We start from the raw sequence: 57,671 nt of genomic DNA on the forward strand, positions 1-57,671 counted from the left end.
TGTTGCAATTAAAGTATTAACTTTAATTGAGATTGGAGCGAAAGACGAGACTCGAACTCGCAACATTCACCTTGGCAAGGTGACGCTCTACCATTGAGCCACTTCCGCGCAAATAAAATTCTTTTTTTAATTATTAAATTGAACTTACTCATTTATAATGAGTTTCCTTATAATTTATATATGGTGCAGATGAAGGGAGTTGAACCCATACACCCGAAGGCGCTAGATCCTAAGTCTAGTGCGTCTGCCAATTCCGCCACATCTGCATATATAAATGGTGGCTCACCCGGGAATCGAACCCGGGACACCTTGATTAAAAGTCAAGTGCTCTACCAACTGAGCTAGTGAACCAAAATTGGCTGGGATAGCAGGATTTGAACCTACGCATATCGCAGTCAAAGTGCGATGCCTTACCGCTTGGCGATATCCCAGAATAATGGGGTGAACGATGGGGCTCGAACCCACGACAACCAGAACCACAAACTGGCGCTCTACCAACTGAACTACGTCCACCATATGGTGCGTCTTAAGAGATTTGAACTCCTGGCCCATGCCTTAGAAGGGCATTGCTCTATCCAGCTGAGCTAAAAACGCATATTGTTAAAACAATATATTTGATATTATGTTTTAATGGAGCGGATGGCGGGAATCGGACCCGCACTATCAGCTTGGAAGGCTGAAGCACTACCACTATGCAACATCCGCATATTAAGTGTTTTTTAAAAATTGGTCGGGGTGACAGGGATTGAACCTGCGGCCTCATGGTCCCAAACCACGCACGCTCCCATCTGCGCCACACCCCGAATTGGTGCGTCTTAAGAGATTTGAACTCCTGGCCCATGCCTTAGAAGGGCATTGCTCTATCCAGCTGAGCTAAAAACGCATATTTTTTTCAGAACTTTTATTATTATAATTTATTTATCTCCAATTGTCAACAAATTTTCAAAACTTGTTTTAAAATGGAGCGGATGGCGGGAATCGGACCCGCACTATCAGCTTGGAAGGCTGAAGCACTACCACTATGCAACATCCGCATATTAAGTGTTTTTTAAAATTGGTCGGGGTGACAGGGATTGAACCTGCGGCCTCATGGTCCCAAACCACGCACGCTCCCATCTGCGCCACACCCCGGAGAGTCTTTATGTTTTTTATTAACTAGCTGTTTCTCACAGCGACAAGATTTATTCTACAATATGAAAGCAAATTCGTCAACACCTTTTTTGAATTTTAATATATATTATGTCATAAATCAAAGCTATATTAAGCTAATTTAATTATTTGTCGGTTTTTAATAGGTGTATGTATTTATCTACTTTATTTCCTTTATATAAGATACTGCCTCTTTCCCCTCTTCAATTTCTAAATAACCTAAACTTCTACGCATAATACCAGCACCCCTAAATATACTTCCAGGATTCATAAGTAATAATCCATCTTGTTTTTCTATAATACATAAATGAGAATGCCCAAATAAAATTATATCTACGCCCAATTCTTTTCCTCTACACATTATAGTATTCAGTTCCATTTTAACATTATAAATATGTCCATGACACATTAATATCTTTTTATCTAGAACTTTTATTATCTTCTCATTTGGATATCCTTCACAGAAATCACAATTTCCTTTAACCCCATAAACTTCGCCCTTAAAACCCATTGTAATCTCCTTTATATCAGCCGCACCATCTCCTAGATGCAAAACTATATCTACACCACTTATATAAGGTTTTACAGCCTGTATTGCACTATTAACATTATGCGAATCACTTATTACTGCTATTTTCATAATTTTCCTCCTACAAAAACTCTCTAATTAAAGTTTTAAATTTCACTAAAGCTCTTCCTCTATGAGATACTAAATTTTTTTCACTTGATTTAGTTTCTCCAAAAGAGGTCTTTAATTCATCACAATAAAATAATGGATCATATCCAAATCCATCGCTTCCATTAATCTCTTCCATTATATGACCTTCTACATATCCTGTCACACTTTTATACATTTTCTTGTCATCTACTACTGCTAATTGACATACAAACCTAGCACCTCTGTTTTCCCAACGGACGCCTTTAAGATTTGCTAATAATTTCTCATTGTTCTTATCGTCATCACCATGTTCACCCGCATATCTTGCAGAATAAACACCTGGTGCCCCATTTAAATGATCCACCTCTATACCTGAATCATCTGCCATTACAAGAAAATCTTTATCACCTCTATTTAAAAGGTAATCATAAATTTCCATAGCCTTCTTCTTAGCATTCTCAGCAAATGTTATGCCATCTTCAACTACATCTATATTAATATTCTCATCATTTAATGAAACTACCTCCAAAGGTAATCCAACTAATATTTCTTTAATTTCTTTAATTTTGCCTTTATTATTACTTGCTATAACCAATTTTTTCATTATTTTTTACTCTCCCCCGTTCCAATCCAAAGTGCATCCATTTTTAGAGAATCTTTTTGCAGTTGTACCATTTGTTTTATTCCCTTTTCGGCTAAATCTAATAATTCATTAAGCTCACTTCTTTTAAAGGGACATTCTTCACCTGTTCCTTGCACTTCTATAAATTCACCCTCATCCGTACCTACAACATTCATATCTACCTTAGCCTTAGAATCTTCTTCATAACATAGATCTATGACCTTTTGGTCTCCAACTATACCAACACTTGTTGCACTTACAAAATTTCTTACAGGATAAACTTTAAATGGTTTTTTCTTATGCAGCTTATTAACAGCATCAATAAGCGCCACAAAAGCTCCTGTAACAGATGCCGTTCTTGTTCCACCATCAGCTTGTATAACATCACAATCTATCCATATAGTTCTTTCTCCTAGTGCTTTTAAATCAATTACAGATCTTAATGATCTTCCTATTAATCTTTGTATTTCCATTGTTCTACCATCTAACTTTAACCTTGATATATCTCTTGGTTTTCTATTTCCAGTTGCCCTTGGCAACATATTGTATTCAGCAGTTATCCACCCTTCTCCTAACCCTTTTAAAAATGGTGGAACTTTATTTTCTATTGATGCAGTACAAATTACCTTTGTATCTCCAACTTCAATCAAAACTGATCCTTCTGCATATTTTGTATAGTTTCTAGTTATTTTAGTACTTCTTACTTGCTCATTTTTTCTTCCATCTATCCTCATTATATTTCCTCCATTTTACTTTAGGCATTAAAATAAATACTGTATATAGTATTAAAATGTATTTATTCTAATTCTTTTATTGAAAATATCTTATTATTAAATTTCATGCACTATTTCATCTATTAAATCATATTATTAATATACGGATTATTTAAGAGGTGAATAAATTGCGATATATTGGACCATTTTTTAGAATGAATAGTTTATCCCAAAAAGAAATTAACGGTCAACTTTTTCATTTATCAAAAGAAGCTGTAAGGACATTGGTCCTTGAATCAAAATGCGGATTAGTTTCTTCAATAAAATCATATAAGAAACTTTCTCCCTCCATTGATGTTACCACAATTGGAAATTTTTCTCCACTATTATGTATGTATAAGAAATCATCACCAAACTATATCCACAACAAAAATTCCAACGGTTTTGATGAAGATACTTTTAGGAAAGAAATATGCCCAACAACTAATGCCATGATGACATTATGTATTTTAGAATTAATTGATTACTATGATAGTTTTAAAGATATAGATTCTAATTTTTATTGTCTATCAGAAGTTTATAGAAAGCTATCTCGCGATCAGCTAAAATTCTATTCTGTTAACTTAAGAAATCCTGAAGGTGTATTTATAGACAAGAAAAACCTTTTAGAAAATAATTATAAAGGTTTTAACCTAGTAGATAAAAGCAAAAAATTCAAATTTTCTGACCAAGCCTTTATGATGGTTTCTTATTACTTATATTCAAAAAAGTTTCCTGATGAGGACATAGCTGAAGAATATAACAAGTTTTCTTTAGAAATTCTTGAAATGTTTTTAAATTTCAAAGAAAAAATTTATGAATGTTCTTTCGAAGAAATTTGTAAAACCTTATTAGCTATTAACCTCTTCTACAAATACTCTAAAGATAGCAAAACTCAAACTCTTATTATTGATTTAACTGATTTCTTAATTAACAAATTTGATGAAAAAGATTATTATGTTGATTCCTTAGATTTTACTTCTTTATTTGTAATCAACTTAGTCTTATCTTATAAACATACTAAAATGATTAGTTTCAATGAAAAATCTAAAGAAATAATAAATAAACTTACTACTCTTTATGATGAAGATACGGAAATATTCATTAAATTATCTGGTAAGAAAGATATAAAATACTCTTGCCTTGATGTAAATTTTTATTTTTTATCATTTATAATATTCGCTAATGAAAATAATTGTTATAACGATTATAAAAATATGATTTCTTCTTTATATAGAAAATATTATATAGGTTCCGGACTTGTTCCTAGTTGGCCAGATGCACCCACACTAGATGACTGTGAACGATATAGAGGCTTAACTCTAAATTCCACTGATATGTTAGATGAGAGCTATTTTAGAATGCCTAATTTCTCTTCACCTATCAGTTCCGGTGTGGCTCCTATATTTAATAAAACCATTACCTATTCAAAAAAGAAGAATTCTTTCGATATAAATAGTTCTTCTTTCGATAGTTATAGAAATATGTTTAGTTTTTATTTATTTATTCTTTTATTTAAAGATGATTTTATTTCAGAAACCTCTTTAAGCATATTAGATAATAGTAGCTTAGACTCTAACCTTCAACCAACTTTCACTAATCCTAGTAATATAGATACCTCAGTACCTGAGTTGCCTTATATTCCATCGGATTGCGAAACAGGTTGCGAGGACACAGTTGAACCACCAACACTAGTTATAAACGCATCTATTTATGATACTGTTAACTTCCCATCAACAGATACAACAGATACAACTGATACAACAGATACAACTGATATAACTGATACAACTGATATAACTGATACAACTGAAATGAAAATTTAACATTTTTAAGATTCATAATTTAAGTTAAATATTAAAAAGACCGGAGTTTCACTTCCGGTCTTTCACTATAAGCAACATTTTTTTTAATAAGTATAATCATTTTTATATTTTTAAAAAAATATTTGCCTATATTATTTCTCTAGTCTATCAAAATATATATTCCCATTTCCATCCAAAGCTACATTTTTTATCTTTTCACTTATAGCTATGTTTTCATTATAAAATAATAATGGCAATACTGAATATGTATTAAACAGGTTCTCTTCCATACTTGTAAACATAGTATTCTTCTCTTCTTCTTTTTTAACATCTTCTAAATTTTTGCTATAATCCTTTGGTAAAAAGTTTATTACCTTATCATATAATATTTTTTTATTATTTAAGGATGCTTCACATTGTATTAATGCAACATTATAATAATTCTCATTATGCAAATTACCTAGTTCAGACTTATTTATTAACTTATAAGTTAATGAAATTTCAGAGTTATCTATAAACCACTGAGTTAAAAAGTTACATAGTTCCTTGTTCCCAGCACTTTCTTCTGCAATTAACACAATTTCCTCAACTTTTTTCCATTTTGTTTCTGTATTGCTCATTACCTTTCTTGCCTGCAACTTTGCAAGGTCATCTTTATCATCCCTAAAATAACTTCCTTCTGCGAGTTCTAATAAAATGTTATTTTGAAGTTGATATTCTCCTATTGCTTTATTTATCAATGAGTATATTTCCTTTTTCCCCTCCATTGGCAATGAACTTCCGTTAGGGTTAAAGGCTAAATACATTGCTAAATCCGAATTTGTAGTTACTAATCTACCCTCCTCCTCTAACCTTGTCAGCTGGCTTTTAGGAGGCCCTACTACTATATCTCTATTTCCAACCTCAAAAGCAGCCATAGCAAGTTCTTCGCCTTCATCCTCTATTATATGTATAGCCTCTACTATATTTAAATCTGCTTTACTATTTCTTGTTAAAACTATTTCGCTCATGTCCATTGAAGTTATACTATACTCCCCTGAATATATAACGTTTTTAAAATTCTCACTAATATCTTCCCACAAAACAAGATCTTTTCTTACTCTGTATTGAGGTTTACTTAATTCATTTAAAAAGTTTGTGTTCTTGCTATTAAGTCTTATAGTAATTCTATCTTCAGCTGTTTGTATCCCTACATCTTTAGTAAATATTCCTTCTCCACTTCTAAAAGTTTTTGCCCCATAAACATCTAATAAAGCTGTGATATTTTCTTCCTTCTCTTCTGCTAATACTTCTCTAAAAAAATTAGCTATATCTTTTGCGGTTATTTTTTCTCCATTGCTCCAATAAATATTATCTCTTATTTTAAAATCATATTCTATTCCATCTTCTTTTACATCAACACTTTCAGCTAATGAAGGTACTATTTTACTATCTTTATCAAGCTCTACTAGCCCTCTACTAGTAGCACATACTATATCTTGTTCTCTCTTATTTAAAGAACCTACTGCTTTCAGTTCTCTAGGAATTGTAGTTATTGAATATGTAAATACTTCTTTGTTTTGGGTTGGAACTTCATTCGCTATATCAACAAAGCCTAATAAGAATATTACTACTAATATACCTGATAACACTGCAATTAATATTTTTTTCATATACTCTCTCCTTTGCTTTTATCCTCTTAATTATATCCATCAAACTTTTTAACTAATCACTTTATTCTTAATTAAGTTTATTAATTTTTCTAAATAGTTTTTACTTTTTATTTATAACAACTATTTATATGATATAATTACCCTATATTTACATTGGAGGTTATATCATGGTATTGGCAGTTCAAGTTTTTCAAATTATATTCTATTCAATAGCAATAATTTTTATGGGAACTCTTATTTTTGTAAGCATATGGGGATTCATAACTTTTAATAAAATGTATAAAAACCAAAGAATACAAAATCTTTTACTTGATAAAATTTATCAAAGTATTTCACAATTAAATTTTAAATATACATCTTCACATAAAAGTACAGAAGATGCATTTGACGTAGATGATCTTATTAACGAAGATGAACTTTTTAATAATCACTCATCTGATGATGAATCAGATGATATTATCTCTTTTTAATTATAAAATGACTAACTAAAAATGCTCCATGTTTATAACATGGAGCCTTTCTTAGTTAAATATTTTAATTAACCAAATTGATAATAAAAAATATTAATGAAACAGATATTGTAATACAAATAAGAAAGTATATATATCTCTCTTTACCTTTATGATATAAAAGAAACCTAATTCCCCAAAGTATCATAGTTATACATACGCCCATTTGTAACATATAATATGAATTAAATATTTGTCCTACATAAAAAAATTGATATGTAGTCAAAAAAGTACATATTATTATAACGCTAGTTATCATTGCTGCTGTCATACATATGGCTGTCACTATATCTTTTGATTTTAACTCTCCCATAATTTTTATCCCCTTACTATAGTTTCGAACTCCTCTTCTGTTAAAACTCTAACACCAAGATCATTTGCCTTTATCAATTTAGAGCCCGCTTCTTCTCCAGCTACCACATAATCTGTTTTCTTACTTACACTTCCAGATACTTTAGCTCCTAACATTTCAAGCTTACTCTTTATTTCTCCTCTTGAATAGCTCTTAAGAGTACCTGTTACTACTACTGTTTTCCCTTCAAATGGACTTGAAATTATCTTTTTTTCTTCATACTTTGGATTCACTCCTAATGATAATAGCTCATCAATAGTATTAACTACCTTTTCCTCTTTTAAAAATTCAATTACACCTTTTGCAACTATATCTCCAACTTCTGGAACAGCTACTAATTCATCAAATGTAGCATTTTTCAATCCCTCTAGGGATTTAAATGTATTAACTAAATCTTTAGCTGTTTTAACACCTACATTTGGAATACCAAGTGCATAAATAAATCTATACAACTCACATTCTTTACTTTTTTCAACTGCCTCTAAAATATTCTTAGCCTTTTTTTCTTTAAATTTTTCTAATTGCAATAAATCTCCTGTTTGCAACCTATATAAATTTGAAATAGATTTTATATCAAGTTTTTCAAAAAGTTGTTCTGCTGTTTTTTCTGAAAACCCTACTATATTCATAGCTTCTCTTGATGCGAAATGTACTATACTTTTAACCATTTGCGGCTTACAAGATAATGTGTTTTCGCAAAAATAATGAACTCCATCTTGAACAACATGACTTCCACAAGCAGGACAAATTTTAGGGACATTTATTTCAACTGTATCTTCTAAACTATCTTTAACTACTCCCATTATTTCAGGAATAACATCGTTAGATCTACGTATATGAACTTCTGCGCCAATCCTTACTCCCTTTCTTCTAATATCATCAATATTATTCAAAGTCGCACGCCTCACCGTTACTCCTGCAAGCTCAACAGGTTCTAGTATTGCTGTTGGTCCAACTCTACCACTTCTACCCACATTCCACTCTACGTCTAAAAGCGTAGTTGTAGCTTCTTGAGCTTCAAACTTAAAGGCAATTGCCCATTTAGGGAACTTAACTGTGTATCCTAAAAGTTCTCTTGTTTTAATGTCATCTATAGCTATAACTACTCCATCTATATCATAATTCAAATCAAACCTTATATCATTAATATAGTTTATTTCTTTTTCTACTTCTTCTAAAGTTGTGCAATATTTTATATAGTCATCCATAGGGAATCCCTTTTGTTTAATAAATCCTAGCATTTCTTCATAAGTTTTAAATGCATTACCTTCTTTGTATCCTACATCATAAAAAAATGCTGATAGATTTCTCTTTGCAGTTTCTTTTAAATTAAGATTTCTTAAAGCTCCTGCCGCACCATTTCTTAGATTTTTAAGAGGTGATTCCGATGATTTATTATAATTTTCAAAGGCTTCTGTTGTCATAATAGCTTCACCATGAATCTCAAATAAATCTCCACTTGCTATTTTAAGGGGTATTGCTTTTATGGTTTGTACTTGTGCTGTAACATTTTCTCCAGTTTCACCATTCCCTCTAGTTGCTGCTGTAACTAGAATTCCATTCTCATCATATGTAAGATTCACCGTAAGCCCATCAAACTTTTTAGTTAAAACATATTTCAAAGATGGAAGTTCTTCTCCTCTTAAATTCATTTCATTAACAAATTTAATATTCCTATTATGCCAATCCTCTATTTCCTGTATTGTTTGTGCTTTATCCAAACTCCAAAGCCTAGCTTTATGAGTATATTTATTAAAACCTTCTAAAATCCTATCACCAACTCTTAATGTTGGTGAGTATGGAAGTACATATTCATTTTCTTTTTCTAAAGCTTTAAGTTCATCATATTTTTCATCATATTCTTTATCTGTTACTGTAGGATTATCTAAAGAATAATATTCATATGCATATTTATTTAATTCTTCCACTAGAAGTTCTATCTTCGTTTTCTCATCCACTAAAATCCACCCCTATATAATTAAAGCCCTCCTTTACGGAGGACTCTCATTATTTATATTCTTTTTAAGGTACCTAAATCAATTCTAAGTTTGCTAAAGATAATAACAATATTTTTACCCCTTGTCTATCAAAGGCTATTGTTAATTTTTTATCTCTACTAACATCTTCGATTGATACTATAGTTCCAATACCAAATCTTTCATGGCTAACTTTTCTACCAATAGTGGTTTCTTCTTTAGTTAACATATTTTCATTTTCAGCTACTGCTGCTTCATCTTCTATAACATCTTGAGGATTTGCTGATGCATAAGTTCTGTTATCTCCAAAGTTTTTTCTTAAACTATGTGGATTATATGCAGGAGCGCTTGGTTTAAACACCTTAGCTCTTGAAGGTGTACCTGCCGCTTTTCCGTTTATATATTCCTTTAAATCAGTTTTTATTTCAGCAATAAAATCAGATTGAGGATATGCTACAGTTCTCCCAAATACTCTTCTTACTTCAGCTGATGTAATATATAAAGTTTCCTTTGCCCTTGTTACTGCAACATAACAAAGCCTTCTTGACTCTTCCATTTCTGATTGTTTTTCAAAAGATGAGTTTCCTGGGAATATACCATTCTCCATTCCAACTAAGAATACTACTGGGAACTCAAGCCCCTTAGCACTATGCACAGTCATTAAGACTATACCATCATCTTCATCACCCATCTTATCAGTATCTTGAACTAATGATATTTTTTCTAAATATGCACTTAAGCTCTTATCTTCACTGTTTTTTTCAAAATCCACAGCATCAGACACTAATTCTTTAAGATTTTCTATTCTACTCTTATCTTCAATTTCTTTTGATTTTTCAAGTTCCTCTATATATCCAGTTTCTTTTAATATAGTTTCAATTAATAATGAAGGAGGTACAGTCTCATTTAAAACCATGAAATTATCCATAAGCTCCATGAACTTTCCTATTCCGCCTGAGTTTCTAGCTGTTAAAGTAGGTATGTTACCAGCTTCCGACAGCGCATCCCACAATGCAACTTCATAACCTTGAGCAAAATCTGCCACTTTTTGAATTGTTGCATCACCTATTCCTCTTTTAGGAACATTTATAATTCTCTTTAAACTTATGCTATCTTCTGGATTAACCATAACCTTAAGATATGCTACCATATCCTTAATTTCTTTTCTGTCGTAGAATCTTGTTCCACCAACAATTTTATAAGGAATATCTTTTCTTCTTAAACATTCTTCAAATATACGTGATTGTGCATTTGTTCTATAAAGAATAGCAAAATCTTTATAATCTCTATCTTCTGCTTCTTTTATTTCTTTTATGTTAGTCGCTACAAAGTCACCTTCATCACTATCTGAATATGCTCTGTAAACTTTTATCTTATCTCCTGCTTCTTGCTCTGTTCTAAGTTCTTTACCCTTTCTGTTAGAGTTATTTACTATAAGAACATTAGCTGCTTCAAGTATATTTCCCTTTGAACGATAATTTTGTTCAAGTTTTATAACTTTAGCCTCTGGATAATCTTTTTCAAAGTCTAAAATATTTCTAATATCTGCGCCTCTCCATTGATATATACATTGGTCATCATCTCCAACCACGCATATATTTTTATGCTTAGCTGATAATAATTTTATGAACTCATATTGAACTCCATTAGTATCTTGATATTCATCTACCATAATATATTGGAACTTTCTTTGGTAAAACTCTAATGTTTCTTCATCTTTTTTAAATATCTCAACAGTTTTACCTATTAAATCATCAAAATCTAAAGCATTATTTTCTTTAAGTCTTTTTTGATACATAGCGTAAACATCTGCAATTTTCTTTTCTCTAAAATTATCTTCATGTTCTCTCATAAAGCTTTCTGGGCTTTGCATGCTATCTTTAGCTCTACTTATCTTTCCTATTATCTCTTGTTCTGTTAGATCTTTATCATTTATACCAATAGCCTTCATACATTCTTTTACAAGTACTTTTTGGTCCGAACTATCATATATGCTAAAGCTCTTTTTATAGCCTATTTTCTCTATTTCTCTTCTTAGTATTCTTACACAAGTTGAGTGGAAAGTTGAGATCCACATATCATCAGCTTTCTCGCCTATTATTCTTTTAACTCTTTCCTGCATTTCTTTTGATGCTTTATTAGTAAAAGTAATAGCTAATATTTTATATGGTGCTATACCTAAATCCTCTATCATATGTGCCATTCTATATGTCAGTACTCTTGTTTTACCAGTCCCTGCCCCTGCTAAAATTAGCACTTGGCCTTCTATAGTTGTGGCACCTTCATACTGCTCTTTGTTAAGTAATGTCTTTAAATCCATAAAAACACCCTCCTTTCTACTACTAACTTATATTATACCATACATATCTTTTATATTGTTGCCAAAAAAGTATTAAAATAAAAGAAGTAAACCATTAAATTTACTTCTTTTTAAAAATAAATACAATATTTAATTTCTTAACATTCAATTTTATACTTAAAAGACTTTTTTCCTGCACTATTTTTTTCCTAAGAATATTTTCTTTCATTATTCAGAGTATAATATTTCATTTTTAGCGCCAATGTGACTTTTCTAAAATAACTCTTATTCTATATATATAATTTTACTTAAATTTGTCACAATAATTATTAAATAAAAATATCTAATTTAAATGCTTTTATTTAAATTAGATATTTTTATTTAAATTAGCCAATGTTAAAGATTACATTTTTACGCAAAAAAACGCAACCCTTGGGGCCAGGTTGCGTTTTAGCAATAAGCAATAAATAAAAAGGGGGCTATTTATATCCTTTTATTTATCCTTGCCCAAATATTATATTTCATACATTTAAAAAATGCAAGATATTTAATTAATTTCATTATAATTTTATGCATAAATGAATGTTTTCAACTCATTTATTTTTAACGTTCGTTAGAAGTTCTTTAAAATAGCTAATTCTTCATCTGTCAGCTCTCTATATTCGCCTTCTGCAAGTGTTTCATCTAACTTTATTGTTCCAAATTCTATTCTTTTAAGATATGTAACTTCTTTCCCTACAGCTTGGAACATCCTTTTAACTTGATGAAACTTACCTTCTTGTATTGTAACTAGTATATCTGATTCTTCTTCTGACGCTGATACTATTTCAAGTTTAGCTTCTTTACATAAATACTCATCATCTAGTGTTATTCCATTTTTGAAAGCTACTATATCACTTTCTGTAACTTCTTTATTAATTTTAGCACTATATACCTTATCTACATGCCATTTAGGTGCTATTAATCTATGGTTTAATTCACCATCATTAGTTAAGAATAATAATCCTACTGTATCCTTATCTAATCTTCCCACTGGGAATGGATCGAAAATTTGATGGTTCATTTCTAATAAATCAATTACTGTTTCATCTCTATTATCACGAGTAGCCGAAATAACCCCATTTGGCTTGTTCATCATTAAGTATATAAATTTTCTATAAAATATTTGTTCTTCACCAAAAAATATTTCATCACTTTCAGGTTCAACCTTAGCTCCACTATCTTTGATTACTACTCCATTAACTTTAACTAAGCCCTTTCTGCAAATACCTTTAAGCTCTTTTCTTGTTCCATAACCTAAGTTAGATAATACTTTATCTAATCTTTCCATTAAAACACCTCTTCCTTTCCTATCGACATCTATGTTTATTTTTTTCAATTAACATCTATTCTATTATTAAAAGTTTAAAAGCACAATATAAATTTTACTTATTGACTAGGATGTTTGACTTATTAGTTTCTTTCCAATCCCTTTTAGTCTAATTAATCTACTACATAACAAAAGGAACATCCTAATCAGGATGTTCCTTACTCTTCTTTCTTTTAATATGACTTAAGCACTAATTCCATTTTTATAATAATTCATAACCTTTGGAACATAATTTTGAGTTTCTGAAGGCATTTTATAAAGATCATTTGATGACTTAACACCCCGTCTCTCCATTGTTCCCTGGCCTCCATTATATGCCATAAGAGCCATTTCTACATTACCATCAAACATATTTAAATATTCTTTTATATGTTTAACTCCCCCTTCTACATTTTGTTCAATATTAAGAGGATCTGTTATTCCATACGCTTCACAATTAAAATCCATAAGTTGCATAACACCCATTGCACCTGATCCTGAAACAGCATTCGCATCAAAATTAGATTCTTGTTTTATAATTCCTAAAACTAAGTTTTTATCTATTCCATATTGAGTTGCATATTTATCTACAGCTGTATATATTCTACTTTTATCACTATCTAGTTCATTCACATCTACTTTCAACCCTTTATTAACAGTTGAATTTTGATTTTCTTTACCTTCTGTGCTATTGTATATACCGTCTACTGATTCCGTCCTAACTTTCATAGGCAAATTATCTAATTTTTGCCCTACAGCAGTTGGCAAATAATTAGATTCTTCATCTTTATTTGTATTCACTAAAGCAGTTTCTTTATTCTTTGAATTTTGAATTAAAGCCTCATAAACGATATCAAACTCAGGAGAATCTCCCATAGTCTTTTTCAAAGCATCCTTAGCTATAGTTGTTCCCATAAACTCTTCTATATTTGTAATTTTCATTTTATGCCCTCCATAATTTAAGCCTAGTCCATAGTATATATATCGTTTATTCTTTCTTATTCTTAAGCGAAAAAAGAGAATCCCCTTGAATTTCTCTTTTCCCACCTACCTAAGGAATATTAATTTATTATCATTTAATACGTCTAAGGTCTCTACCTAAGTTAACACACTTTAAAGCTCACTTTATCATAATCTTCATAATTAACCTTTTTATAATAACTTTTACTTAATACTAAAACCCTATATTCTCCAGGTGAGAAAGGTAAAAATGTATAATAATTTTTTCTACTATATTCTTGAGCTCTCACCCATTGACCCTTTTCCATAATATAAAATTCATAACAAACTTCTTTTCCACCTATGCTACTCACTTGGAATGTTACTTCTTCATTAACTTTTATATTATCCTTTAACGCTTCAATTTTTGTAGAATTTATAGGTACTGCTTCGTGAACATAAATACTTATTTCTTTTTTATTATCATATCCATCTTCACATTTTATATTTTTAGCAAATATTTCAAAAGTATATTTTCCTGGACATTTTGGTTTTATTTTTAATTTCCTCGCATTAATATAGCCAGTATCTTCAACTTCATGACCATTAATTTTAGTAACATATTTAAGCTTTACACTTCTTGTATTTTGAACTATAGCTTCAATATCTATTGTATCCAAAACTAAGTAAGTTTCCTTAGACTCCACTAATATATAATCAATTTCTGCTGGTATATACTCCTTAACCTTTAAATATACAAAGCTATGACTATCATATTCCTTTAAAGAATATTTATCTAAAACTCTTACTTCAACTTCATATTCACCCTTTTCTTCTGGCGTGAAGTTTACCCAATTACTAGTTCCATACTCCACCCTCTCCATTTCTTTTCCATCTTTAAATACTATGAATGAATATTTTAATACAGTTCCACCTTCAGCCTTAATCTTAATATTTACAGGTTGTAAAATAACAGAATTTTTATTTTTACTAGTTATTATATCTACTATTTTTACTGGTTTCTCACTTTTTTTATCTATTTCAAAGTCTAAAATTTTTATATCCTCATAATCTTCTTCATAAGATATATCCTTAACTTTAACAATAATTTTATATTCACCTTCAGCTTTGCTAACCCAAAGTAAGGTATTATCTCTTATATAACCTGTATCTTCAGCATTTGGTCCTTCTATTATATATCTATAAAGAAGTTCCCGTCCCCCTTTTGCACCAACTTTGAACATCACTTCTGTTCCACATACTTGTGGAGAATTTAAATTACTAGAAAAATTCTTTATATATACTTCTTCATAAGGTTTAACTTCATAAGTAATTATAGCTCTATCATCAAACTCTTTATTCGAAAACATATCGCGAGTTAAACATAAAAGTCTATATTCTCCCCATTCTTTTTCCTTAAATGAAATAATTGTTCTTGATGAATATTCTTGAATACAAGTTGTTTTTCCATCTTTATCTATTTTTAAAAATTTATATAATAAATTTCTATTACTATCACAATTTGTTATAACTTTAAATATTAACTCTTCATTCACAAGTATACTTTCAGTTAAACACTCAAAATCTATAATTTCTATTTTTTTCCCCTCAACAACTTTAAACCTAATAGTTGTAAATTCGTCTACATTGTTTTCCGATTCTGGCATTTTACTCTCTATTAATATTTCAACAGCGCCAACTTCACTAGCTGTATATACTAATTTATTTTCTCTGCTGTAATCACGAAGTGCTTCCCATCCTTGTTTTCCCTTTATCCAAAATCTATATAGAGCTAATTCGTAATTGCCTTTTACTGCAACACGAATCTTTTCTCCAATATTAAACGATGTCTTATCTAAACTAATATCTTCTATAATTTTAGTTTTCATATTTTTTTCTTCCTCTTCATTTTTTACTATAAATTCAACTTTTCCTAAATGATCAAAAGGTTTACTAGATTTTTCATTTTTAGCTTGTACCATAATTATATGTTTACCTTTTGTCCGCGGTTTCCACAAACAAATATTTTTACTAGAAAAATCTTGTATTGGATTCCATATTCCATCTGTACCTTCAATAAACTTATATTGCAACCCAATTCCCTGATCTTCCCCTACAATTGCCTTTATATTTATTTCCTCTTCTATACACCCTTCATAATTCTTATCAAATGTTATTAAAACCTCGCTCATAAATGCCCACCCCTCTATACTAAGTCATCCTCAAAAGCAACACTTCATTATACCTATATATTTCTTTTCAGATGCCTAACACAATTACATACTTATTTAACATAATATTGTAATTATATTATACATTTTAAATTTTAAAATATATACTGAATTTTGTCGGCTAAATAAAAAAATAAGAGCAAACTATAGCTTTATTTCTACAGTTTACTCTTTTATATTACATTCTACAACTCTTTTTAAACTCTTCTCAAGCCTTAAATCATCTTCTGTGGTCCTCTTTTTTGCATTTTGAGTTCTTCCACCACCACGTCTAATTTTTTGTGATAAATGTCTCTCTTCTAGCATCTTATCTATGTTGTCATTAGTATACAGATATCCCTTTGGATTAATTACATTTGCTTTTTTACCTAAACATATGGCTGCAACTCCATAGTCTTGGCTTATTACAACATCATTCGACTTGCAAAGATTTACTACATACATATCCACACTTTGAAAACCACTTTCTACAACCTTAACTTCCCCATATTCTAAGTTAATAATATGATGTATATCACAATATACAATTAATTCTAAATTATTTTCTTTTGCTATTCTTTGAATGATGGAGATGCCCGGACAGGCATCTCCATCTACTATAATTTTCACTTACTTAAGTCTTCCTTCAAGTTCTGCTTTTAACTCTTCATATCCTGGTTTTCCAAGTAAAGCAAACATATTCTTTTTGTACATTTCAACTCCTGGTTGATCAAATGGATTAACTCCTAGTAAGTATCCACTCATTGCACATGCTTTTTCAAAGAAGTAAACCATATATCCAAAGTAATATGGGCTTATTTCTGGAACATTTAGTATCATATTAGGTACTCCACCATCATTATGAGCTAATAAAGTTCCTTTGAATGCTTGCTTATTAACAAAATCCATAGTTTTTCCAGCTAAGAAGTTTAATCCATCAGTATCTCCTGGAGTTGTTCCTATAACAACTTCTTTTTTAGCCTTTCCTATGTTTATAACAGTTTCGAATAAGTTTCTTGAACCATCTTGGATAAATTGTCCCATTGAGTGTAAATCAGTTGAAAAGTCCACTGCTGCTGGGAATATACCCTTTTGATCTTTACCTTCTGATTCTCCGTATAATTGTTTCCACCATTCATTAAAGAAATGAACTGAAGGTTCATAGTTTACTAAAACTTCAATTTTTTTACCTTTATTATATAAAACATTTCTCATTGCAGCATATTTATAACAATCATTTTCTTTTAATGAAGGTTTTGAATATTCTTCTCTTGCATCTGCTGCTCCACTCATCATTTCATCTATGTTAATTCCAGCTACTGCTATTGGTAATAAACCAACCGCTGTTAACACTGAGAATCTTCCACCAACATCATCAGGAATTCCAAAAGTTTCATATCCTGTTTCATTACATAATGATTTTAATGCACCTCTGCTGTTATCAGTTGTTGCAAATATTCTTGTCTTCGCTCCATCAACACCATATTTCTTTTCCATGTAGTCTTTAAATATTCTAAATGCTATTGCAGGTTCCGTAGTTGTACCTGACTTTGATATAACATTAACACTAATGTCCATGCCTTCTATAGCTTCTAACAAATCAGTAATATATGTTGAACTTATGTTATTTCCTACAAAGAATACCTTTGGAGTTTTTCTGTGCTTACTTCCTAATGAATTATAGAAATTGTTAGTTAACATTTCTATAGCAGCTCTTGCCCCAAGGTAAGATCCACCAATTCCTATAACTATTAACACTTCTGAATTCTTTTTAATTCTTTCAGCAGCATTTTTTATTCTGTCAAATTCATTTTTATCATAATTAACAGGTAGATCAAGCCACCCTAAAAATTCATTTCCTGCTCCAGTTTTATTGTGTAAAACTTCATGAGTAGCATTAACCATCGCTTCCATATAATTTAATTCAGTTTCTTGTGCATAGGGTGCTACCTTAGATAAATCTAATACTAAACCTTTCTTCATAACTATACCTCCGTCTATTATTGAATTTCTTTTACTCAATAATTATTATATCACAATTCTTAGCTTCACCATAATAATCCATTACATATTTTGCTCTTATTTCACCCAGATTATACTATAGTTATTTGTATTTACTACTATTTAATTCATACCTGTATATTTTTTTGTTTAAAAATTATAAAATTAGTAACAAAAATATTAATAAAAAAGAGAGATTAAATATTTTATTAATCTATTTAATCTCTTCTTTTTATTTTAATATGATATTTTATTTATTTTTATTCCCATTCGATAGTTGCTGGTGGTTTAGAAGTTACGTCATAAACAATTCTGTTTACTCCTGGAACTTCATTTACTATACGACGAGATACTATGTCTAATAATTCATAAGGTAATCTTGCCCATTCTGAAGTCATCGCATCACTTGATGTTACTGCTCTTATTGCTACAGTGTGACAATATGTTCTTTCATCTCCCATTACTCCTACTGATTTTATGTTTGGAAGACAAGTGAAGTATTGCCATATGCTTTCATCAAGACCAGCTTTTGCAACTTCATCTCTGAATATTGAATCCGATTCTCTAACTATTTCTAGCTTTTCATCAGTTATTTCACCAAGAACTCTTATTGCAAGTCCAGGTCCTGGGAACGGTTGTCTCCACACTAATTTATGAGGAATTCCAAGTTCTTCTCCAACTGCTCTTACTTCATCTTTAAATAATTCTCTTAAAGGTTCTACAAGAGAGAATTTCATATCCTCTGGAAGCCCCCCAACATTATGATGTGATTTAATAGTTGCTGAAGTTTCAGTTCCACTTTCAACTACATCTGGATAAATTGTTCCTTGAACTAAGTAATCTATCTCTCCAAGCTTATTAGCTTCTTCTTCAAATACTCTTATAAACTCTTCTCCAATTATCTTTCTCTTCTTTTCAGGATCAGATACTCCGTATAATTTTCCAAGGAATCTATCTTGAACATTAACTCTTATAATGTTCATATCAAATTCTTTCTTAAATACTCTTTCAACATCATCACCTTCATTTTTTCTTAAAAGACCATGATCAACAAATATACAAGTTAAGTTATGACCTATAGCTTTATGAACTATCATAGCTGCTACTGATGAATCAACACCACCTGATAATGCGCAAAGCACTTTTTTATCTCCACAAAGTTTCTTTATTTCATCAACTTTTTCTTGTGCAAAGGAAGCCATTGTCCATGATTTTCCAAGGTTACATATATCATGTAAGAAGTTTGAAAGCATTTTTTGACCAAATGGAGTATGTTCAACTTCTGGATGGAATTGAACTCCATATAGATTTTTTTCTTCATTTTCCATTGCTGCCACTGGACATACATCTGTAAATCCTGTTATTTTGAAACCTTCTGGTGCCTTTGAAATATAATCTGTATGACTCATAAAGCAAGTTTCAGCTTTTTCTATTCCAGCAAATAATCTTGAAGAATTATCTAAGTTTACATTAGTTTTTCCATATTCTCTAACTGGAGCTGTCTCAACTTTCCCACCTAACCTATGAGCCATTAATTGATCTCCATAACATATTCCAAGTACAGGAATTCCAAGTGAGAATATTCCATCTGCTACCTTAGGTGTATTTTCGCCATAAACACTATTTGGTCCACCAGTAAATATTATACCCTTAGGATTTTTAGCTTTTATTTTATCTAAAGTCCATTTATAAGGTATTATTTCACAATAAACCCCACATTCTCTTACTCTTCTTGCTATTAATTGATTATATTGTCCACCGAAATCTACTATTAAAACTATTTCTCTTTGCATTCGTATCCTCCAAAAAAGTATTTTTTATTTCATCTTATATATTGTCTACTATTATATATGTAAGTTTTCAACCTTTAACTATGTTTAAAACTAACAATGGACAAAATTTAACCATTGTTATTTTTTATATCTTAATTAATTAACGCTATAATTTGGAGCCTCATTTGTAATATTTATATCATGTGGATGTGATTCTCTAAGTCCTGATGCTGTTTGAACAACAAAAGTAGCTGTTTCGTACAATGTTTCAAAATCCTTTGATCCAAGGTATCCCATACCTGATCTTATTCCACCAACTAGTTGGAATACAGTATCTATTACAGACCCTTTATAAGCTGTCCTTCCTTCAACACCTTCTGGTACAAGCTTTTTGTTTCCATCTTGGAAGTATCTATCTTTTGAACCACATTTCATAGCTCCAAGAGATCCCATTCCTCTATAAACTTTATAGCTTCTTCCTTGATAAATTTCCATAGCTCCTGGAGCTTCATCGCAACCTGCAAGTAATGATCCCATCATTGCAACGCATGCGCCTGCTGCTAACGCCTTAACTATATCTCCTGAATATTTAATTCCACCATCTGCAATTATTGGTGTTCCAGTTTTTCTTCCTTCTTCAACACAATCCATAACTGCTGTTAATTGAGGTACCCCAACTCCTGCAACTACTCTTGTAGTACAAATTGATCCAGGTCCTATTCCAACCTTAACACAATCTGCTCCAGCTTCAATTAAATCTCTAGTAGCTTCTGCTGTAGCTACATTTCCTGCTATAATTTGAATTTCTGGATATACTGATTTAATGCTTTTAACTGCATCTAATACGCCTCTTGAATGTCCATGAGCTGTATCTATAGTTATAACATCTACTTGAGCCTTAACTAAAGCTTCAACTCTTTCAAGCATGTCTCCAGTTACTCCAACCGCTGCCCCACATAAAAGTCTTCCTCTTTCATCCTTAGCTGCATTTGGAAATTCCTTAGTTTTTTCAATATCTTTTATAGTTATTAAACCTTTTAAGTATCCATCTTTATCTACTAAAGGTAATTTTTCAATTTTATGCTTCTTTAATATCTCTTTAGCTTCTTCTACTGAAGTATGCTCATTTCCAGTAATTAAGTTTTCCTTAGTCATAACTTCACTTATCTTTCTTTCAAAATTTGTTTCAAAAGTTACATCTCTATTTGTTAATATTCCAACTAATTTACCATCAACAGTTATCGGAACACCAGATATTCTATATTGTGACATTAAGTTTTCAGCTTCTTGAAGAGTGTTATCAGGTCCTAAGAATATCGGATCAGTTATAACTCCATTTTCTTGTCTCTTAACTCTATCTACTTCTTTAGCTTGAGCTTCTATTGACATATTTTTATGTATAATTCCAATACCGCCCTCACGCGCCATTGATATTGCCATTTTAGATTCTGTTACTGTATCCATTCCTGCACTTATAAGTGGGATGTTTAAAGTAATTTTCTTAGTTAACTTTGTTTTTAAAGTTACATCCTTAGGTAATATCTCTGACTTATTTGGAACTAATAACACGTCATCGAAAGTATAAGCTGTTTTAATAATTTTAGCCATATATGTATTTCCCCCTATTTTAGGCATCTTTAAATTTTAAAATGCCTTATTGAAATTTTTAATTCATTTTTCGATTTTTATGCAAGTTTTAATTCTTATATTTCCGTTTTTTGTATATAAAAAAAAGCACATTAAACCTCTAAGTGAAGTTAATATGCCTATTATCCCTATGGGTATAGCAATTAAATTCACTCATAGTCGGAAATTTAAGGTTTCCGGTAGATACGCCCTGCCATATTCAGGGGATATACAAGCAATAAAATGTGCAACTATTATTAATTTAAAATTATTATATAACTAGGGTGTATAGTTGTCAATAAGTTTGCAACTAATATTGCAATTTTTTTCAATTGGTTTTCAAATAATGTTGGAAAAAAATTAAAGGAAGACCTATTTATATAAATCTTCCTTTATTATAATATTATCTTTTAAAATAAATCTGGCAACCTATCTTTCTCATCAGTATCTGTAGTAGTTACCGTTGCATTTTTTAGGGATGATCCTACCTTAATACTGTTTATATATTCTATTTTTTTACTATTAGGTAATTTAGCTGAATATCTTATTAATATTTTAGTGCCAGTCGATATTCCTTTAGGCAATACTATTTTGTATGATTTTTCATTAGTGGTGTCAGTACCTTGTACTATCTCGCTACCTAATTCCACTAATTTACCCTCAACTAATTTATACACTTTAATATTTTTTATATTCTCATAGTTTTTATCAATATCTAGCTTTATTGTTGGAATAGTCGATTTTATTGTAAACTCAGCTCCAAAATTTACATTAGTTCCACCAGCAATAGTTACATTTTCTTCACTAATATATATTTGATTATCTTTAACCCCCTCATACAATCCGTGCTTAATTTCATAAATGCTATCACTAATATTTATTTTATGATTTGGAATCTTTTTAGAAATTTTTTCATTCTTAGAATTCGTGTACTCCATTAAATTTTCATTAGTTTCATTAAATACATAATGTTCTCCTGGCTTATTGGCTTTTATTTTAAATGTTTTTGGTATCTTCTTTGCTTCATACTGCTGATTTTTTTCATTTTTTTCATAAATTATTTCCGGAATTTTTATTGTATGTGCTTTATTATTACCATCTACTTCATCAAATGCATCTCCAGTCCTAACTTTCAACTCTAAATTATTAACTCTATAGTATTTTTGTAATGACTCTTTACTATTCATTTTTTCAATTATATTGCCTATAACTTCAGTTCCACTTTTAAAAAATGTTTTGTCTGTTCCTCCCATAGAAGAATGTATCTCTTTCATTTTCTTTTCTTTATCCTTATTACCTAACCCATATCCTATAGTGAACACATTATAACCTTTATCTTTAATTACACTACCCATTTTCATATCATATTCAGTTGGTAGTTCTGACATTAATATCACTGTCTTATTTGCATTTACACTGGACTTCTCAGGATGTGTTAATATATATTCTGCTTTTTTTAACCCTTCTCCTATATTTTCACCTTTTGATGGTTCTATCCCATTAATAAATTTTTCAAACCCACCATCATCTTTATCTATCAATATTTCACTACTATTCGTTTCATATATATTAGCTCCAGAAGAATAAACTACAATTCCGATCTTAACATTATATAAAATCCCTTCTGGATGCCAACCATTCATAAATGTCTTGAGATTCTGTATAAATTTATTAGCATCAACTTTTAATTTATTCACATTTGATCCATCTAAAACTAATACAATCTCTTCGCGCTCAGATTTGCTCAACTTAAATGATTCTGGTACTATTTCATAATCTACATCAATATTTTCTCCAACTGTCGGATTTTCTGGAATAGATCTTTTGTAATTTATATTTATATTTGGATTTACACTTATACTACTAATATCATTTAACACAAATGTATATTTAGCTATATTATTTTCATAATTAACACTAACAATAGCTTCTTTTCCATTTTTAAATTCATATCCCGCTGGAATATTTGTTAATGTCATCTTATAATTACCTGTTGGTATAGTATTAAATTTTACAATACCATTAGTAATCTCATTTGATTCTCTAGTTGAAAAAGTGCTATTTGTTGATGTATCCTGTAGAGATACCTTTATTCCGCTATTAATTTTCTCCCCATTTATATCAACTATTTCAGCTAAAACGGAACCTCTTTTTATATTAATAGCAGCATCTTTACTGCCTGATATCTCAGCTGTACTACCATCTTGTTTAACTATATACGAATATTTGCCATTTATTATATGGCTAGTTGTTTCATTTGTACTTTCTGTTATATTATCTTTAATATTAAAACTATATTGTTGTGTAGGGACTCCGTCATTTATTGTCCCAAAATCTAAACCTGGCTTTCCTTCTTTTAGTTCAATAGCTATAGGTATTCCATTAGTTATATCAAATTTAGCATTATTAAAATTAAATTCATCGCCCTCTGGTTTAGTAAAACCAGCAACTACCTTTGCTGAATCACCCATTAAATATCCACTTTTTTCAGGATAAAAATCAACCTGCAATTTTTTTGAATCCTCAATAGCAAACTTTTTTATTACTATTGAATCACCTGTAATTGGTATAGATATTTTTTTCCCATCTACAGCTGTATATTCAAGTTTACTATTAGAATCAAATATATGATACTTCCCCGCTTCATTAGCTTTAATTTTAAATGTTATTATTATAGGTTTAGCAGTGTACCAATCTTCTCCGTTAATTTTAGTTAACTCATAAACTATTGGCGGTACACTTATTACATCTTTATTATTACCATTAACTTCAAACCCGTCTACAGCAGTAAGCCCGCTCCCTAAATACCCATTTACCTTAACATCGTTAATACTATACGACTTCAATAATTTATCTGCAATTTTTCCGAATATACTTTCTATAGCCCCTTCATCACTTGCAAAGAATGTATTATTAATATCACTTGGATCTTTATTAACTACACCACCCATAGAAGTATGTATTTTTTGCATCTTAATATTACTAGAACTATTAGCATAACCTAACCCATATCCAATAGAAAATATATTATGATTTTTTTTCTTAATTATATCGCCTATTGTTGTAGCATATTCTAATCCCGATTTACCTCTATATGCATAATCATCTACCCTAATATCTATCTCGTTAGAATTTTCCAAATAATTGAAACCATCTATTTTTTCATAATATTGACCTGTTTTTTTTATCGAATAACATGTTGGTTCTCCATCTGACATTAATATTAACGTCTTATCTGCATTAGGATCACCTTTTTGTAATAAGAATTCTCCCACTCTTAATCCATCGCCTGTACCCGTTTGACTATAAGGTTTTATATTATTAATAACAGCTTTTAACCTAGGGTCTCTAACATCTAATAAATATTCATTTTCATTAATACTTTTATTTTCAGTCGGATTTATTTTAGCTATATAATTGTAAACTACTATTCCAATCTTTAAATTCTCTACTGGCTTAAGTTTATCAATAAATGCATTAGCTGCAGCCTTTAAATTCCCTATTTTATTATTGTCATTCATACTCCCTGATCCATCTAAAACTAGTACAATCTCTTTTGGTTTTACTATCTTATATTGAAATGGCTGTGGTGTTACTTGATACCTAACTTCAATATCTTGACCGGTCATTGGTTCTTGTGGCTTACTTCCTAAATAGGTTACATCTATTTTTGGCTTTATCTCATCTGCACTAACAGGTTCACTTTTAGGTATAACTATTAAGCCTAAAATAAATATGCACAATAATAAACTACTACTTATCTTTAAAAAACCTTTTTTATTATAATTTTCTTTACTTCCCTTCCACTGAAATCTCATAAGGTCTTATCCCCCTCCCTATTTTTTTAAACTCTTTTTAAATTTCTACCTACTCTTTATTTCTAAACTTAGCTATTGCACGTGCAGTGTATTCAACTTTTGAATAGCCCTTTACTGTTTCTAAATCTACAGTAAACTCTAGCCCTGGCGAATCTTTAAAATTAGCTTTTTCCTTATCTAGCACACTACTACCTACCATATTAATGTCTAATGGTCTAATTTTAAATGCCTTAACATTTTTTGATAATGTTTTTATATCATTTCCATTTTTATCTTGAATTTTAAGTTCCTTATTTACCAATTTTAAATTATATAAAACATCACTACTTGATGCATCATCATATGATTTAATTTGCAAGCTAGTTATATCTAATTTACCTTCAGTATTTAATGCCTTATAATTTATGCTTTCACTTTTACTTGTATTAATTAGTACTATTTCCGTCGCCTGTGTTGAAAGTTCTATTAATTCTTTTTGAATAACTTCTGCTTCAGATTGTAATTCTAAACTCAACTCGGTAGTAGATATTGTTTTATTACTTGAGAAGAAGAATGTATAAATTACCCCTAGGGTTAATATTGTAAGTGCTAATGTTATAATTAGCTCAATTATTGTAAATCCCGTCGATTTCTTTGCCATTCTCCTCACCTCTTTACTTTACTATTTTCCAGTTACTAGTTTTTAGTAATCCTTTCAGATTATATCCGTCTGTTGTTATATCTATATTTATCTTATCTCCTATAGCTATATCAGCCTCCTGACCAATTGATGTCCCAGTCTTTAAAATATCCTTAAGAACATCATAATTAGCTGCTATAACTTTTCTTGTTATATTTGAGTCATATGTTAATTTATTATTATTATTACTAATCTCAATATTCCCCTTTGCTATTATATTGCCAGTAAAATCTACTTCACCCGTAACTATAACATCTCCATTAGTTATTATTACAGCTTTCAAAGCTTTACTGCCATCAATTACAATGTATTTACTATTGTCATAAGTTTCTATATCATCTTTTCCTTTTATAACAACAGTTTTGCTATAGTCATTATTTAATTTAAGTTTACCATAGGTTTCATTTATACTAGTTGTAGAAAGCGCCCTAGTAAAATCTATCTCACTTTCTACTGTTTTCGAAACTTTTCCAGCTTCATAAAGAGATGTTTCATCCTTATTTGTGTTCCCCATTGAAAATACATTTTTAGCAAACTCTTTTCTTTTTTCTGTTACATTAGCAATATTAATAGCCTTATTACCCACACTGCTACTATCATCTTTATTTTTTGTAACGTATGCTCCTGTTGAGTATACATTTTCTTTATTTAAATAAACTCCACCATTTCTAAGCCTATTCTTATTTTCTTCATAATACTTTTTGAAATAACTAGCTTTAGTCTCTCCTCCGTCTATAGTTTCAATTAACTGTAGTGGATTATAATATTTTAAAGTTACTTTATCTTCATATCCTGGCAATACATCAGAATATGCTATATAGTTTCCCTTTATAGCTACCGATTCACCAGTTTGATATTTATCTTCTAATGTATTTATATAAGCAACTCCCATTATATAAGTATCATTAGTAACTGTTAATGTTGATGTATCGCTAGTATCATTAACAATAATACTACTTGATTTCATTGCTTTACTTATATTTGTAAGTGAATCATCAGTTTTATCATTTATTCCATAAAAATTATTCATACTAACATTACTATTTATTGCATTTAGAGATAAATCATTATTTACTATAAGATTTCCGCCTATATTATCTTCCTTTTCTATTTGTAATTTATTATCTTTTGAACTTCCTGTTTTATCAGACTTTCCAACATAAGCGTTTAACGCATAAACATCCCCTGTTACAATAGCCTTAGATTTATTCTTTAAATGTAATGTTCTATTTGTAATTATATTTCCTTTTAAATTCAATTCACCATTTTCGACAGAGATACCACCCCTATACTTATCAAAAGCATAGGCTGGATTTTCACCTAATTCACTATCTCCTTTTACCCATATATCGCCTTTTACTTCAGCCTTACCTTTTAATGTTAAATTTCCATCAGCCGTTATAACTTTTGCATCAAATACTGGATATATGTCTATTAATACACTGTCACTTGATATAGGTTCTTTATAATCAGGGATACCTACGGTGTACTTAGTTGTAAGAATTTTTTTATTTTTAATTTCTCTATTCATAGTCTCAAAAGTAGATTTAATCTTAATTATTATAGTACCTTTATACTCAACATACTTATATTCAATTATTTCAATTTCAGATTTTTTATCAATATTCTCTTTCCAAATAAATTCATCCCCAGCTGAATTTAATACCTTATACTTTCCATTTATAATTCCTTGAGCAAGTATTGCATCTTTTTTACTATCCATACCATTACCTAATGCTTCTTTACCTAGAAAATTAATAAATTCAGCCTTAAAATCTACATTTATCTTTTCATATAAAACCTTAGTCATTTCTTGACCATCATATTTTTCTTTAATCTTCTTATTAGCATAAATAATAGCTGCTTCAGAGTTTTTAAGTATTACATTCTCAACAATATCAAGACCTGAATCTGCAGCATAAAGATTTTCTAGCTTTTTACTTGCATTTGTTCTCATTTTATAATCACTTGCTGTTAATGTAAGAATTGCTGATCCAGTAGTAAATAAAATAGCCATAACTATAATAACAATAATTAAACTTGATCCTCTTCTCTTCTTCTTCATTACCTAATCACCACCCCATAAATAAATGAAATATTATTTAAAAACTATATTTTTAGTTGTTTTTCCAGTAAATAAAACATCACTATTTTTTTTGATATCAACTTGTATATTATATAAATCGCCCATTTCGCCCCTAGGAATATCTACTATATTTTCATAAACTTTAACTTTACCTTCTGTACCAGTAACATTCAGTTTATCTGTGACATCTTTCGAACTTTTTATATATACTTCTAAAACCTCCTTCTTATCAACTACATTTTCCTTTTTATTTTCATTTTTTACATCTATACTTATTTTGTTATTACTAAAAGTTTTATCTAAATATATTGAAATTTTATTATTACTATTAGATACCTTAGGTTCTTGTACTACCTCTATGTTTGTTTTCTTATCATTCAAAGTCATATTTCCAAACTCATCTATCTTTAGTATTAAATCATTAGGTATTTCTTTAAATTTATTACCACATTTGACTTCAGTTTTACCCGATACATTATTATATAATCTTAATACAAAATCCATTTTGCTATCATCACTATCTGCATCACTACTAGGTTTATATTCAAAATTACTATCTTTATTCAATGTTACTTCAACATTAAAATCATCTCTAATGACATTTCCTTTATACTTATACTGACTATTTCCTTCACTATCAATATAAATTTCCCTATTAATTTCACCACCATCTAGCAATTTAAAACTATTACTAGTTTTATCTATAATAATTTCATCATAAATATTCATTTCCTCTAATATGCCTTGACCTACATATGATGCCTCTTGATTTGCTTCTGCCTTTTTACTTGTTTGCATAGCAGTCATAACTAAACCTGATATAGGTATTATTAAAATGCTGAAAAGGGCAACACTAATGATTGCCTCTATTAATGTCATCCCTTTTTTTCTTGTATATTTATTTGTCATTTTTAGCACCTACTTTTTAGTAACATTAACTGTATTTCCTTCGCTCACTACAGAAACTCTCGGATTACTATTGTCGTCACTTTTAATAATTAGATTAACATTTTTCTTTGTGTTATTAATTACCTTTAATTTCACTGTTGAATTATCATTAGTTGAAGTTCTTGCTTCACTTGTTATTTCCATAACTATATCCTTAGAAATAGTTGTAATTTCTTTACCTACACTTGTATTACTTTTAGGATAAAAATCTTTTGTTGTTTTGTATTTATAATATATTTTTTCATTTTCTTCATTAAACTCAATCTCAACATCTTCAATTTTTGCATTATCAGAATATAAATAAGTTTCTCTTGAAGAATCTTTTGCCTTACCAATAGTTAATACAGGTAATTCTGAACTAGTTGGTCTTAACATCATAACAAAATCATTTATATCTACTTTTGTTCCTTGTTCTTCTACTGTTGAATTATAAGCTCCACTTGCAGCCCCTGTACTAAAAAGTATATCTTTTCCATGTACACTTTCCATAGTCCACTTTAAATAAGCTGCATCATCATCACCTAATTTAGGCACTGCATAGAACTCAATATTCATAGTTCCAGTAACTTGAGCTTCAGATTTTGGAGTAATTGCAACATTAGTAATTACAACTTTTCTCTTATATTCTTGAACTGATAAAATAAATTTTTTCAAAGTATCATAACTTCCTGTAAAATTAATAGCTACTTTTAATTGCTCCGCAGTTGCAACACCTGTTTGCGATTCTACTTTTTCACCACTTTTTTCATCTTTACCTGCATTTGGCGTTTCTTGTTTCTTTGCTTCTTCTTCTGATTTATAGCTACCGTTATATTCATCAGCAATTATTTTCATTGAACTTTCAGCCTTTGCCACTTCAGGCGCTACCATTGTTTCTACTGAAGCTACTTCAATTGGACTAAAAGCAATATTTCCATTTAGTCCACTATCAGTTAAAAGCTTATCTATTTCTAATATAATCTTTTCCTGTAATATAGTTGGATAAAAATCAGATGATTTTTCTAATATACTTGAATTTAGAATTTTTAAATTTTCTTTTCTGCTTTCTAATGTTTTTATAGATTGTAAAACCTCATCATGTCTAGTTTCTATTTCAACCTTCTCTTTTTTCTTTACATCAAGCTTCTTAACTTGATTAATATAAATAAATTGATAATATAATATACTAATTAAAACTGTACCTAAAATACCTAATAAATACTTTTCTTTTTTACTCATCTTCATATTATTCAACATCCTTTAAAACACATTTTATATCAAAGGTATATTTTTCTTCCCCTGATATTCCACCAATATAGACATCTTGAACATTATCTAATTGTTTTAAATTATATTCTATTTCACCTATAGCAGTTCTTTTTGTAGATTCTGCTTGTATATTAATATCTGTATTTGTGATATTAACACTATTAAAAGTTACTTCACTTGGAAGCGTTGAACTTATCTTATCTAATATATTTGTTGTTACAATTTCTCTGCTATATAAGCTCTTAGATATTGTAACTAGCTCTTTATCATAATTTTTCAATATAGATAACTTGCTATTTACTTCATCTGACTCTGTTATTTTTTCTTGTATTTCTGGCTCCTCTAGTTTAGCTTGATATTCCTTTATTTTCTTATTTGTTAAAAGTAGACTAGTACTATTCCATAACAATGATCCTATTATAAGTACCCCTAAGAAACCTAGTAAGGAGTATATATAAATATCTTGATTTTTTTTCTCTTTCTTTTTACCTTGATATTGGCTAAAGAAATTTATATCTCTTCTCATATATTTCTCCTCCTATAATCTTATAATAGCTCCTATTGCATTTATAAACTCACCAATCGGTTCTTCTAATAGCTCCTTTGAAGAAAAATCAACATTATTTAATTTTGTTATTTTTTCTACATTAATCTTTAACTTTTCTTCCATATATAAATCTATACCTTCGGTATTAGCTACCCCACCATATATATAAATCTTACTTATTTCTATACCTGATGATTTATTTACATAGAACTGTAGTATTCTTTCAAGTTCTTCTAAACCTTCATCTATAACTTGTCTTATTGTTGTATTTACAATGTCATCTTCTCTTATATCTAATAGGTTTCCCTTTTCAATTTTCGTAGATTCTGTTGATTTTATTGACATATCTAAACTTTGACTTAAGGCATAATTTATATTATCTCCGCCAGTCTTTATTATTCTAGTAAAATCTAATTTACCATTTTTCAATATAGTCACATTAATAGAGGTTGCTCCCATATCAACAAAAGCAACAGCACCACCTAAAATTTCTCCATTATCTTCGTTAAGGTTTGAGTAATTAACAATTTTATTTAAAGAATTATATGCAATATCTAAACTATATGGGTTTAATTCTAATGAATTTAATAAATCATAATATGCATATACCATTGTTTCTGGATAAGAGATAACACTAACTTTTAATTTAGCACCATCATCATCTATAATTTCATCTAAAACTACAAATTGAATTATATAATCGTTTAGATTTATAGGTAGATATTGTTTTATTTCATATCTTATTACAGTTTCCATTTCTTCTTCTTCTACCTTAGGTATTACTATTTCTCTATTTATTACTAAAGATGAATTTGTAGTACATATTACATCCTTAATCTTTATTCTATTTTCTTTTAATGCAAATTGTATCATATCAGCTAAAGCTTGCTTACCTAATATTTTTCCATCACCTACTGTTCCCTCTGGAGTTGGTATGTCTATTAACTTATTTATTGTAAGCTTATTTTTAAAATACTTTCCAGTTACCATTTTTATAGAACTTGAACCAATGTCAAAAGCTAAAATATTCTTTGGTTTTTCCATACTAGCTTTAACCATCTTTTTAAATTTACTATTCGATGTAGCTTTGCTTGAACTACTATTTTTTGAAAATATCTTATTTAAATCTTTTATATCCATTTCCCCTAACTTTTTAAGCTTAGAAAAATCTATTTTCTTTTTTTCTGACATCTTTTCACCTCTTCTATATGTTACTTCTTATTTCAAATTATATGTTAAAGTGTAAAGCTAGATAGCTTTACACTTTAATTTTTTCAGTTTTTACTATTTGTTTTATTATTGTGGATAAGTAGTACCAGCACTAGCTTTTAAAGCTGTAACTGTTACGCTACCTGTCTCATCTATAGTAATTGTAAAATATCCACCTGCTGTACCTGATTCATTTTTAGGTATATTTTGCAAATATTTTTTTATAGCAATTTCTTCTCCTGCAATAGACTCTGTATCCTTTACATCCTCAATACCATCTAATAATATAGTTTTAGCCTTCTTATCAATAGCATTTTTAACTGCTCCCTCTGTAATTAAAATAGAAGTAGCTGAATGTATAGTTTTTGCATTTGCTAAATCTGCTTTTATTCTAGCATTTTCTCTAACTTGCCCAAATTTAGGTAATGCTACTGCTGCTAATATCCCAATAATAGCAATAACGATGATTAACTCTATAAGAGTAAATCCTTTACTTTTCTTTTTCTTGTTTAAAATTTTAATCATTAATTATTCCCCCTTGAATTTTGTTTGTTTATCTATTTAAATTTTTAATTTAAATCTACATTTCGCCGTACATATTAAACATTGGCAGCATTATAGAAATAACTATAAACCCTATAGCGACTCCCATTACTACTATTAGTAGTGGCTCTATAAGTGCTGTTGTCGTTTGTATTGTTTGTTCCACTTCTTCATCATAAAAATCTGCTGTTTTATTTAATATGTCATCTAGAGATCCTGATTCTTCTCCTATACTAACCATTGAGGCTAGCATTTCCGGGAATATATAACATTCTCTTATTGGTTCGCTTAAGCCATCTCCCCTTACTACTCTTTCTGTAATTTTAAAAATCTCACCTTCTGCTATTTTATTTCCTAAAACACCTGCAACTATCGGAAGTGCTTGTACTAAAGAAACTCCTGATGATAATAAAGTAGATAAAGTTCTTGTGAATCTTGAAACTATTATTTTTTTATTTAAATTACCTATAATAGGAAATTTTAACTTTATTTCACTTAGCCTCATTAGACCATTCTCTGTTTTCTTATAGAACTTAAATGCAATAATTGTTAATATTATTACAAGTATAATAAGCATAATATTATTACTTAAAAATTTACTTATACCCATTAATATCTTTGTTGCTAATGGTAATTTTATACCTTCTGTTTCAAACATTTCAATAAATGTTGGCATAACAAAGGTCATAATAAACATTACTGCACTTACTGCAACTACACTTAAAATAGCTGGGTATGTCATTGCCGCTTTAACTTTATTATTCATTTTAGTTTCTTTTTCAAAATGAACTGACATTCTAAGCATCATTTCATCTAAATTACCACTAACCTCACCTGATTCAATCATGCTAATTAGAAGTTTAGGAAATACAGTGCTATGTTTTCCCATTGATTGTGAAAGCATTTCACCTTTTTTAACTGCTTCTTCAACTTCTGCTAAAGTAGTTTTTAACTTTTTATTTGAAACTTGATTTGAAAGCATATTAAGTGCGTTATTTATAGATACACCGGCATCAAGCATTGTGTACATTTGTCTACAAAAAATAGACATATCCTTAGAGGTTACTTTTTCACGAAATTTAAATTCAATTTTAGCACTTTCAATAACTTCTTCAATTTTCAGTGGATAATATCCATTAGATGTTATCATTGAAATAACATCTTCTTCACAATTGGCTTCATAGTCCCCATCTATTTTCCCACCATCTTTTTTCATAGCTCTATATTTAAACTTCTTCAAGATTTATTCACCTCCTATATATCTGTTAATAATGTTATATTCGCTAGTTCATTAACTGTTGTTACCCCTTGCAGAACTAACTTTTCGCATTCTTTTCCAAGTGTACTCATTCCATTTTTTATTGAAATATCCATAAGTACATTAGGATCTCTAGTTGTGTTTATAGCATCTCTATGTTCCCTTGTTATCTCCATTATTTCATAAACACCACTTCTACCTAAATACCCCGTATTATTGCAGTATCCACATCCATTTCCTTTATAAAGAGTTAAAAGCTTGTCCTTCTCAATTTTAAGTATATTTCTCTCATATTCTGATGCCTCATATGATTCTTTACAATGGTAACATATGTTTTTGACTAATCTTTGAGAAATAACTCCTGCAATAGATGTTGCTACTAAATAAGGTTCTATCCCCATATCTATAAGTCTTGTTACTGATGACGGAGCATCGTTAGTATGTAATGTAGTTAAAACTAAATGCCCTGTAATAGCTGCTTTAGTTGCTATTTTAGCAGTTTCATCATCTCTAACTTCTCCAATCATTACTATATCTGGATCTTGTCTTAATATACTTCTAAGCCCACTTGCAAAACTCATACCAGCTTTTGTATTCACATTTACTTGGTTTATTCCATTTAGGGTATATTCTACGGGATCTTCTATTGTAACAATATTAACTCCATCTGAATTCAATTCACTTAATAGAGTGTATAAAGTTGTCGATTTTCCACTACCTGTAGGCCCTGTAACTAGAACTATTCCATGAGGGCTTACAATTATATTTTCTATTTTTTTAAGATTTTCCTTAGTAAGTCCAAGTCTTTCTTTTCCGACTTTATAACTACTTCTATTTAATATTCTTATAACTACTTTTTCTCCATTTACTACTGGTAAAATTGATACTCTTAAATCTACATCATTATTACCCACTTTAGTAATTATTCTTCCATCTTGTGGCACTCTCTTTTCTGCTATATTTAATCCCGCTAATATTTTTATTCTAGTCACTAATGGAGCTAAACTTTCTTTCCCTAATATATTAACTGTTTGAAGCTCTCCATCTATCCTGTATCTAATTCTTATTTCATGTTCATAAGGCTCTATATGTATATCAGATGCTCTCATTTCTACCGAATTTTTAAATAGATGCTCAATCATTTTAACAACTGGAGCATTCTTAATATCATTCATTTCTTCAATATTTTCTACTATATTTTTAGAATGTATAGTTTCTTTTAGCAATTGTTCTGCTGCTATACTTACTTCCTGACTACTATAGTTAACTTCAATAAACTTTTGTATCTCACACTTTTTAGCAATAAAAGATTCGACAATTAATCCAGTAGATATCGATACATCATCTATTGCAAAAATATTTAATGGATCTGCTAATGCAACTTTTATTTTAGTCCCTTCGAATCCAAAAGGAATTAGCACATATTTGTTACATAAATTTTGCGATACAAGCTTTATAGCTTTTTTATCATATTTAACATTATTTAAATCTATTCTTTTAATTCCTGTTTGACCCTCAATTGCCTGTATTATATCGTCTTCAGATACTATGTTACTTTCAATTAACACCTCTCCAAGTTTTTTCCCTAACATTTTTTGAGTTTTTAAAGCATTTTGTAATTGAAATGGATTAATTTTACCTGCATCTACAAGTATATTACCAAGTCTTTTTTTTTCACTAATTACCATAAAACTCACTCCTTGTCCACATTTCTTTTTCATTATTTTTCCAAGATTACTATTTATTATATAATAACTTTTTTTGAAATTCAATGAATTTTTGGTAAAATATACTATTAAATTTTATTAAATAGTATTAAATTAATTATTAAAAAACTGCTTTGATATATATATCGAAAATTGCAGATCCCCACATCATAGTGATAATTGAGCCAATCGCTAAGCAAGGTCCAAATGCCATTTCGCTTTTTCCAGTTTTATTCTTTAAGCAAAGAATAATTACACCTGTTATTCCGCCTATTAAAACTGATAAAAACAATGTTATACCTATTCCTTTTACGCCTAGAAACAATCCACAAACCGTTGCTATCTCTATATCACCCTCACCCATGCCCCTTGTTAAAATCACGATTAAGAATATAATACCAAAGCCTATAAGCGCACCTATTAAACTATCTACTACACCATTCTTGTGCATAACCCAAGTTATTATTACAAAAACAAATCCAGTAACTAATGCAAATATTGTCGTTGATCTATATACAAACTTAGTATCGTAATCTATCATCCCTATAACTATTAAAATTGATGCTAGAACACAATATTTAATAAATACAATTGTAATTCCGAATTTTAAAAATAACATACAATATATAATTCCATTTACAAGTTCAACTATAGGGTATCTTATGGAAATTTTCTCTTTACACATTCTACATTTACCTTTTATAAATAAATAACTTATTACCGGAACTAAATCTTTCCATTTAAGCTCATACCCACAGCTTGTACAATGCGATGGCGGATATGAAATAGATTCCTCTCTAGCTATCCTATAAATACATACATTTAAAAAACTACCTATAATTAATCCTATTAACAACACAAATAATATCATTTTAACTCCTCCAATTTTCATAATATTCTGTTTAATGTAATTATAAGCAAAGATTCAAAAAAATCTTTGCTTATAATTACATTAAACCTATTTTATTAAAATACTCATTACACTTTGTTCATCTATTATTTAATTGAGTTTATATTAACTACTTCATTACTATCACCTATAGTAAATGTATAGTTTTCAGAATCTATTACGTTATAACAATCTTGAACCGTTTTATTAGATGGATCTAATAAATTTATATCTTCATCTGTTATAAGTCCTCCTAATTTTGTTTTTATTTCATTTATTTTTTTACTTTTTTCAATTAAGTTAGGTGATTTTGTATTAACTGCTTCTACTGATATTACAACCTTCCTTGCTTGTTCAATAACTCTAACTTTTTTTGATTCTTTTATGTACGAGGTTAAATTGGGAGTTACTATAGTTGCTAGTATACCTATAATTGCTAGTACAACTACTATTTCTACCAGCGTAAACCCCTTACTTTTACCGCTTTCACTATTTTTAAACACAGCTTCATCCTCCAATGATTTTCATATAAAAATTTCTTAAAGTAATACTTGCGACCTTTATTATATTTTAATCTTACTAATATTAACTTTCTACATACTTTCCTAACTTTCTTCTTTTATTCACACATTCTATTTTATAATAAATTAATTATAAATTCTACTTTTTTAATTTATTATACGTTAAAAGAGCCTATAAACTAATATAGGCTCTTTTAAATTACTTTTAGTACATTCCATCCATTCCCATTCCTGGTGCTCCACCTGGTATAGCAGATTCTTTTTGTGGAATATCTACTACTGCGGCTTCTGTAGTTAAGAATGTTGATGCTACTGATGCTGCATTTTGAAGTGCTGATCTTGTAACCTTAGTTGGATCAACAATTCCTGCTTTAATCATATTTACATAAGTTCCATTTAATGCATCGTATCCCATTCCTACTTCACTATGCTTTATCTTTTCTATAATAACAGAACCTTCAACGCCTGCATTAGTTGCTATTTGTCTCATTGGTTCTTCTAAGGATCTTACTATTATATTAATTCCTACTTGAATATCTGCAACTTCTGAAGTTAACTTTGAAACTTCATTAATTACATTTACATAAGCTGTTCCACCACCTGGAACTATACCTTCTTCAACTGCTGCCTTAGTTGCATTAAGGGCATCTTCTATTCTTAGCTTTCTTTCCTTAAGCTCAGTTTCTGTAGCTGCTCCAACTTTTATAACAGCAACTCCACCAGCAAGTTTAGCTAACCTTTCTGTTAACTTTTCTTTATCAAATTCTGAAGTTGTTTCTTCTATTTGAGATTTTATTTGGTTAACTCTATCTTTAATTAGGTTCTTATCACCTCTACCATTAACTATAGTAGTACTTTCCTTAGTGATTTTCATACTTTCACATTGCCCAAGCATATTTAAAGTTACTTCTTTAATATCTATTCCAAGCTCTTCTGCAATAACTTGACCGCCAGTTAAAATAGCTATATCTTGTAGCATTTCTTTTCTTCTATCTCCAAAACCTGGTGCCTTAACAGCAACACAAGTAAATGTCCCTCTTAGCTTATTAACCACTAAAGTAGCCATAGCTTCACCTTCAATATCTTCTGCTATAAGCACAAGCTTTCTCCCAGCTTGAACTATTTGTTCTAATATAGGAAGTATTTCTTGTATGTTTGCAATTTTCTTATCAGTTATAAGAATTAATGGATTATCTAAAACAGCTTCCATCTTTTCTGTATCTGTAACCATATATGCGGACACATATCCTCTATCAAATTGCATACCTTCAACAACTTCAAGCTCTGTTCCCATTGATTTAGATTCTTCAATAGTTATAACACCTTCGCTGCCTACTTTCTCCATAGCATTAGCTATTAATTCACCTATTTCTTCATCTGATGCTGAAATAGCTGCAACTCTTGCAATATCATTTTTTCCTGATATAGGTTTAGAAATATTTTTAATTTCTAAAACAGCAGTATCAACAGCCATTTTTATACCATTTCTAATTAACATTGGATTTGCTCCAGCTGTTACATTTTTAAGACCTTCTCTTATAATTGCTTGAGCTAAAAGAGTTGCTGTAGTTGTACCATCCCCTGCAACATCGTTAGTTTTAGTTGCAACTTCCTTTACAAGTTGAGCTCCCATATTTTCATAAGGATCTTCAAGTTCTATTTCTCTTGCTATTGTAACTCCATCATTAGTTATAAGTGGCGAACCAAACTTCTTATCTAAAACTACATTCCTACCTTTTGGTCCAAGAGTTACCTTTACTGTATCCGCTAATTGATCTACACCTCTTTGCATAGCTCTTCTAGCTTCTTCTCCAAACATAATAATTTTAGCCATAAAATTTATCCCCCTCTATTCTACTATCGCTAGTATATCTTCTTGTTTTAATATAGTATATTCTTCTCCAGTTACCTTTACTTCTGATCCTGCATATTTTGAGTATAAAACTTTATCTCCAACTTTAACTTCCATTTCTACTCTTTTCCCATCAACTATAGCTCCAAGCCCTACTGCAACAACTTCTGCTTCTTGTGGTCTTTCTTTTGCAGCTCCAGTTAGAACTATACCGCTTTTTGTTGTCTCCTCTGCTTGTAACTTTTTAATTACTACTCTGTCTCCAAGTGGTTTAATGTTCATAAAAACCCCTCCTTATAATATATATTATTCTTTTCTTACTAATAATATTAGCACTCTTTGCTCAAGAGTGCCAACAATATTATAATTATTTTTTGCCAAAATTAGCTATAAACCGCTTTCCTTTTACCACGCTAAATATAAATATTACTCCACATACTATTCCTATTAGTGCTAACATCACCAAATTATCCTTAGCTATATTACCTCCAAAGAAACAAGATATAAACAATCCTGGTGTTCTCCCTATCATTGATATTATTAAAAAGTCTTTTAGGCTTATATCTGTCACGCCACATATGTATCCTAATATATCTTTTGGGATTCCTGGTATTAAGTACAATATAAACACTAATTTTTTAAATTTCCCTGGATGTTTTTTAATTTCTTCTATTTTTCTAAATATCCATTTATCTTCGCTAAATACTATTTTCTCCACAAATTTTTTCCCAAGTATTCTTGCTAATATAAAACTAAAAGCACTTCCTATTAAAATTCCTACAAATGATAATATATACCCATTAAAAGACCCAAATATATATCCACCAGCTATTTGAACTAATTCTCCTGGAATAAAGAAAATTATAATTTGTGCAATTTGTATAACTATATATGCTAAAAATGAATAGTTACCAAAACTTAAAATTAATGATTTAAGTTCCTCTGGGTTTCTAAAGTAATGAGCATACTCTGTCAAATACTTTCTAAATGCTAATATTAATATTAAAATTATAACTAATCCTACAATTTTATTTTTTTGTTTTTTCATAAAGTTAATTTGTTTTTCCAAGTATACTCACCCATCCTTTTGTAATCTTCAAAGAAATAGCAAGCCAATATGCTAGTGCATTTTTTATCTTGGCTTGTTATTTTTTATATGCCTTATATTTCTATTCTCTCTCTAAATTTATATTCTTATACTCTTCTATCTTTTTATTATCTAAAACAGCCTTTATTGTTGTACCTAAATTTATTTTTGTAAATGGTGCTTTCGCCTTCATTGCTGTTGCTAATGTTCCAGCTCCGTTTATGCATCCGCCTTCACACATCATTCCCTCTATAAAATTTCCTTGAAGCTTTCCTATTTTCCCCATAGTCATTGCTTTCTTAATTTCAGCTCCGCCACTTACCTTTACAGGTTTAAAGTCTATTTCTAATTTTTCACCCTTAACATAGTTTTCTATAGCTGCTGTTAAACCTCCATGGACCCCAAAGCCCCTTCCAAATATAGACGCATCATCAACTATTTCATCAGTACATTCTGCTACCTCAATTTCAAAAGCTGAGAATAGTGCCTGTAACTCTTCAAAAGTTAAAACGTAATCTACTGCATCTTTTATACTTTCTCGTACTGCTTCACTTTTTTTAGCTGTACAAGGCCCTATAAATACAACTTTCGCCTCTGGATCTTGTGATTTTATATATCTTCCTGTTGCTACCATTGGAGATACTGTTCCTGAAACTTTATTAAGCTCTCCTGGAAACATTTTTTCTACATATGTTAAGAAGCCTGGACAGCAGGAGTTTGTCATATATTTATCTCCATTTTCCATTCTTTCTATAAATTCATTACTTTCATGAATAGTTACTGCATCAGCACCGCAAGCAGCTTCTACCATATCTTTAAACCCTAATTTTTTAATTGCATTTTTTATTTGGCCATAAGTTGTTTTCATTCCAAACTGACCTGTAATAGCTGGTGCAACAACTGCATACAGATTTTTACCCTTAGCTAATCCTTTAGCTACTGGCACAATTAAACTTTTATCTGATATAGCTCCAAAAGGACAGGCAGACATACAAGAACCACAGTTTACACAAGTCTCTTCCTTTATCATAGCTTTTCTATCTTCTGGATCTATTTCTAAAGCTCCTGTTGGACAAGAACCCTTGCAAGGTCTCATAACATCCGATATAGCATCATAAGGACAGGCTTTTTTACACATACCACATTCCTTACATAACTCTTGATTTATATACGCTCTTCCATTAATATAGCTTATTGCACCAAAATTACAAGTCTCCTTACATTTATGTGCCAAGCAATTTCTACAAGAATCTGTTACGTTATATCTATTTATTGGACATTTATCACAAGCTGCTTCTATTACATATATTATTTGATCATCTGGACTAATATCTATAAATTCATCATTAACATTATCACCATTAGCTAAGTACCCAGCTGCTAATTTCGACCTTTCTAAAACTATAGCTCGCTCCTTATAAACACAACATCTATATTGAGGCTTGTCCCCTTTAATTATCTCATAAGGAATTTTTTCTATTTCCAAAGGGGTTAATTTATCTTCTTTTGCAAGTTTTGCAACTTCTGTTAACACCTCATGTTTTAATTTTTTAAGTTGATTTTCAAATTGTATCATAATTTCTATTCTCCCCTCTTAAATTTCTATATTTATTATACCATTTTTTTCCCTATATTTTAATTTGTTTTTTTCAATTTAGTCATCTTAAAATATAAATGGTCTAAGTATTTGGTATTTCCAAATACTTAGACCATAGTTTTATTATTTACTAATTTTTTTTTAAAGTTCACTTACAGCGTATATATAATCATCTATATATTCGCCTATTCTATCCTTTAATAGATTTATTGCTGTAAGCTCCATTTCTCCATCTCTAATCTTTTTATATTGATTATGCATAAATTGGCTTACTACCGTTATAGGAATTTCTACTAAATTTAAGTTCTCTATCATTTTTTCTAATGCATAATTAACTTCTTCTCTTGGCATATAGTATCTACATCTATCTGACAGGCTATATCTTCTCTCTAATTTAACCTTTTCGCTCTTTCCTGAATAATGTTTTTCCCAATCCTTGGGGTATTTAGCCATATTAAAATCTAATATATCTATGAATTTAGATAATTCAACGGATGAATTATATTTTAACAATTCATTTTCTATATTATTAAGGGCAAATGCCCCTTCTCTAAATCCAAAAGTTAATGCTGGGCCTACTTTTAATATACTAAATCCATCTTCAACCATTTCCATTAATGCCTTTGGTGATTGATAATCTGTTGAATGTGCTTCAAAAACTAATTCTGGGTAATCTTCTAAAGCTTCCGTCAATGCCTTTGCCTTATCTCTTTTGTATCCCCATACATAATCACTACTAAATTCTACACCTGGTTGAACAACAATCCCAACTATATAATCCCAAGCACTTTCTATTCCAATTCCCTTAAATTCTTGCTTAAATGTTTCTATTGTAGTTTTTAAATTTTCAACCTTAGTAACAGCTATGCCTTCTTCTTCCTCATCTGAAGCTTGAGCTCCACCTGGAATTGGAACTTCACTTCCTATTACATAAACAGGATGAATTGCAGCAGGTTCTTCCTTTGCCAATTCACTATATGCCTCTTCTGATACTTTACACAGGAAAGCTGCTCTTTTAGCTATTAGTATATCATTATATATTCCGTTTTCCTGATCTCCTTTTAGGGGCATACTTGTATCTATGTGTATTTTAGTAAATCCAGCTAATACATATGCTTTAACTAATTCTTTAGCGTTTTCCATGGCTTCTTGTGGTTCTATGTTTGTCCAAGTTAATGGGCCTAAATGATCGCCACCTAAAATTATACGGTCTCTTGGAAATTCATTATTTTTAGCAAGTTCGTATATATAATTCACAAAATCTTTTGGTTTCATTCCTGTATAACCGCCAAACTGATCAACTTGGTTAGCTGTAGATTCTATTAATAGATATAACTTACTATATCTTAATCTATCCATAGAAGCTTCAATAACATATCTATTTGAACTACATACCGAAAAAATCCCTGCTTTTTCTCCATTTTTGTATTTACTCACAATTTCTTTAATTGGATGCATATATATCTCCTCTTTTCCAATATGCCTTTAGCATACTAAATAATTTTGCAATTAAATATCTTAAGCTTTTCCATTACTTCCGCATACCATTATTTTATGCTTAACTATTTCTCTCATAGCTTCTTTACCTGGAGTCATATATTTTCTTGGATCATTTGCTTCTGGATTTTCTATAAAGTATTTTTTTACTTCATTTGAAAACGGTATTTTTAAATCTGTAGCTACATTAACTTTACATATTCCTAATGATATAGCTTTCTTAACTAATTCATCTGGAACATCTGAAGCTCCATGTAAAACTAAAGGAACATTTACCTTTGATCTTATTTCTTTTAATCTTTCAAAATCAAGCTTTGCTTTACCTTTATATAATCCATGAGCTGTACCTATAGCAATTGCTAAAGAATCTATACCAGTCTTTTCTACAAATTCTTTTGCTTGATCTGCATTAGTGTACATTGAATCTTTTTCATCTACTATTAAATCATCTTCTTGTCCACCAAGTCTTCCAAGTTCCGCCTCAACTGTCGCATCAAATCTATGTGCATATTCAACAACATCTTGTACTGCTTTGATATTGTTTATAAAATCCTCATGTGAAGCATCTATCATAGTTGATTTAAATCCCAAATCAACATAATGTTTTATTTCTTCAATATTTTCATAATGATCTAAATGTATTGCTATTGGTATATTATATTTTTCAGCTGCTACTTCAGCCATCCCTACAATATACTCCCCACCAGCATATACAATTGTTGACGGTGTTCCTGCTAATATAACTGGTGAATTTAATTCTGCTGCTGTTTCAACAACAACTTGTAGCGTCTCTAAATTGTGAATATTAAATGCGGGCACAGCATATCCACCTTTTTGTGCTTTTAATAACATTTCTCTTGTAGATAATATTTTTTTCATTTAAATCTCCCCCTATTTCATATTTTTTCTATATCCCATCGATTTCTTCTACTGCTTCTTCTCTTTTCTTTATTTTAAATATTTTTATTGCACTTGTCCCTGCATCTACTGCCATTTTCAATAACTCCAAACTGCACATTCCCGTTCTGCATAATGAAACTTCAAGCAGCATTCCTAAATTAGTTCCAGCAATTACTTCTATATTTTTTTCTTTTATTTTCTGACTTAACCCAGCCGCTGCTCTAAAAGGCGAAGCCCCTGCTAAATCTGATAAAACCAACACTTCATCACCTAATTTATTAATAGCTTCTTCTATCATTTTTTCTAATGATTCCGTAGTGTCCTCTTCAAGGAAATCTACTCCTATAACATTTTCTTGTGCCCCTGCAATAAGTTCCATAGAACTTATAAGACCTGTTGCAAACTTACCATGCCCCGTTACTATTATTCCAACCATAATAAAGCCTCCATATCATTATTGTTTCATTTTTTATTTATCTTAATTTTTTATCATATTTGTGTATTGTTACACCTTGTACAACTCTATTAACTGTTCCATCAGGTCTTGGATTATCTGGAGATATTCCAAGTTTCAATGAGCTAAATAACCCAAACATTTGACCAAGTAGCATATAATTAAATACAGTATATATTTCAGGAATATCTTTTCCATCTATATTTATATATTTAGTACACAATCCATTTAATTCTTCATTATTCTTATAACTCATAACGCATAACTTATGATTTCCTAAATCATTGTGTATTTCTCTTATTAGATCCATATCATAAAGATTTGTATGCTCATCTGTAGAATTCATTATAATCACTAATGTATTATCATTTATTATTGATTTAGGTCCATGTCTAAACCCTAATACCGATTCACAAACTGTAATTGTCTTTCCACTAGTTAACTCTAGATTTTTAAGAGCCATTTCTTGACATAATCCTTTTAACGGGCCAGATCCTAGGTAAACTACTCTTTCGCAATTGTAATCAACTAATTCTTTTACATCTTTCCAATTATTATTTAAGATATCGATTCCTTTAGCAGTTACAATATCAACATACGCTTTATTTTTTTCTAAATTTTTAATATCAAACACTAATAATGACGCAAGTAGCATACAGCTAAATGAGCTTGTCATTGCAAAGCTTTTATCATTTGATTCCTTTGGCATTAACAAACATAAATTATTACTACTTTCTGCTGCCTTCTTTGCTAGTTGTCCATTTTCATTGCAGGTAATTACCAGTTGTGCTATATCATTAACATTATTTTTAAATATATCATAGGCTCCTACACTTTCAGGACTATTGCCAGATCTTGCATATGATACTAATATAGTAGGTGTTTTCTCTTCTATATATTTTTCTGGATTCGATACTAAATCTGTTGTAGCAATAGCCTCCACTCTTACATTTAGTTGTTTTGCTAAATGAAGTACTATTGTATCTCCTACATAATCTGATGTACCTGCACCAGTTAATATTATTCTAGTATTTTTAGTTAATTTCTTTCCTATAAATTCTTGAATTTTTTCTTTACTTTCATTTACTATAGAATATACTTTTTCCCACATTTCAGGCTGTTGATTAATTTCTGTTGCTGTATATATAGCACCTGCATCATCCACACTTTTTTTTGACATTCCAAATAACATATTTACCCCTCCATACTGTTAATGTCATCATTACCAGTTGTTATAAATTTTTTTATTTCTTTTTTCTATATTTTTTTATTTTTAGCATTTTATTTTGTATTACTTAATTGAACTCTATACTTAAATTTGTCCCCTCTTGCTATTCCTACAGTATACTCTATTATTTTACTGCCTTCACAGGTGAACCTCTCTATTTTCAAACTTGGTGAACCCTCTTTAATTCCTAAATAGACACTTTCTAATTTATTTGTAAGAATAGGCTCAAAAACTTCCTCTGCTGATGTTATCCTAGCATTATATTCTGATAAAAATACTTCATACATTGGATTTTTTTCTAATTTTTCTTTTGTTAATTCCTCGAACCTTCCAAAAGGTAAGTATGTTACTTCATACATCATAGGAATTTCATCTGCTTTTCTTATTCTAGTTATTTTATAAACAAGATCATCTTTATTTTGTTTGAATATATTAGCCAATTTTTCTCCTGATTCTCTTAGTTCAAATCCTATAACCTCTGACTTTGGTTTCCTACCTGCTTTTTTCATTTCTTCTGTAAATGAGTAAAAAGATATTAAATCTTGATTATATCTCTTTGGTGATATAAATGTACCTTTTCCATGAATCTTATATATATAATTTTCCTTTTCTAGTTCATCTAACGCTTGCCTCACTGTTGTTCTGCTTAAATCATAAGTTTCGCAAATTTCTCTTTCTGAAGGCAATTGATCATTATCATCCATTGTTTTTTCTATTTTACCTATTAAGACTTCCATTAATTGTGAATATAATGGTGTTCTAGAACTCTTATCAATGATTTCCATGTTCTTATCTCCTTATACTTTTTCATATAAACTATATTTATACAAAAATTAAAAACTAATTTATATTAATTGTTTATAATGGTAATTACCACTTGTATTTATTCTAAATCTTTCGTTATATATTGTCAATTACTTTTTAAGACATTTTTAAAAAAATAACAAGGACTACACCTTTTAGCCTTGGCATAGTCCAATTTTTTAAATTTTTATAATATATTCACACCAACAAATATTACTCCGATATACTTAGCTACTACACCTAGTATAACTGTAAAGAATATTAACTTAATTGGTGAATATCCTTTCTTTAATAATTTGTATATTAATAAAGTATATAAAAGAGGTAATAAGTTTGGCATAAGTTTATCAAGAACATCTGCTTGAATTGCAACTACCGCTTTTCCTGCTGTTAAAACTAAAGGAGTTTTTAAGGTAACCATTGAAGCTATAAGTCCGCCAACTACTGTTAACCCTAATATTGAAGCTGCATGTGAAATTTTCTTAGTTTGTTCTTTTAATGTTGCAATAGCACTAACACCAGTGTTATAACCATACTTCATCAAACCAAATCTTAAAGAAAAATGTATTACATTAAATAATACCAAAAAGACTATAGGTCCTGCTGGGTTACCTTCTTGAGCTAATGATATTCCAATACCAGCACAAATTGGTAGCGCTGTTAACCAGAATAATGCATCTCCGATTCCACCTAAAGGTCCCATTGTAGCAATCTTTATTGCTCTAATTGTATTTCTATCTTCTTTATTTTCTTCCATGGCTACTACAAGTCCCATTATAAATGTAATTAAGAAGGGATGAGTGTTAAAGAACTCCATATAATCGGTCATCGCTGACCCTAAATCCTCTTTATTTTTATGAATTTTCTTTAGACCTGGAATCAATGAATATACGAGTCCACAAGCCTGCATTCTTTCAAAGTTAAAAGAAGCTTGTAACAAACATGAACGCCATGCCATTTTGTTTAAATCTTTTTTAGTAATTACTTTTGGTGTACTAGTATCCTTGTATTGATAATTAGATTCCATCTTCAAACTCCTCCTTCACTATTTGTGTTCCTCTACTTTCACTTGCATAATAATCATACATGGCTATAGCTAATCCTACTAAAGCAAGTCCTATTATTGATATTTTAAACCATGTAACAAGTACAAACCCACCTATTAAGAAACAAACATACTCTTTCTTTAACATTATTTTTAATAACATTGCAAACCCAATAGCTGGCATCATTCCACCTGCTACTGATAATCCTTCAATAAAAGGTGTTGGTATCATTCCCACAATTGTAGCTGCTTTATCTGCACCAAAGAATATTGGTAAAAATCCACATATGAAGTAAGATATAAATAATATTGCCATTCCCATGTAATTAATTCTTTCTATTCCACCTGTATCCGCATCAGCCGCATATTTATCTGCTTTATGCATTACTGGAGAAAATGCTGTAAATAATAAAGTTATACCAGCTTGTGCTGCTACTGCAAAAGGAACTGCAATACCAACCGCTGCTGCCGGTTCTAATTTAGCAAGTATAGCTATACTTGTACCAATTATACCCCCTATAACCACATTTGGTGGTTGTGCACCTGCCAAAGGCACCATACCCATCCATACTAATTCTAATGTAGCTCCTACAATAAGTCCTGTTCTCATGTCTCCTAAAATAAGTCCAATTACTAGCCCAGTTACTAGTGGTCTATGAATGTGAGTTAACCCATCAAACATATCAATACCAGCAATACCAGCCCAGATACCGATTAATAACGCCTGTACAAACATAAAATTTTCCTCCCCTTTTATTAATTGTTTTTTTTAAATATATTAATTTAAAATAAACACAATTTAAACTAGAAATATTTTATTAATGATATTTTAAATATGTTTTAATAAATCTACTTCCACTCTTTCATCTGGAACTCTTCTTTGTTCTATTTTCACTCCTAATTCATGTAATTTTCTTAAAGTCTTCTTATCATCTTCATCTAATGAAACTGTTGATGATATTTGTTCTTTCCCTTCACTAAAATGCATATTACCAATATTAATTTCCGTTATTTTCACGCCACCTTCTACTAGTCTTAACGCATCTTGTGGTGTTTTACATACTAAAAATATTTTTTGTTTAGGTGATGCTTTTTCAATTACGTTAATAGTCTTTTCTATCGAAAAAAATCTTGTTGCTATACAGTCTGGAACTACCATTTCCATTAAACTTTGTTGTATTGTATCTTTTGATACCTCATCATTAGCAACTAATATTAAATTAGCGCCTAAATGATTTACCCAAGTTACTCCAACTTGTCCGTGAATTAATCTATTATCTACTCTTGTCAATAATATATTTGCCATGTTGCACCTCCATAAAATTAAAAGTTAACCTTCAATACCAGTTACACTTATTCGTTATTGGTAATTACCACTTGTCTCTATTGTAAAAGTTTTCACTTATCTTGTCAATACTTTTTTCAATTTATAATACACTTTTTCTTTTATTTTAAGGCATAATATTAATTTATGCCTCAAAAACAAATAGAACTACGATTTTCATAAAAAATCGTAGTTCTATTTGTTTTTATTATTACAGTTTATTTTTAAGCAGTTAATTACCAGTAGTTATATTTTTTCTAAATAATACCTTATAAGTAAATAAACTTATCATAGAAATAATAATTAAAAATGTAGCAGTGTAATCAACCGATGTAGCAATCATAACCATAAAGTATATAATCATATTAATACAAAACATTATTACTAAACTATATATATTAAATGTCTTTTGCTTATTTTCTAAGATTATCATCATTTCTTTTTCTGTTAATTCCTTATTTTTATATTTGCTAGCAAAATATTTAGTACTTATTCCAATCATTATTTTTTTAGTTATAAAGTCGCATATAAATATACTAACCGCTCCAGCTATTGCAACTATAAATATTGCAAAAGTAGAGGCTTGTAGTTTCATTATAACTGCAATTAACTTAAATATCAGAAATAATATTCCTCCAACTAATGATATTATAGGTAATGTTACAACCATAAATACGGATGAGGCTTTAAAATTATCCTTTAATTTATCATCTTTATTTATTAAAGACATTGTACCTAAAATTGATATAAAAGAAATTACTATTAATAAGACTATAGCTATTAAATATTTCATAATTACCCTACTCCCCCTTTTCTAATTATCCTCTCATACATTTTTTTATAATTAACATTCTACTTTATTAATATGACTTAAATTATAAATTATTAACATTTTTATTTAAACACTAAACCTTAATATTATTTTCTCTTGCATAGTAAAATAAATATTGTTGTGCAAGACCTGAAAGTGATCCAAATTTATTTCTTGCAAATATTCTCATTTTAGGTAAAGTGACATCTGGTGCCACGTAAAAGTGAATCATTGCTCTTTTTATCCAAACATCTACTGGAAATGATGAATGTTTCCCCATTGAGAATAACATTATACAATCTGCAACCTTTGCTCCTACGCCCATAAATTTTTGCAAAGCTATATGACACGAATCATCATTTAAATTCTTTATATATTCTAAATCATAATCTAATATTTCTGGTCTGGTTTCTTCTGTAAAATTATATTTATCTGGATTAAGAACCATATCTTCTTTTAATTCTATAGCTCCATTTACTCTTTCTATTGTGCTTATTATATATTTACTTCTAAACGAAGCACCTGTACCTTGAATTTCTTCTAGGCTAGCTTCTTTAATAGCATTTGGAGTTGGAAATGTATGATATTTTTTTCCTTTATACTCAATTTCATTTCCCCATTGCTCTGACATCTTCTTAATAGTTTTCATAATTGAAGGAATACTATTTCTTGCTGAAACTATAAAACTTATTAACATTTCAAAGGAATCTTGATTTAATATTCTAATTCCATATCCATACTGAACACTTTTCTTAAGAATTTCATCTTTTGAGAGTTCTAATTTTATAGTGCTATAATCTGTTTCTAAATCAAAATACTTAATCCAAATTTTTTTAAAATCCTCCTCATTAGTATTTAGTATTGTAACTTCATCGTCATTTTGCACCACTTCTATTACCTTACTATAGGCAACTATTATGTAATTTGTATCACTTATCTTTTCCCATCTGAAACATTGCCCACACTCTAATATTTGTTTTATACTGAAATTCTTTACTTCTTTTATTATAACTTTATCTGCTTTAAAAATAACCTCTTTAAAGTCCATAAGTTTCCCTCCTTCTAATTGATATATCTTATCGAAGATTATATCACATAAATTTGAATTTTCTAAATATTTTTTTACTACAACAACTTTATACTATAAATCACCAACTAAAAAGAGCCATATTTCAATAAACTAATTGAAATATGGCTCTTTTTTATATTTATGATCTTATTTTGAATAATCGTAGAAACCTCTACCTGATTTTCTACCAAGCCATCCAGCTCTAACATACTTTCTTAAAAGACTAGTAGCTCTATACTTAGTATCTCCTGTTTCACTGTATAAAACATCCATGATTGCTAAGCAAACATCTAATCCTATTAAATCACCAAGTGCTAAAGGTCCCATTGGGTGATTAGCACCATATTTCATTGCAGTGTCAATATCTTCTACTGAAGCTATTCCTTCTGCTAATATAGCTGTTGCTTCGTTTATCATAGGAATAAGTATTCTGTTAACAACAAACCCTGGAGCTTCTGCAACTTCTACTGGCTCTTTTCCAATAGCTATTGATAAAGTTTTAACTGTATCAAAAGTTTCTTGTGATGTAGCCATTCCCTTAATAATTTCAACTAATTTCATAACTGGAGCTGGATTAAAGAAATGCATTCCTATAACCTTGTCTGCTCTTTTTGTAGCTGATGCTACTTCAGTTATTGATAAAGATGAAGTATTTGAAGCTAAGATAGTTTCTGGTTTACAGATAAGGTCTAATTCAGCAAATATTTCTCTTTTAATCTTCATATTTTCAACTGCTGCTTCAACAACTAAGTCACAATCTGCAGCTAAATTCAAATCTGTAGTTCCTGATATTCTTGAAAGTATTTCTTCTTTAGCTTCTTCAGTCATCTTCCCCTTAGCAACTTGTCTGCTTAAACCTTTATTTATTCCAGCTATTCCTCTTTCAACGAATTCTTCTTTTATATCTCTAACTATAACTTCATGTCCTTTTTGTGCAAAAGCTTGAACTATTCCAGCTCCCATTGTTCCAGCACCAAGTACAAATATTTTTTCCATAATATATACCCTCCTAAATTTTAAATTTATCTACATCTATCCCTAGTTGAGGAAGTAGTACTTAAGGAACTTCAAAAAATAATTAGTCAGATTTCAGTTTATTTTCTTTCCGCTCCCTTACCCTAAATCCTGCTTCCTCATCCTATAATTTAACCATATATACAGAGTATTTCTAATCGAATATCCCTATTAATTCTCATAAATTAATATGTCCAATAATTAACTATAACTGCTTATTCAGCGTCTTTCATAGCCTTTGCTTGAGATATCATTTCTGGTAATACCTTAGCTACATCTCCAACAATTGCATAATCTGCAATTTTCATAATTGGAGCTCCTGCATCTTTGTTTATAGCTATTATCATATCTGCATCTTGCATACCAGCAACATGTTGTATAGCTCCTGATATTCCACACGCTATATAGATGTTTGGTCTTACAGTTTTACCAGTTTGACCAACTTGGTAAGCCTTATCGATCCAACCATTATCTATAGCTGCTCTTGAACCTGCAACAGTTCCACCTAAAACTTCAGCTAACTCATCTAATAGTTCGAAGTTTTCTTTTGTTGAAACACCTCTACCACCTGATACTATTATATTAGCTTCACCAATATCAACTATATCCTTGTTTTCCTTAACTATTTCAATAATCTTAGTTCTTATATCACTATCTACTAAGTTTACTTCAACTATTTCAGTAACAAATTCTGCTTCTGATTTTGGAAGTTTTGTGAAAACTCCTGGTCTTATTGTAGCCATTTGTGGTCTATGATCTGGGCAAGCAATTGTAGCCATTAAGTTACCACCAAAAGCTGGTCTTGTAGCTAAAAGATCCCCATGTTCACCTTCTACATCTAATCCAGTACAGTCAGCCGTTAAACCAGTTGATAATCTAGCTGCGACTCTTGGTCCTAAATCTCTACCAATGAAAGTAGCTCCAATAAATAATATTCCTGGTTTTCTTTCTCTAGCTAAGTCACAGATAACCTTAGTATATCCATCAGTTGTATAATTTTTTAATAATTCACTTTCAACAACTAGTACTTCGTCAGCACCATGTGTTCCAAGATCTTCTATTAAAGCCTTAACATTATCACCAAGTAAAAGAGCAGTTAATTTAACTCCTAATTTATCAGCAATTTTTCTACCTTCGCCAAGTATTTCAAGAGAAACTTTTTGAAGTTCTCCGCCTCTTTGCTCAGCAAATACCCAAACGCCATTATAATCTGCTATATTCATCTTTTTCCCCTCCTATAATTACTAGATATAGTGTCTTTCCTTTAATTTTGCTAAAACATATTTAGCAGCTTCCATAGGTGTTTCTTGAACTAATTCTCCAACACCCTTTAATTCTTTAGTCATTGATTTTTTAACCTTAGTTGGTGATCCCTTAAGACCAAGTTCTGCTTTATCTACTTCTATATCATCTGCTGACCATATAGTAATCTTTTTATCAGCTTTATCAAATATATATTGAACATTCATATATCTTGGCTCATTTAATTCTTTAATTGCAGTTAAAAGTACTGGAGTTTGAACTTTTATTAGTTCATATCCATCTTCTAATGATCTATTTATTAACAAACCATCTTCTTCAATTTTAACATTTTGAACATAAGTTACTTGAGGAATATCTAAATGTTCAGCTATTTCTGGTCCAACTTGCGCTGTATCTCCATCAATTGCTTGTCTTCCTGCAAATATTATGTCATATTTAACTTTCTTTAAAGCTCCTGCTAGTGCCTTTGAAGTTGCTAATGTATCAGCTCCTGCAAATGCTCTATCAGTTATAAGTATTGCTTCATCAGCACCCATACATAATGCTTCTCTTAAAGCGTTTTGTGCTTGAGGAGGTCCCATACTTATTACTGTAACTGTAGCTCCTGTAGCTTCCTTTATGTTTAAAGCCTCTTCTAATGCATGTTTATCTTCTGGATTTATAATTGAAGGAACACCCTCTCTAATAAGAGTTCCTGTTTTTGGATCAATTTTAACTGCTGCAGTATCTGGAACTTGTTTTAAACAAACTACTATATTCATCTATAATTCCTCCTTATCTTAATGCGCTACCTGCAATAACCATTTTTTGAACTTCTGAAGTACCTTCATAAATTTCAGTTATCTTAGCGTCTCTCATCATTCTTTCTACTGGGTATTCTTTAGTGTAACCATATCCACCAAAGATTTGAACTGCCTTAGTTGTAACTTCCATAGCTACTTCTGATGCTACAAGTTTTGCTCTTGCTGCATCAACTGCATATGGAAGACCTGCATCCTTTAAGAAGGCTGCTTTATAAACTAAAAGTCTAGCTGATTCAACTCTAACATCCATATCCGCTATCATCCATTGTAAACCTTGGAATGCTGATAATGGTTTACCGAATTGTTTTCTTTCCTTCATATATGTGCAAGCTTCTTCTAAAGCTCCTTCTGCAATTCCTAGTGCTTGAGCTGCTATACCAATTCTACCACCATCAAGTGTTTTCATTGCTACTCCAAATCCTCTACCTTCTTGTCCAATTAAGTTTTCCTTTGGAACTATACAGTTTTGCATAACTAATTCTGTAGTTGAAGATGCTCTAATTCCTAGCTTATCTTCATGCTTTCCTATTGAGAAACCTGGGAAGTCTTTTTCAACTATAAATGTTGATATTCCTTTTGTTCCCTTGCTTCTATCTGTCATTGCAAATATTATGAAAGTCTCCGCAACTCCACCATTTGTTATAAATATTTTTGAACCATTTAAGATATAGTTGTCCCCATCTAAAACAGCAGTTGTTTGTTGTCCGGATGCATCTGTACCTGCTCCTGGTTCAGTTAACCCAAAGGCTCCAAGCTTTTCACCTTTTGCAAGTGGAGTTAAATATTTAACTTTTTGATCTGCGTTACCAAATTGGTTTATTAATGATGCACAAAGTGAAGTATGAGCAGATACTATAACACCAGTTGTACCACAAACCTTTGATAATTCTTCTACTGTTAGGATATATGAAAGAGTATCTCCGCCAGCTCCACCATATTCTTTAGAAAATGGAATCCCAAGCATACCTAGCTTAGCCATTTTTTCAACGTTTTCCATTGGAAATCTTTCAGTTTGATCTATTTCAGCAGCAATTGGTTTAACTTCGTTTATAGCGAACTCTCTAACCATTTGTCTTACTAATTCTTGTTCTCTAGTTAATGTAAAATTCATTCAAGTTACCTCCTTATAATTAGGCTTTTTTTAGAAAATAATTAATTACTTTCTAAAAACCTCCTTACACTTTTTATTTGTTTGAATATTTATATTATTTTTTATTTATTTAATATTGCGACTATTTATTTTGGAAGTTTTTGGTTCTTCTTTCTATGAAAGCACCCATTCCCTCTACTTGATCTTCTGTCGCAAAACATTTTCCAAAATCTTCAGCTTCAATTACTATTGCACTATCTATGCCTACTTGCATTCCTCTATTAATTGCATCCTTACATAATTTAACTGCAATTGGAGCGTTAGCAATTATCATGTTTGCCATAGCTTTAGCTTCTTCCATTAGACTTTCTAAAGTAACAACTTTATTTACAAGACCTATTCTTAACGCTTCATCAGCCTTAATTATTGCTCCTGTATAAATTAATTCTTTAGCTTTTCCAATTCCAACAATTCTTGGCAGTCTTTGAGTTCCACCAAAACCTGGAGTTATTCCAAGCCCTGCTTCAGGTTGCCCAAATCTAGCTCTTTCCGATGCTATTCTTATGTCACATGACATTGCAAGTTCACATCCACCACCAAGTGCAAAACCTGATATTGCAGCTATTACTGGCTTTCCTAAGTTTTCTAATCTTCTGAACACTTTGTTTCCAAGAATACCAAATTCTTTTCCTTGCTTCTCATTAAGGTCTTTCATTTCAGCAATGTCAGCTCCTGCAACAAAAGCTTTTTCTCCTGATCCTGTAAGGATTACGCAGTAAATATCATTATCATTTTCTAAATCTGTTATAACAATATCTAGATCTGCTAATGTTTCTGAGTTTAAAGCATTTAAAGCCTTTGGTCTATTGATTGTAACAATAGCTAAATTACCTTCTTTTTCAAGAAGTACATTTTTTAATTCCATGCTTAAAGTCCTCCCCTTTTATATCTGCTTAATTTATTAAATTTATAAACTTAGCATAGTTAAAATTTACCCATTTAAATTTCTCATAAGTTGACTTGCTTTTTATTGAAGCCCATAAAAAAACCAATCGTTTTCACTAATCTTTGTTAATATTCTAACAAGTATAGGTAAAAAATAATCGAAGTTTTTAAACTTCAACTATTATTATAATCGTACTATTTAATTATTTCAATATTTATTTCAATTTTTCGATAATTTTAACAATTTAGTTTTTATTATTAACTCTTATGCAATAAATATATTAGCGTTAGTAAACTCTCTGACAGATGTACATTTTCTACAGTAACATCCTCTGGAACTACTAAATCTACTGGTGCAAAATTCCATATACCTTTTACTCCACCTGCAACTAAGGTATCGCATACTTTTTGAGCATTAATTCTTGGTACACATATCATAGCAATATCTATATCATTAACCTGAAGAAAAGGTTCCATATTATCTATATCTTGAATTTCTGTACCCATCATTCTTAAACCTGTAAGTTTCGGGTTAGCATCAAATATACCTTGCAGAAACAAACCTAATTCTGCAAACCTACTGTAATTTGCAATCGCTTGACCAATATTTCCAGCACCTACTATTACTGTTTTATAATCTTTATTTAATCCAAGTATTAAACTTATTTGCTTATATAAGTCCTTAACATTATAACCATAGCCTTGTTGACCAAAATCACCAAAGCAATTCAAATCTTGACGTATTTGCGAAGCTGTAAATCCGATTTTTTCCCCAAGTTCTTTTGAAGAAATTCTATCAACATCATTTTTCATTAGCTCTTGTAAATATCTATGATATTTAGGTAATCGCTTAATTACAGCCATAGAAATATTCTTTTTCTTTTCCATACTGTACACTTCTCCTTAACATTTTAGTTATTTTAATTTAATATATATAATAATATCATATCCTACTTATTTAATCTATATTTAAACTTTTTCTATTTTTAACTTTTAGCAGTTATCCATTTAACAAAGTTGTAAATTTTATTATTAAGGCATCTTCAAAAAATAACTAGATACATACTAGTCTTTTTTTGAAGATTCCTAATATAAAAATATTTTTTCATACTTTTAAATTTTATTATAATAACATCTGAAAATAATAATTTTTATAAAAAAAAGAGACTTATGTATAACGTAGCAGATGCGTTATACATAAGTCTCACAATTTAATACAGAGCCAAGCTCTGTAACAAGATTCACGATCTTGTATGCTATCCCTACGCCTGAAATTTTTAACCTCACTAATTATATTTAAAATGATGAAATTTGTCAATGGCTATTTTAGGCATCTTGTCGAATTTAGGACTGCAATTATTGTTACACCTACATCTGCAAAAACTGCTGCCCACATACTAGCCATTCCTAAAGCTACAAGTATAAGAACGAATGCTTTAATTCCTAATGAAAATATTATATTTTGCCATAAAATCTTATTAGTTTTTCTAGCTATTTTTATAGCTTCAACTAAAGATTCTGGATTATCCTTCATCAATACAACATCAGCAGCTTCAATTGCTGCATCTGATCCAATTCCCCCCATTGCAATTCCTATATCGGCTCTTGCAAGTACTGGCGCATCATTTATTCCATCTCCTACAAACGCTATTTTACTCTTAGAATTCTTAGCCTTAAGCAATGTTTCTATTTTTTCAACCTTATCTATTGGTAATAATTCTGAGAATACTTTATCTATTCCTATAATTTTTCCAACTCTTTCTGCC

49 protein-coding genes, 11 tRNA genes and 1 riboswitch (1 of these 61 cut by a window edge) are annotated in these 57,671 nt (G+C 30.0%); of the genes, 2 read left to right on the plus strand and 58 right to left on the minus strand.

Features of this window, described 5'->3' with window-relative positions; translation table 11 throughout:
• Nucleotides 1–33: 33 nt before the first annotated feature.
• The 14 genes from J1C67_RS03880 to rph form a co-directional block, all read right to left on the minus strand.
• Nucleotides 34–108, minus strand: a tRNA-Gly gene (locus J1C67_RS03880).
• A 73-nt stretch (nucleotides 109–181) separates the two neighbouring features.
• Nucleotides 182–266 (minus strand) — tRNA-Leu (locus J1C67_RS03885).
• A 9-nt stretch (nucleotides 267–275) separates the two neighbouring features.
• A tRNA-Lys gene (locus tag J1C67_RS03890) sits at nucleotides 276–351 on the minus strand.
• Between the two features lie 5 nt (nucleotides 352–356).
• A tRNA-Gln gene (locus tag J1C67_RS03895) sits at nucleotides 357–431 on the minus strand.
• Between the two features lie 6 nt (nucleotides 432–437).
• Nucleotides 438–513: transfer RNA gene (locus J1C67_RS03900), tRNA-His, on the minus strand.
• Nucleotides 514–517: 4 nt separating this feature from the next.
• Nucleotides 518–594: transfer RNA gene (locus J1C67_RS03905), tRNA-Arg, on the minus strand.
• Nucleotides 595–631: 37 nt separating this feature from the next.
• A tRNA-Gly gene (locus tag J1C67_RS03910) sits at nucleotides 632–705 on the minus strand.
• Nucleotides 706–727: 22 nt separating this feature from the next.
• Nucleotides 728–803, minus strand: a tRNA-Pro gene (locus tag J1C67_RS03915).
• Between the two features lie 3 nt (nucleotides 804–806).
• Nucleotides 807–883: transfer RNA gene (locus J1C67_RS03920), tRNA-Arg, on the minus strand.
• 77 nt (nucleotides 884–960) lie between these two features.
• Nucleotides 961–1,034 (minus strand) — tRNA-Gly (locus J1C67_RS03925).
• A 21-nt stretch (nucleotides 1,035–1,055) separates the two neighbouring features.
• Nucleotides 1,056–1,131 (minus strand) — tRNA-Pro (locus tag J1C67_RS03930).
• A 178-nt stretch (nucleotides 1,132–1,309) separates the two neighbouring features.
• On the minus strand, nucleotides 1,310–1,789 hold the full coding sequence (locus J1C67_RS03935) for a YfcE family phosphodiesterase (protein WP_167866953.1): 480 nt from the start codon (nucleotides 1,787–1,789) through the stop codon (nucleotides 1,310–1,312).
• A 10-nt stretch (nucleotides 1,790–1,799) separates the two neighbouring features.
• Nucleotides 1,800–2,411, minus strand: a complete 612-nt coding sequence (gene rdgB / locus J1C67_RS03940; RefSeq protein WP_167866952.1) for an RdgB/HAM1 family non-canonical purine NTP pyrophosphatase — start codon at nucleotides 2,409–2,411, stop codon at nucleotides 1,800–1,802.
• Nucleotides 2,411–3,163 (minus strand): ribonuclease PH, encoded by a 753-nt coding sequence (gene rph, locus J1C67_RS03945; protein WP_089969525.1) that lies wholly within the window; start codon nucleotides 3,161–3,163, stop codon nucleotides 2,411–2,413. The genes rdgB and rph overlap by 1 nt, the downstream gene beginning before the upstream one ends.
• A gap of 167 nt (nucleotides 3,164–3,330) precedes the next feature.
• Here rph and J1C67_RS03950 point away from each other — a divergent pair, with 167 nt between their 5' ends.
• A complete protein-coding gene (locus J1C67_RS03950) occupies nucleotides 3,331–5,007 on the plus strand; it encodes a hypothetical protein (protein ID WP_243176812.1) in 1,677 nt (558 codons plus the stop codon).
• Between the two features lie 131 nt (nucleotides 5,008–5,138).
• Here J1C67_RS03950 and J1C67_RS03955 read toward each other — a convergent pair whose 3' ends face one another.
• On the minus strand, nucleotides 5,139–6,638 hold the full coding sequence (locus J1C67_RS03955; RefSeq protein WP_167866951.1) for an ABC transporter substrate-binding protein: 1,500 nt from the start codon (nucleotides 6,636–6,638) through the stop codon (nucleotides 5,139–5,141).
• Nucleotides 6,639–6,805: 167 nt separating this feature from the next.
• Here J1C67_RS03955 and J1C67_RS03960 point away from each other — a divergent pair, with 167 nt between their 5' ends.
• Entirely contained in the window at nucleotides 6,806–7,108 is a 303-nt protein-coding gene (locus tag J1C67_RS03960) for a hypothetical protein (protein ID WP_089969520.1), read from the plus strand.
• 64 nt (nucleotides 7,109–7,172) lie between these two features.
• Here the strand turns inward: J1C67_RS03960 and J1C67_RS03965 are convergent, their stop codons facing one another.
• The 43 genes from J1C67_RS03965 to J1C67_RS04175 form a co-directional block, all read right to left on the minus strand.
• Nucleotides 7,173–7,460 carry a hypothetical protein gene (locus J1C67_RS03965; RefSeq protein ID WP_175490836.1) on the minus strand — a complete coding sequence of 96 codons (288 nt, stop codon included), beginning with the start codon at nucleotides 7,458–7,460 and terminating at the stop codon, nucleotides 7,173–7,175.
• A gap of 5 nt (nucleotides 7,461–7,465) precedes the next feature.
• Nucleotides 7,466–9,457: an NAD-dependent DNA ligase LigA gene (ligA, locus tag J1C67_RS03970; protein ID WP_167866950.1), complete on the minus strand. Its 1,992-nt coding sequence runs from the start codon at nucleotides 9,455–9,457 to the stop codon at nucleotides 7,466–7,468.
• 73 nt (nucleotides 9,458–9,530) lie between these two features.
• On the minus strand, nucleotides 9,531–11,795 hold the full coding sequence (gene pcrA / locus J1C67_RS03975; protein WP_089969515.1) for a DNA helicase PcrA: 2,265 nt from the start codon (nucleotides 11,793–11,795) through the stop codon (nucleotides 9,531–9,533).
• Nucleotides 11,796–12,387: 592 nt separating this feature from the next.
• Nucleotides 12,388–13,104: a pseudouridine synthase gene (locus J1C67_RS03980; protein ID WP_167866949.1), complete on the minus strand. Its 717-nt coding sequence runs from the start codon at nucleotides 13,102–13,104 to the stop codon at nucleotides 12,388–12,390.
• 222 nt (nucleotides 13,105–13,326) lie between these two features.
• A complete protein-coding gene (locus J1C67_RS03985; protein WP_167866948.1) occupies nucleotides 13,327–14,064 on the minus strand; it encodes a lytic transglycosylase domain-containing protein in 738 nt (245 codons plus the stop codon).
• Between the two features lie 161 nt (nucleotides 14,065–14,225).
• On the minus strand, nucleotides 14,226–16,253 hold the full coding sequence (locus J1C67_RS03990) for a triple tyrosine motif-containing protein (protein WP_167866947.1): 2,028 nt from the start codon (nucleotides 16,251–16,253) through the stop codon (nucleotides 14,226–14,228).
• Between the two features lie 204 nt (nucleotides 16,254–16,457).
• Nucleotides 16,458–16,901: a YaiI/YqxD family protein gene (locus tag J1C67_RS03995; protein ID WP_167866946.1), complete on the minus strand. Its 444-nt coding sequence runs from the start codon at nucleotides 16,899–16,901 to the stop codon at nucleotides 16,458–16,460.
• Nucleotides 16,902–18,254: a glucose-6-phosphate isomerase gene (locus tag J1C67_RS04000; RefSeq protein ID WP_089969501.1), complete on the minus strand. Its 1,353-nt coding sequence runs from the start codon at nucleotides 18,252–18,254 to the stop codon at nucleotides 16,902–16,904. It abuts the gene before it with no gap.
• Between the two features lie 278 nt (nucleotides 18,255–18,532).
• Nucleotides 18,533–20,065 (minus strand): glutamine-hydrolyzing GMP synthase, encoded by a 1,533-nt coding sequence (gene guaA / locus J1C67_RS04005; RefSeq protein ID WP_089969498.1) that lies wholly within the window; start codon nucleotides 20,063–20,065, stop codon nucleotides 18,533–18,535.
• 135 nt (nucleotides 20,066–20,200) lie between these two features.
• A complete protein-coding gene (gene guaB, locus J1C67_RS04010; RefSeq protein ID WP_089969496.1) occupies nucleotides 20,201–21,652 on the minus strand; it encodes an IMP dehydrogenase in 1,452 nt (483 codons plus the stop codon).
• 175 nt (nucleotides 21,653–21,827) lie between these two features.
• A riboswitch (purine riboswitch) is annotated at nucleotides 21,828–21,925 on the minus strand.
• A 155-nt stretch (nucleotides 21,926–22,080) separates the two neighbouring features.
• Nucleotides 22,081–25,488: a vWA domain-containing protein gene (locus J1C67_RS04015; RefSeq protein WP_167866945.1), complete on the minus strand. Its 3,408-nt coding sequence runs from the start codon at nucleotides 25,486–25,488 to the stop codon at nucleotides 22,081–22,083.
• A gap of 49 nt (nucleotides 25,489–25,537) precedes the next feature.
• Nucleotides 25,538–26,128, minus strand: coding sequence for a PilW family protein (locus tag J1C67_RS04020; protein ID WP_089969488.1), 591 nt, complete (start codon nucleotides 26,126–26,128; stop codon nucleotides 25,538–25,540).
• A gap of 13 nt (nucleotides 26,129–26,141) precedes the next feature.
• On the minus strand, nucleotides 26,142–28,232 hold the full coding sequence (locus tag J1C67_RS04025; protein WP_167866944.1) for a pilus assembly PilX N-terminal domain-containing protein: 2,091 nt from the start codon (nucleotides 28,230–28,232) through the stop codon (nucleotides 26,142–26,144).
• 33 nt (nucleotides 28,233–28,265) lie between these two features.
• Nucleotides 28,266–29,162 (minus strand): type IV pilus modification PilV family protein, encoded by an 897-nt coding sequence (locus J1C67_RS04030; protein WP_167866943.1) that lies wholly within the window; start codon nucleotides 29,160–29,162, stop codon nucleotides 28,266–28,268.
• A 9-nt stretch (nucleotides 29,163–29,171) separates the two neighbouring features.
• On the minus strand, nucleotides 29,172–30,425 hold the full coding sequence (locus tag J1C67_RS04035; RefSeq protein WP_089969479.1) for a hypothetical protein: 1,254 nt from the start codon (nucleotides 30,423–30,425) through the stop codon (nucleotides 29,172–29,174).
• A 1-nt stretch (nucleotide 30,426) separates the two neighbouring features.
• The gene (locus J1C67_RS04040; RefSeq protein WP_089969475.1) at nucleotides 30,427–30,975 is read right to left on the minus strand and encodes a PilN domain-containing protein; all 549 of its coding nucleotides are present in this window, start codon (nucleotides 30,973–30,975) and stop codon (nucleotides 30,427–30,429) included.
• Between the two features lie 12 nt (nucleotides 30,976–30,987).
• Complete coding sequence (gene pilM, locus J1C67_RS04045) at nucleotides 30,988–32,187, minus strand: type IV pilus assembly protein PilM (RefSeq protein WP_089969472.1); 1,200 nt, start codon at nucleotides 32,185–32,187, stop codon at nucleotides 30,988–30,990.
• Nucleotides 32,188–32,292: 105 nt separating this feature from the next.
• Complete coding sequence (locus tag J1C67_RS19625) at nucleotides 32,293–32,730, minus strand: prepilin-type N-terminal cleavage/methylation domain-containing protein (protein WP_279286190.1); 438 nt, start codon at nucleotides 32,728–32,730, stop codon at nucleotides 32,293–32,295.
• 55 nt (nucleotides 32,731–32,785) lie between these two features.
• Nucleotides 32,786–33,988, minus strand: coding sequence for a type II secretion system F family protein (locus J1C67_RS04055; protein WP_167866942.1), 1,203 nt, complete (start codon nucleotides 33,986–33,988; stop codon nucleotides 32,786–32,788).
• A gap of 14 nt (nucleotides 33,989–34,002) precedes the next feature.
• Nucleotides 34,003–35,694, minus strand: coding sequence for a GspE/PulE family protein (locus J1C67_RS04060; protein ID WP_089969464.1), 1,692 nt, complete (start codon nucleotides 35,692–35,694; stop codon nucleotides 34,003–34,005).
• A 139-nt stretch (nucleotides 35,695–35,833) separates the two neighbouring features.
• A complete protein-coding gene (locus J1C67_RS04065; protein WP_089969459.1) occupies nucleotides 35,834–36,583 on the minus strand; it encodes a prepilin peptidase in 750 nt (249 codons plus the stop codon).
• Between the two features lie 125 nt (nucleotides 36,584–36,708).
• Nucleotides 36,709–37,104, minus strand: coding sequence for a type II secretion system protein (locus J1C67_RS04070; RefSeq protein WP_089969455.1), 396 nt, complete (start codon nucleotides 37,102–37,104; stop codon nucleotides 36,709–36,711).
• Nucleotides 37,105–37,327: 223 nt separating this feature from the next.
• A complete protein-coding gene (gene groL, locus J1C67_RS04075) occupies nucleotides 37,328–38,956 on the minus strand; it encodes a chaperonin GroEL (RefSeq protein ID WP_089969452.1) in 1,629 nt (542 codons plus the stop codon).
• Nucleotides 38,957–38,971: 15 nt separating this feature from the next.
• Nucleotides 38,972–39,256 (minus strand): co-chaperone GroES, encoded by a 285-nt coding sequence (gene groES, locus J1C67_RS04080; RefSeq protein ID WP_089969449.1) that lies wholly within the window; start codon nucleotides 39,254–39,256, stop codon nucleotides 38,972–38,974.
• A gap of 85 nt (nucleotides 39,257–39,341) precedes the next feature.
• The gene (locus J1C67_RS04085) at nucleotides 39,342–40,022 is read right to left on the minus strand and encodes a TVP38/TMEM64 family protein (protein WP_167866941.1); all 681 of its coding nucleotides are present in this window, start codon (nucleotides 40,020–40,022) and stop codon (nucleotides 39,342–39,344) included.
• 121 nt (nucleotides 40,023–40,143) lie between these two features.
• Complete coding sequence (locus J1C67_RS04090) at nucleotides 40,144–41,637, minus strand: 4Fe-4S dicluster domain-containing protein (RefSeq protein ID WP_089969443.1); 1,494 nt, start codon at nucleotides 41,635–41,637, stop codon at nucleotides 40,144–40,146.
• 162 nt (nucleotides 41,638–41,799) lie between these two features.
• On the minus strand, nucleotides 41,800–43,116 hold the full coding sequence (locus tag J1C67_RS04095; RefSeq protein WP_207253559.1) for a class II D-tagatose-bisphosphate aldolase, non-catalytic subunit: 1,317 nt from the start codon (nucleotides 43,114–43,116) through the stop codon (nucleotides 41,800–41,802).
• 60 nt (nucleotides 43,117–43,176) lie between these two features.
• The gene (locus J1C67_RS04100) at nucleotides 43,177–44,034 is read right to left on the minus strand and encodes a tagatose bisphosphate family class II aldolase (protein ID WP_089969440.1); all 858 of its coding nucleotides are present in this window, start codon (nucleotides 44,032–44,034) and stop codon (nucleotides 43,177–43,179) included.
• 28 nt (nucleotides 44,035–44,062) lie between these two features.
• Nucleotides 44,063–44,491: a PTS galactosamine/N-acetylgalactosamine transporter subunit IIA gene (gene agaF / locus J1C67_RS04105; RefSeq protein WP_167866940.1), complete on the minus strand. Its 429-nt coding sequence runs from the start codon at nucleotides 44,489–44,491 to the stop codon at nucleotides 44,063–44,065.
• A gap of 37 nt (nucleotides 44,492–44,528) precedes the next feature.
• The gene (locus tag J1C67_RS04110; protein ID WP_167866939.1) at nucleotides 44,529–45,701 is read right to left on the minus strand and encodes an SIS domain-containing protein; all 1,173 of its coding nucleotides are present in this window, start codon (nucleotides 45,699–45,701) and stop codon (nucleotides 44,529–44,531) included.
• Between the two features lie 89 nt (nucleotides 45,702–45,790).
• The gene (locus tag J1C67_RS04115; protein WP_089969431.1) at nucleotides 45,791–46,522 is read right to left on the minus strand and encodes a GntR family transcriptional regulator; all 732 of its coding nucleotides are present in this window, start codon (nucleotides 46,520–46,522) and stop codon (nucleotides 45,791–45,793) included.
• A 206-nt stretch (nucleotides 46,523–46,728) separates the two neighbouring features.
• Nucleotides 46,729–47,568 (minus strand): PTS system mannose/fructose/sorbose family transporter subunit IID, encoded by an 840-nt coding sequence (locus J1C67_RS04120; protein ID WP_167866938.1) that lies wholly within the window; start codon nucleotides 47,566–47,568, stop codon nucleotides 46,729–46,731.
• Nucleotides 47,558–48,322 carry a PTS N-acetylgalactosamine transporter subunit IIC gene (gene agaW / locus J1C67_RS04125; RefSeq protein WP_089969425.1) on the minus strand — a complete coding sequence of 255 codons (765 nt, stop codon included), beginning with the start codon at nucleotides 48,320–48,322 and terminating at the stop codon, nucleotides 47,558–47,560. Before agaW ends, J1C67_RS04120 begins: the two co-directional genes overlap by 11 nt.
• 93 nt (nucleotides 48,323–48,415) lie before the next feature.
• Nucleotides 48,416–48,892, minus strand: coding sequence for a PTS galactosamine transporter subunit IIB (gene agaB, locus J1C67_RS04130; RefSeq protein ID WP_089969422.1), 477 nt, complete (start codon nucleotides 48,890–48,892; stop codon nucleotides 48,416–48,418).
• Nucleotides 48,893–49,142: 250 nt separating this feature from the next.
• Nucleotides 49,143–49,703 carry a hypothetical protein gene (locus J1C67_RS04135; protein ID WP_167866937.1) on the minus strand — a complete coding sequence of 187 codons (561 nt, stop codon included), beginning with the start codon at nucleotides 49,701–49,703 and terminating at the stop codon, nucleotides 49,143–49,145.
• Nucleotides 49,704–49,815: 112 nt separating this feature from the next.
• On the minus strand, nucleotides 49,816–50,769 hold the full coding sequence (locus J1C67_RS04140; RefSeq protein WP_167866936.1) for a DNA-3-methyladenine glycosylase family protein: 954 nt from the start codon (nucleotides 50,767–50,769) through the stop codon (nucleotides 49,816–49,818).
• 168 nt (nucleotides 50,770–50,937) lie between these two features.
• The gene (locus J1C67_RS04145; protein ID WP_167866935.1) at nucleotides 50,938–51,786 is read right to left on the minus strand and encodes a 3-hydroxybutyryl-CoA dehydrogenase; all 849 of its coding nucleotides are present in this window, start codon (nucleotides 51,784–51,786) and stop codon (nucleotides 50,938–50,940) included.
• Nucleotides 51,787–52,019: 233 nt separating this feature from the next.
• Nucleotides 52,020–53,027, minus strand: a complete 1,008-nt coding sequence (locus tag J1C67_RS04150) for an electron transfer flavoprotein subunit alpha/FixB family protein (protein ID WP_089969412.1) — start codon at nucleotides 53,025–53,027, stop codon at nucleotides 52,020–52,022.
• Between the two features lie 21 nt (nucleotides 53,028–53,048).
• Nucleotides 53,049–53,828, minus strand: coding sequence for an electron transfer flavoprotein subunit beta/FixA family protein (locus J1C67_RS04155; protein ID WP_167866934.1), 780 nt, complete (start codon nucleotides 53,826–53,828; stop codon nucleotides 53,049–53,051).
• A gap of 13 nt (nucleotides 53,829–53,841) precedes the next feature.
• Entirely contained in the window at nucleotides 53,842–54,981 is a 1,140-nt protein-coding gene (locus J1C67_RS04160; RefSeq protein WP_089969407.1) for an acyl-CoA dehydrogenase, read from the minus strand.
• 121 nt (nucleotides 54,982–55,102) lie between these two features.
• Nucleotides 55,103–55,885: a short-chain-enoyl-CoA hydratase gene (locus J1C67_RS04165; protein WP_089969404.1), complete on the minus strand. Its 783-nt coding sequence runs from the start codon at nucleotides 55,883–55,885 to the stop codon at nucleotides 55,103–55,105.
• Nucleotides 55,886–56,163: 278 nt separating this feature from the next.
• The gene (locus J1C67_RS04170) at nucleotides 56,164–56,793 is read right to left on the minus strand and encodes a redox-sensing transcriptional repressor Rex (RefSeq protein ID WP_089969401.1); all 630 of its coding nucleotides are present in this window, start codon (nucleotides 56,791–56,793) and stop codon (nucleotides 56,164–56,166) included.
• A gap of 433 nt (nucleotides 56,794–57,226) precedes the next feature.
• A protein-coding gene (locus J1C67_RS04175; RefSeq protein ID WP_089969398.1) for a heavy metal translocating P-type ATPase crosses the window boundary here: on the minus strand, nucleotides 57,227–57,671 show its 3' end. It continues 1,838 nt past the right edge of the window; only the last 445 of its 2,283 coding nucleotides appear in the window; the start codon falls outside the window, past its right edge; its stop codon occupies nucleotides 57,227–57,229.

It is taken from the genome of Clostridium gasigenes (genome assembly GCF_017348895.1).
GTDB lineage: Bacteria > Bacillota > Clostridia > Clostridiales > Clostridiaceae > Clostridium > Clostridium gasigenes.

Excerpts from the sequence above, each read along its gene's own strand:
- J1C67_RS03955 (WP_167866951.1), bottom strand. The coding sequence starts at position 6,638 with ATGAAAAAAATATTAATTGCAGTGTTATCAGGTATATTAGTAGTAATA.
- J1C67_RS04000 (WP_089969501.1), bottom strand. The coding sequence starts at position 18,254 with ATGAAGAAAGGTTTAGTATTAGATTTATCTAAGGTAGCACCCTATGCA.
- J1C67_RS03985 (WP_167866948.1), bottom strand. The coding sequence starts at position 14,064 with ATGAAAATTACAAATATAGAAGAGTTTATGGGAACAACTATAGCTAAG.
- J1C67_RS04140 (WP_167866936.1), bottom strand. The coding sequence starts at position 50,769 with ATGGACTTTAAAGAGGTTATTTTTAAAGCAGATAAAGTTATAATAAAA.
- rph (WP_089969525.1), bottom strand. The coding sequence starts at position 3,163 with ATGAGGATAGATGGAAGAAAAAATGAGCAAGTAAGAAGTACTAAAATA.
- groES (WP_089969449.1), bottom strand. The coding sequence starts at position 39,256 with ATGAACATTAAACCACTTGGAGACAGAGTAGTAATTAAAAAGTTACAA.
- J1C67_RS04085 (WP_167866941.1), bottom strand. The coding sequence starts at position 40,022 with ATGAAAAAACAAAAAAATAAAATTGTAGGATTAGTTATAATTTTAATA.
- J1C67_RS04040 (WP_089969475.1), bottom strand. The coding sequence starts at position 30,975 with ATGAGAAGAGATATAAATTTCTTTAGCCAATATCAAGGTAAAAAGAAA.
- guaA (WP_089969498.1), bottom strand. The coding sequence starts at position 20,065 with ATGCAAAGAGAAATAGTTTTAATAGTAGATTTCGGTGGACAATATAAT.
- J1C67_RS04115 (WP_089969431.1), bottom strand. The coding sequence starts at position 46,522 with ATGGAAATCATTGATAAGAGTTCTAGAACACCATTATATTCACAATTA.
- J1C67_RS04095 (WP_207253559.1), bottom strand. The coding sequence starts at position 43,116 with ATGCATCCAATTAAAGAAATTGTGAGTAAATACAAAAATGGAGAAAAA.
- J1C67_RS04135 (WP_167866937.1), bottom strand. The coding sequence starts at position 49,703 with ATGAAATATTTAATAGCTATAGTCTTATTAATAGTAATTTCTTTTATA.
- J1C67_RS03980 (WP_167866949.1), bottom strand. The coding sequence starts at position 13,104 with ATGGAAAGATTAGATAAAGTATTATCTAACTTAGGTTATGGAACAAGA.
- J1C67_RS04155 (WP_167866934.1), bottom strand. The coding sequence starts at position 53,828 with ATGAATATAGTAGTTTGTTTAAAACAAGTTCCAGATACTGCAGCAGTT.
- pilM (WP_089969472.1), bottom strand. The coding sequence starts at position 32,187 with ATGTCAGAAAAAAAGAAAATAGATTTTTCTAAGCTTAAAAAGTTAGGG.
- J1C67_RS04145 (WP_167866935.1), bottom strand. The coding sequence starts at position 51,786 with ATGGAAAAAATATTTGTACTTGGTGCTGGAACAATGGGAGCTGGAATA.
- agaW (WP_089969425.1), bottom strand. The coding sequence starts at position 48,322 with ATGTTTGTACAGGCGTTATTAATCGGTATCTGGGCTGGTATTGCTGGT.
- J1C67_RS04065 (WP_089969459.1), bottom strand. The coding sequence starts at position 36,583 with ATGATATTATTTGTGTTGTTAATAGGATTAATTATAGGTAGTTTTTTA.
- J1C67_RS04150 (WP_089969412.1), bottom strand. The coding sequence starts at position 53,027 with ATGAATATAGCAGATTATAATGGCGTTTGGGTATTTGCTGAGCAAAGA.
- J1C67_RS04030 (WP_167866943.1), bottom strand. The coding sequence starts at position 29,162 with ATGACAAATAAATATACAAGAAAAAAAGGGATGACATTAATAGAGGCA.
- J1C67_RS03990 (WP_167866947.1), bottom strand. The coding sequence starts at position 16,253 with ATGAGCGAGGTTTTAATAACATTTGATAAGAATTATGAAGGGTGTATA.
- pcrA (WP_089969515.1), bottom strand. The coding sequence starts at position 11,795 with ATGGATTTAAAGACATTACTTAACAAAGAGCAGTATGAAGGTGCCACA.
- J1C67_RS03935 (WP_167866953.1), bottom strand. The coding sequence starts at position 1,789 with ATGAAAATAGCAGTAATAAGTGATTCGCATAATGTTAATAGTGCAATA.
- J1C67_RS03960 (WP_089969520.1), top strand. The coding sequence starts at position 6,806 with ATGGTATTGGCAGTTCAAGTTTTTCAAATTATATTCTATTCAATAGCA.
- J1C67_RS04165 (WP_089969404.1), bottom strand. The coding sequence starts at position 55,885 with ATGGAATTAAAAAATGTACTTCTTGAAAAAGAAGGTAATTTAGCTATT.
- J1C67_RS04170 (WP_089969401.1), bottom strand. The coding sequence starts at position 56,793 with ATGGAAAAGAAAAAGAATATTTCTATGGCTGTAATTAAGCGATTACCT.
- agaF (WP_167866940.1), bottom strand. The coding sequence starts at position 44,491 with ATGGTTGGAATAATAGTAACGGGGCATGGTAAGTTTGCAACAGGTCTT.
- agaB (WP_089969422.1), bottom strand. The coding sequence starts at position 48,892 with ATGGCAAATATATTATTGACAAGAGTAGATAATAGATTAATTCACGGA.
- J1C67_RS04110 (WP_167866939.1), bottom strand. The coding sequence starts at position 45,701 with ATGTTATTTGGAATGTCAAAAAAAAGTGTGGATGATGCAGGTGCTATA.
- J1C67_RS04090 (WP_089969443.1), bottom strand. The coding sequence starts at position 41,637 with ATGATACAATTTGAAAATCAACTTAAAAAATTAAAACATGAGGTGTTA.
- rdgB (WP_167866952.1), bottom strand. The coding sequence starts at position 2,411 with ATGAAAAAATTGGTTATAGCAAGTAATAATAAAGGCAAAATTAAAGAA.
- J1C67_RS19625 (WP_279286190.1), bottom strand. The coding sequence starts at position 32,730 with ATGATTAAAATTTTAAACAAGAAAAAGAAAAGTAAAGGATTTACTCTT.
- J1C67_RS04100 (WP_089969440.1), bottom strand. The coding sequence starts at position 44,034 with ATGAAAAAAATATTATCTACAAGAGAAATGTTATTAAAAGCACAAAAA.
- J1C67_RS04160 (WP_089969407.1), bottom strand. The coding sequence starts at position 54,981 with ATGAATTTTACATTAACTAGAGAACAAGAATTAGTAAGACAAATGGTT.
- J1C67_RS04035 (WP_089969479.1), bottom strand. The coding sequence starts at position 30,425 with ATGAAGATGAGTAAAAAAGAAAAGTATTTATTAGGTATTTTAGGTACA.
- J1C67_RS03965 (WP_175490836.1), bottom strand. The coding sequence starts at position 7,460 with ATGGGAGAGTTAAAATCAAAAGATATAGTGACAGCCATATGTATGACA.
- J1C67_RS04120 (WP_167866938.1), bottom strand. The coding sequence starts at position 47,568 with ATGGAATCTAATTATCAATACAAGGATACTAGTACACCAAAAGTAATT.
- J1C67_RS04015 (WP_167866945.1), bottom strand. The coding sequence starts at position 25,488 with ATGAGATTTCAGTGGAAGGGAAGTAAAGAAAATTATAATAAAAAAGGT.
- J1C67_RS04060 (WP_089969464.1), bottom strand. The coding sequence starts at position 35,694 with ATGGTAATTAGTGAAAAAAAAAGACTTGGTAATATACTTGTAGATGCA.
- guaB (WP_089969496.1), bottom strand. The coding sequence starts at position 21,652 with ATGGCTAAAATTATTAAAACAGCTTATACTTTCGATGACGTGTTATTA.
- groL (WP_089969452.1), bottom strand. The coding sequence starts at position 38,956 with ATGGCTAAAATTATTATGTTTGGAGAAGAAGCTAGAAGAGCTATGCAA.
- J1C67_RS04020 (WP_089969488.1), bottom strand. The coding sequence starts at position 26,128 with ATGGCAAAGAAATCGACGGGATTTACAATAATTGAGCTAATTATAACA.
- J1C67_RS04025 (WP_167866944.1), bottom strand. The coding sequence starts at position 28,232 with ATGAAGAAGAAGAGAAGAGGATCAAGTTTAATTATTGTTATTATAGTT.